This is a genomic window from Bacillus taeanensis, assembly GCF_003318295.1.
GTDB lineage: Bacteria > Bacillota > Bacilli > Bacillales > UBA6769 > Maribacillus > Maribacillus taeanensis.
Map to the genome: position 1 here is coordinate 1 of NZ_QOCW01000034.1, position 43,900 is coordinate 43,900.

39 protein-coding genes, 2 tRNA genes, 1 rRNA gene, 5 pseudogenes and 1 other annotated feature are annotated in these 43,900 nt (G+C 36.2%); of the genes and pseudogenes, 5 read left to right on the forward strand and 42 right to left on the reverse strand.

Annotation, left to right across the window (positions count from 1 at the left end):
* Positions 1–124 precede the first annotated feature (124 nt).
* Positions 125–547 (forward strand): site-specific integrase, encoded by a 423-nt coding sequence (locus DS031_RS21445; RefSeq protein ID WP_281269152.1) that lies wholly within the window; start codon positions 125–127, stop codon positions 545–547.
* A gap of 58 nt (positions 548–605) precedes the next feature.
* Here the strand turns inward: DS031_RS21445 and DS031_RS21450 are convergent, their stop codons facing one another.
* Entirely contained in the window at positions 606–1,220 is a 615-nt protein-coding gene (locus tag DS031_RS21450) for a hypothetical protein (protein ID WP_181833283.1), read from the reverse strand.
* A gap of 1,658 nt (positions 1,221–2,878) precedes the next feature.
* Here DS031_RS21450 and DS031_RS24750 point away from each other — a divergent pair.
* A pseudogene (locus DS031_RS24750) lies at positions 2,879–3,018 on the forward strand (transposase); the annotation flags it as partial.
* Positions 3,019–3,105: 87 nt separating this feature from the next.
* Here DS031_RS24750 and DS031_RS21460 read toward each other — a convergent pair.
* The 28 genes and pseudogenes from DS031_RS21460 to groES form a co-directional block, all read right to left on the reverse strand.
* On the reverse strand, positions 3,106–4,074 hold the full coding sequence (locus DS031_RS21460; RefSeq protein ID WP_113808223.1) for a sugar phosphate isomerase/epimerase family protein: 969 nt from the start codon (positions 4,072–4,074) through the stop codon (positions 3,106–3,108).
* Positions 4,075–4,241: 167 nt separating this feature from the next.
* A complete protein-coding gene (locus DS031_RS21465) occupies positions 4,242–5,285 on the reverse strand; it encodes a Gfo/Idh/MocA family protein (RefSeq protein ID WP_245947601.1) in 1,044 nt (347 codons plus the stop codon).
* A gap of 39 nt (positions 5,286–5,324) precedes the next feature.
* A pseudogene (gene sda / locus DS031_RS24755) lies at positions 5,325–5,441 on the reverse strand (sporulation histidine kinase inhibitor Sda); the annotation flags it as partial.
* 37 nt (positions 5,442–5,478) lie between these two features.
* On the reverse strand, positions 5,479–6,201 hold the full coding sequence (locus DS031_RS21470) for a ThuA domain-containing protein (protein ID WP_113808225.1): 723 nt from the start codon (positions 6,199–6,201) through the stop codon (positions 5,479–5,481).
* A gap of 61 nt (positions 6,202–6,262) precedes the next feature.
* The gene (locus DS031_RS21475) at positions 6,263–7,090 is read right to left on the reverse strand and encodes a carbohydrate ABC transporter permease (RefSeq protein ID WP_113808226.1); all 828 of its coding nucleotides are present in this window, start codon (positions 7,088–7,090) and stop codon (positions 6,263–6,265) included.
* Between the two features lie 17 nt (positions 7,091–7,107).
* Entirely contained in the window at positions 7,108–8,361 is a 1,254-nt protein-coding gene (locus DS031_RS21480; protein WP_245947605.1) for a carbohydrate ABC transporter permease, read from the reverse strand.
* A 227-nt stretch (positions 8,362–8,588) separates the two neighbouring features.
* The gene (locus tag DS031_RS21485) at positions 8,589–9,899 is read right to left on the reverse strand and encodes an ABC transporter substrate-binding protein (protein WP_113808228.1); all 1,311 of its coding nucleotides are present in this window, start codon (positions 9,897–9,899) and stop codon (positions 8,589–8,591) included.
* 308 nt (positions 9,900–10,207) lie between these two features.
* Positions 10,208–11,251: a LacI family DNA-binding transcriptional regulator gene (locus tag DS031_RS21490; RefSeq protein WP_113808229.1), complete on the reverse strand. Its 1,044-nt coding sequence runs from the start codon at positions 11,249–11,251 to the stop codon at positions 10,208–10,210.
* A 220-nt stretch (positions 11,252–11,471) separates the two neighbouring features.
* Positions 11,472–11,633: pseudogene (locus DS031_RS24600) on the reverse strand (helix-turn-helix domain-containing protein); the annotation flags it as partial.
* A 111-nt stretch (positions 11,634–11,744) separates the two neighbouring features.
* On the reverse strand, positions 11,745–12,338 hold the full coding sequence (locus DS031_RS21495) for a recombinase family protein (RefSeq protein WP_113808230.1): 594 nt from the start codon (positions 12,336–12,338) through the stop codon (positions 11,745–11,747).
* A 655-nt stretch (positions 12,339–12,993) separates the two neighbouring features.
* Entirely contained in the window at positions 12,994–13,356 is a 363-nt protein-coding gene (locus DS031_RS21500; RefSeq protein ID WP_113808231.1) for a Na-translocating system protein MpsC family protein, read from the reverse strand.
* Between the two features lie 162 nt (positions 13,357–13,518).
* Positions 13,519–14,047, reverse strand: a pseudogene (locus DS031_RS21505) (carbonic anhydrase); the annotation flags it as partial.
* A gap of 61 nt (positions 14,048–14,108) precedes the next feature.
* Positions 14,109–16,733, reverse strand: a complete 2,625-nt coding sequence (locus DS031_RS21510; RefSeq protein WP_113808233.1) for a DUF2309 domain-containing protein — start codon at positions 16,731–16,733, stop codon at positions 14,109–14,111.
* Positions 16,733–18,265: an NADH dehydrogenase subunit 5 gene (locus tag DS031_RS21515; RefSeq protein ID WP_113808234.1), complete on the reverse strand. Its 1,533-nt coding sequence runs from the start codon at positions 18,263–18,265 to the stop codon at positions 16,733–16,735. Before DS031_RS21515 ends, DS031_RS21510 begins: the two co-directional genes overlap by 1 nt.
* Positions 18,266–19,300: 1,035 nt before the next feature.
* A pseudogene (locus DS031_RS21520) lies at positions 19,301–20,731 on the reverse strand (IS4 family transposase).
* A gap of 216 nt (positions 20,732–20,947) precedes the next feature.
* Positions 20,948–21,631 carry an HAD family hydrolase gene (locus tag DS031_RS21525; RefSeq protein WP_113808257.1) on the reverse strand — a complete coding sequence of 228 codons (684 nt, stop codon included), beginning with the start codon at positions 21,629–21,631 and terminating at the stop codon, positions 20,948–20,950.
* A 171-nt stretch (positions 21,632–21,802) separates the two neighbouring features.
* Positions 21,803–22,249: an NUDIX hydrolase gene (locus DS031_RS21530; RefSeq protein WP_113808235.1), complete on the reverse strand. Its 447-nt coding sequence runs from the start codon at positions 22,247–22,249 to the stop codon at positions 21,803–21,805.
* 43 nt (positions 22,250–22,292) lie between these two features.
* A complete protein-coding gene (locus DS031_RS21535) occupies positions 22,293–22,724 on the reverse strand; it encodes a GNAT family N-acetyltransferase (RefSeq protein WP_245947602.1) in 432 nt (143 codons plus the stop codon).
* Positions 22,725–22,761: 37 nt separating this feature from the next.
* The gene (locus DS031_RS21540; RefSeq protein ID WP_113808236.1) at positions 22,762–23,481 is read right to left on the reverse strand and encodes a nucleotidyltransferase domain-containing protein; all 720 of its coding nucleotides are present in this window, start codon (positions 23,479–23,481) and stop codon (positions 22,762–22,764) included.
* Between the two features lie 175 nt (positions 23,482–23,656).
* Positions 23,657–25,345 carry an arginine--tRNA ligase gene (gene argS / locus DS031_RS21545; protein WP_113808237.1) on the reverse strand — a complete coding sequence of 563 codons (1,689 nt, stop codon included), beginning with the start codon at positions 25,343–25,345 and terminating at the stop codon, positions 23,657–23,659.
* A 46-nt stretch (positions 25,346–25,391) separates the two neighbouring features.
* Positions 25,392–25,611 (reverse strand) — a binding site (T-box leader).
* Between the two features lie 274 nt (positions 25,612–25,885).
* Positions 25,886–26,359, reverse strand: coding sequence for an NUDIX domain-containing protein (locus DS031_RS21550; protein ID WP_113808238.1), 474 nt, complete (start codon positions 26,357–26,359; stop codon positions 25,886–25,888).
* Between the two features lie 71 nt (positions 26,360–26,430).
* A complete protein-coding gene (locus tag DS031_RS21555) occupies positions 26,431–27,177 on the reverse strand; it encodes a class I SAM-dependent methyltransferase (RefSeq protein WP_113808259.1) in 747 nt (248 codons plus the stop codon).
* Positions 27,178–27,374: 197 nt separating this feature from the next.
* Entirely contained in the window at positions 27,375–27,842 is a 468-nt protein-coding gene (locus DS031_RS21560; RefSeq protein ID WP_113808239.1) for a GNAT family N-acetyltransferase, read from the reverse strand.
* Between the two features lie 28 nt (positions 27,843–27,870).
* Positions 27,871–28,800 (reverse strand): aminoglycoside phosphotransferase family protein, encoded by a 930-nt coding sequence (locus DS031_RS21565; protein ID WP_113808240.1) that lies wholly within the window; start codon positions 28,798–28,800, stop codon positions 27,871–27,873.
* Between the two features lie 120 nt (positions 28,801–28,920).
* Positions 28,921–29,955 (reverse strand): MFS transporter, encoded by a 1,035-nt coding sequence (locus DS031_RS21570; protein ID WP_342767271.1) that lies wholly within the window; start codon positions 29,953–29,955, stop codon positions 28,921–28,923.
* The gene (locus tag DS031_RS21575) at positions 29,952–30,365 is read right to left on the reverse strand and encodes a hypothetical protein (RefSeq protein WP_181833284.1); all 414 of its coding nucleotides are present in this window, start codon (positions 30,363–30,365) and stop codon (positions 29,952–29,954) included. The genes DS031_RS21570 and DS031_RS21575 overlap by 4 nt, the downstream gene beginning before the upstream one ends.
* A gap of 292 nt (positions 30,366–30,657) precedes the next feature.
* Positions 30,658–32,289, reverse strand: coding sequence for a chaperonin GroEL (groL, locus tag DS031_RS21580; RefSeq protein ID WP_113808243.1), 1,632 nt, complete (start codon positions 32,287–32,289; stop codon positions 30,658–30,660).
* 52 nt (positions 32,290–32,341) lie between these two features.
* A complete protein-coding gene (gene groES / locus DS031_RS21585) occupies positions 32,342–32,626 on the reverse strand; it encodes a co-chaperone GroES (RefSeq protein ID WP_113808244.1) in 285 nt (94 codons plus the stop codon).
* 321 nt (positions 32,627–32,947) lie between these two features.
* Here groES and DS031_RS21590 point away from each other — a divergent pair, with 321 nt between their 5' ends.
* Together DS031_RS21590 and DS031_RS21595 are read left to right on the forward strand one after the other, a co-directional pair.
* On the forward strand, positions 32,948–33,664 hold the full coding sequence (locus tag DS031_RS21590) for a CPBP family intramembrane glutamic endopeptidase (RefSeq protein ID WP_113808260.1): 717 nt from the start codon (positions 32,948–32,950) through the stop codon (positions 33,662–33,664).
* Between the two features lie 2 nt (positions 33,665–33,666).
* A complete protein-coding gene (locus tag DS031_RS21595) occupies positions 33,667–33,882 on the forward strand; it encodes a DUF4305 domain-containing protein (RefSeq protein WP_113808245.1) in 216 nt (71 codons plus the stop codon).
* Between the two features lie 93 nt (positions 33,883–33,975).
* Here the strand turns inward: DS031_RS21595 and tatC are convergent, their stop codons facing one another.
* The 4 genes from tatC to moaC form a co-directional block, all read right to left on the reverse strand.
* Positions 33,976–34,716, reverse strand: coding sequence for a twin-arginine translocase subunit TatC (tatC, locus tag DS031_RS21600; RefSeq protein WP_113808246.1), 741 nt, complete (start codon positions 34,714–34,716; stop codon positions 33,976–33,978).
* A 45-nt stretch (positions 34,717–34,761) separates the two neighbouring features.
* A complete protein-coding gene (locus tag DS031_RS21605) occupies positions 34,762–34,941 on the reverse strand; it encodes a twin-arginine translocase TatA/TatE family subunit (protein WP_113808247.1) in 180 nt (59 codons plus the stop codon).
* Between the two features lie 45 nt (positions 34,942–34,986).
* Positions 34,987–35,622: a redox-sensing transcriptional repressor Rex gene (locus DS031_RS21610; RefSeq protein WP_113808248.1), complete on the reverse strand. Its 636-nt coding sequence runs from the start codon at positions 35,620–35,622 to the stop codon at positions 34,987–34,989.
* 75 nt (positions 35,623–35,697) lie between these two features.
* Positions 35,698–36,192: a cyclic pyranopterin monophosphate synthase MoaC gene (gene moaC, locus DS031_RS21615; protein ID WP_113808249.1), complete on the reverse strand. Its 495-nt coding sequence runs from the start codon at positions 36,190–36,192 to the stop codon at positions 35,698–35,700.
* A 148-nt stretch (positions 36,193–36,340) separates the two neighbouring features.
* On the opposite strand from moaC, the gene DS031_RS21620 reads away from it, so the two are divergent.
* Entirely contained in the window at positions 36,341–38,263 is a 1,923-nt protein-coding gene (locus DS031_RS21620; RefSeq protein ID WP_113808250.1) for an ABC-F family ATP-binding cassette domain-containing protein, read from the forward strand.
* A gap of 32 nt (positions 38,264–38,295) precedes the next feature.
* Here the strand turns inward: DS031_RS21620 and tsaD are convergent, their stop codons facing one another.
* From tsaD to rrf, 9 genes are all read right to left on the reverse strand, one after another.
* Positions 38,296–39,321, reverse strand: coding sequence for a tRNA (adenosine(37)-N6)-threonylcarbamoyltransferase complex transferase subunit TsaD (gene tsaD, locus DS031_RS21625; protein ID WP_113808251.1), 1,026 nt, complete (start codon positions 39,319–39,321; stop codon positions 38,296–38,298).
* Positions 39,311–39,769, reverse strand: coding sequence for a ribosomal protein S18-alanine N-acetyltransferase (gene rimI / locus DS031_RS21630; RefSeq protein ID WP_113808252.1), 459 nt, complete (start codon positions 39,767–39,769; stop codon positions 39,311–39,313). Before rimI ends, tsaD begins: the two co-directional genes overlap by 11 nt.
* 9 nt (positions 39,770–39,778) lie before the next feature.
* Positions 39,779–40,474 (reverse strand): tRNA (adenosine(37)-N6)-threonylcarbamoyltransferase complex dimerization subunit type 1 TsaB, encoded by a 696-nt coding sequence (gene tsaB / locus DS031_RS21635; protein ID WP_113808253.1) that lies wholly within the window; start codon positions 40,472–40,474, stop codon positions 39,779–39,781.
* Positions 40,471–40,929 carry a tRNA (adenosine(37)-N6)-threonylcarbamoyltransferase complex ATPase subunit type 1 TsaE gene (gene tsaE, locus DS031_RS21640; protein WP_113808254.1) on the reverse strand — a complete coding sequence of 153 codons (459 nt, stop codon included), beginning with the start codon at positions 40,927–40,929 and terminating at the stop codon, positions 40,471–40,473. Before tsaE ends, tsaB begins: the two co-directional genes overlap by 4 nt.
* A gap of 8 nt (positions 40,930–40,937) precedes the next feature.
* A complete protein-coding gene (gene thiL / locus DS031_RS21645; protein ID WP_113808255.1) occupies positions 40,938–41,933 on the reverse strand; it encodes a thiamine-phosphate kinase in 996 nt (331 codons plus the stop codon).
* A gap of 194 nt (positions 41,934–42,127) precedes the next feature.
* Positions 42,128–42,203: transfer RNA gene (locus tag DS031_RS21650), tRNA-Asp, on the reverse strand.
* A 67-nt stretch (positions 42,204–42,270) separates the two neighbouring features.
* Positions 42,271–42,347: transfer RNA gene (locus DS031_RS21655), tRNA-Met, on the reverse strand.
* 97 nt (positions 42,348–42,444) lie between these two features.
* Positions 42,445–43,581 carry a trans-sulfuration enzyme family protein gene (locus tag DS031_RS21660; RefSeq protein WP_113808256.1) on the reverse strand — a complete coding sequence of 379 codons (1,137 nt, stop codon included), beginning with the start codon at positions 43,579–43,581 and terminating at the stop codon, positions 42,445–42,447.
* 188 nt (positions 43,582–43,769) lie between these two features.
* A 5S ribosomal RNA gene (rrf, locus tag DS031_RS21665) occupies positions 43,770–43,886 on the reverse strand.
* Between the last annotated feature and the right edge of the window lie 14 nt (positions 43,887–43,900).

Consider the following 43,900-nt stretch of genomic DNA (forward strand, 5'->3'; position numbering starts at 1 on the left):
TCCATGATCATTTGTAACTTGTAGTTGTTTCATTTGAACCGCTCCTTTGATTTTGTTTTCTTAGGAGCAGTATTGACGGTTTTGTATACAGTTTAAACGTGATGAAAAATCAAAGTGAACTTATATATTACCGCCTAAGACAAACAGTTCGAAACGGATAATACGAATTGATGACGGATTAATTTCTCTGCTTAAAAAACATAAAGCTGAACAAAACGAGCAATTTCTAAAAAATAAGGCCAACTACTACAACGAGCAATTTGTGTTTGCTCGTGAAGATGGTTATCCTACTTTGCGAAAGCTCGTTGACATCCGGTTAATTCGGTTATTAAATAAAGCCGGCATTGGTAAGAAGATCACACTTCATGGTTTCCGGCATACCCATACATCTTTATTAATTGAAGCTGGCGTGGGCGTAAAAGAAATCCAACTTCGTCTTGGCCACTCTGATTACAAAACGACCATGAACATTTATGCGCACATGACCAAAAACATGGAAGAAAATGCTGCGGAGAAATTTAGCCAATTGATGCGTGGATTGTTATAAAACCTTTTTAAATAAACGCTGTTCTCATAAACTTTATTGCTTGTGGAGAAAGAAGATCTTAATCAAAAATTCTAAGTTGTTTTGACAGTTCTTTTCCTTCCCCTTGGAGTCCAAGTTTTTTTTGTAATTGAATTGGGAGTATACAAGTTATATTTTTAATAACCTCTACAGTTATTTCTTCTTGATTTGTATAACCTGAAATTTCTTCTCCAATCATCGCAAAATCAAAGGGCGAGTTGCTGAATATGATTTCTGCCAACTGTGTATACATCTCGTCGACTTTATTTAACCAAGGGTTTAACTCTTTTGTAAGGGGATATTTATAAGGATATTTCTTTTCAAATGTTGCTTGGGGTATAGCAATATCTAACCAATCTGATTCACCACTCACTCTAACCACGCTAATAACACAAGGTAGTTCATTGTCTTCCGAAAGAAATAAGGTCCCATAAAATTGATTTACGCTCTCACCTTCAATATCTATTGGTAGAGAAATAGAATGTTTTTTATAATACTTTTTTTCTTCCCAAATCCCATTAAAAAAGCTACTCTTACACAGAGCATTTAGAGCTTCATTTAGCCTTTTCTCATCATCAAATGGACGATATTCAATAGAAAGCTCATAAAAACCACCAACCCAATTTTCAGGATTATTATAGTCACCATATTCCATTCCATTTCCACTCCACTTTAGAACTTTTATTTTCATTCTTACTATTTGTACTTATCCCCCTTTAATGCAGCAAGGAGGATAGTAGGACTTTGAATATTTGCAAACAAAATTTCGATACGACTTTTTTATATGTTATCAATCTTTCATGTCATTGTTCAAACTTTATTTTCAAGCTATTAGTAAAGATAAAAATTTCCATATGAGTTTTTTAATTAGAGAGAAAATAAAAAAAGCGTCAAACCCTGTTAGATCAGGGTTTGACGCTTTTCCGGGGGCTTGAAATTACATCATGCCGTCCATCAAGCCACCTATAAAATTGAAAGAAATGTATTGGAAAAATGGCTTTAAATCAACGTTTTTCGATTTTGTTTTAAAGGGAATTAAGCCGATATGAAAAATACTATGAGAAAAAGTATGAGTTTTTAAAATAAATAATTCTGTATGATGTCTCAGCCAGCTTTGAATTATCATAAAATATTAGAGTGGAATCATGTAATTATTTTTTAGAGTTAGTCTTAACTTACTACATTATAGTGAAGTGGAGATCCTAGTTTAGCGCGTCATCCATGTTATTTAAAAAGGGGGAATCGCAGAGAGATACTGCCTATGTCCACCTTTAGAATAGCAAAATGTATAAGACTTCATTTAGAATATGTGATCTTTTTGACATTATGTTATAAGTTTGAAATTTTCTCTTCTCCTTCATAAAGGCTTCCACTCAAATCGATCTCTATTAAACTCAACTGTAAAAAAGATGATAAAAAACGTGACAACATCAGCATTTATTGAATTAGGGCATGCTACAATCAAAATAATCCACGAAAAATTTTTCTTTAAGTATTAAATTTCTTCACCCTCCTTCTAGAGCCTACCACAAAAAGGTAGGCTTCTTTTTGGCAAAAAAATTGGATAAATATAGCTGTTCAAGCTAATTCGTTTTACCATTGTAAAGAAGGTTAAGGTTTTGTTTATTTTCGGTAGTAACCTATACAACCACTTTATTATGTTTTATGATTAAATGGTTATTAAATAGTCAAAGTGGTTGCTTATGATGCAAGTTTAGCCACACCAATAAGAGTATGCAAATAGGGGATCTTTGCGAGGGAGATTGCCTGTTTGTTTTGCACATAAAAAATAGGGATTTAGTTACACAAGAAATGGTAAAATGGCAGCGATTAATCTTTCCAGATCGTACCACATTTGAGTATTATGTCACACTCAGTTAATGAAGGATTTACCTCGAATACTATAGCGTAACTCTCTTCACTGAACCTAAAGACTAATCGGAGATCCATCAAACATCTTAACATTCTTCTTTTATGGGAACAAACAGCCTCCATTTAATGTAAAGTGGAGGCTGTTTGTTGTTCATTATTCAATATGTCAAATTTGATGAAACAATCACATTCAAAATGTTAAATTAAAAATGTTTTTTTGAATCCCCAAAAGCCAAACCTTTGATTTTATCAATGTTTTGGCTTCTTTTTCATGCTGCTAATGAGTTTAACAAAATAACCATTTTGTTAAACTCATCACATGCAATTTTCAATTTATATTTTCTAGATAATTTAATCGTAAATCAAACGAATTTTGTGTTTCTACGGCGTAAAAAGTATGTTTCTAAACACTTTTTACGAATGAAATTCCTTTAGACCATCTATGCTCGGCGTAAAGTTGAGATAGAAAGCGTGTTTGGTCACATCAAGGGCAATCGGTCGTTCCACAGATTTCCTTGCGGGGTCTTGACAAAGTATACTGCGAGTTTAGGATTGTGGCATTAGCCCACAACCTACTGAAAATATAAAAAACAGGAAACGAAAAACGGTAAGTTTTCGTTTCCTGTTTCCTTTTTTAGGGACTTATCAGACAGACCATTCTCTTTTTCCTATACCCACCACATTTGTGATGGTAATTCTTCAATTAATACAGAATGAAGATTTGTTACCGCACGTTTAAAACCTTCTTCAATCGATATGATTGGATCTTCATGCTCAATGCTTACAACATAATCATAACCGTATGTGCGAAGGGCGCTTATCATATCAGACCATTCTTTTAAACTATGACCGCAGCCTACTGAACGGAATGACCATGCACGTGTCTGCACGTCACCATATTGCTGCATATCAGTTAATCCATACATGTTCACATTTTCTTGATCAATATACGTATCTTTCGCATGGAAATGATGGATCGCATTTTCTTTTGCTAAAATTTTAATCGCCGCAACAGGATCAATGCCCTGCCACCATAAATGACTTGGATCTAAGTTTGCACCGATCGCCTCACATGTTTCTTCGCGAAGCTTTAACAGCGTATAAGGGGTATGCACTAAAAAACCACCATGAAGCTCTAAGCCAATTTTTACGTTATGTTCTTCTGCGTATTGGCCAACTTCTTTCCAATATGGAATAAGTTTTTCTTCCCACTGCCATTTTAGAACATCACCGTATTCATTCGGCCAAGGTGTGACCGGCCAGTTCGGAAATTTCGACCCTTCATGATCACCTGCTGTTCCTGAAAAACAGTTCACAACCGGGACATCAAGTAATGATGCAAGTTTAATTGTTTTTAAAAGCGTTTCATGTGACTCTTTCGCAAACGACTCTTCCGGTGAGATTGGATTGCCATGACAGCTGAATGCGCTGATCGTTAAATCACGATTCTGCACTTTTTGCAGATACTCTTTACGTTTTTCTTCACTTTCTAATAGTACATCTAAATTACAATGCGCATTTCCTGGATAGCATCCTGTTCCGATTTCAACAGCATGCAGTCCTGCTTCTTTTACCGTATCAAGCATTTGTTCAAATGATTGATCAGAAAACAAGACTGTAAAAACACCTAATTTCATCTCTGGACATCTCCTTTGCTAAAATTTTAGTAAGAATAAACACTTTTCCTTTTTTCACTTTTCTATAAATAGCTGCATCCGCTGCCGAACACTTAATGGTTTGAAAGCCGGAATCACTGATGTTAGGCAATTCTCTCCAACATAGATGATTCCAATTACTAATTTACTTATACAGACACCGCAGTTGAAACACGAGCAATTTTTTTCGTTTCATTTGATTCAAGTGCTGCTAAAATAACTTGTAACGATTTCATGCCTTCTTCACCGCTAACTGGTGGTTCTGTATCATGAAGTACGCAATTTACAAATTGTTCAACAATATGTGAATTGACTTGACCACCTGATTCATTTGATTGAATTTTTCCTAATTCATATTTTACGACTTCTCCATTTTGATACTGCACAACAAGTGAATGTGTTGGATCATCTTCTAAACGAAGAATCGCTTTTTCACCGTAAATAATGGTTGAGTTATCTTCTTTTCCAACATAAGACCAGCTTGCAGCTAGCGTACCGATAATACCGCTTTCCATTTTTAATACACACACCGCATTATCATCAACATCAGAAAAATCTTTAGCGCTTGTTTCAACAAATCCGGCAACCTCTGTCACCTCTTCACCAAGCAGATAACGAATCAAATCTGTTTTATGAACACCTAAGTCACCCATTGCACCAATGAACGCTTTTTCTTTTTGGAAGAACCAACCTTCTTTGCCCTCTACACTCCATCCTTCTGGACCGCCATGACCAAACGCCGTGCGAAAACTGTAAATTTTACCGATCTCACCATTCTCAATTAATTTTCTTGCTTTTTGATGCGACGAAACAAAACGCTGGTTATGAGCAATCATTAATTTTTTACCATTGCGTTTTGCCGCTTCAATCATTGCCTCTGCTTCTTGTTGTGATGTGGCCATTGGCTTTTCACAAAGAACATGCTTTCCAGCATTTAACGCCGCAATTGAAATCGGGGCATGTAAGTAGTTTGGTGTACATACACTTACTGCATCGATTTCCTTATTTGCAAGTAATTCTTCATAGCTTGTATACGCTTTTGCCCCATATTTTTCTGCGATTTCTTCTGCACGCTCCTGCACAATATCACAGACGGCAGCGATTTCTACTGCGTCATTTACCGCATACTCTAGTAAATGACGATGTTGTGCAATACTTCCACAACCAATAACTCCGATTTTTAATGTACTCATGTGTAAATTCCTCCCTATAATCTTTTTATCATTTAGTGTTAAATTTCTTTTATTGAGTTCTTCTGCCAACAACGCAATAAAATCATTGTCAAGATTTAATTCTAAAGCTTTAATAAAACTATGAATCAGAGTTTGGTTATTTAATATCTGGATCATTTGTTAATCTTTCTACTATTTTTTCAAAGTAATTGATTTACTTGACAGCAAGCAGTTCTAGCGGTTTTGCATTTCCGTAAACAGGTCTCTTGCGATCGACTGGTTTTGCCCAGTTCACAGCATTGATAATCACACGTTGAATGTCTTTGTTATAATATGTTGGATATGTTTCATGTCCTGGTCTAAAGTAAAAGACTTTTCCGTTTCCTCGTTGATACGTGCAGCCGCTTCGGAACACTTCTCCGCCTTCAAACCAGCTCATAAAAACAAGCTCATCTGGTGCCGGAATATCAAAATGCTCTCCATACATTTCTTCTTTTTCAAGTTCAATAGATTCACCAATTCCTTCTACAATGGGATGGCTTGGATCAACCACCCAAAGGCGTTCCTTCTCATCCGCTTCACGCCATTTTAAATCACAGCTTGTCCCCATTAATGTTTTAAAAATCTTCGAAAAGTGACCGGAATGAAGAACGATAAGTCCCATACCGTCTAATACACGCTGCTGCACTTTTGCAACGACTTCATCGCTGACTTCATCATGGGCAAGATGTCCCCACCAAAGTAAAACATCTGTTTCATTTAATACCTCATCTGTTAAACCGTGTTCCGGCTCATCTAACGTAGCCGTTCCTGCTTCAAACCCTGCTTCTGTTAAGAATGCCGCAATGGCACCATGAATACCTTCAGGATAAACCTCTCTCACAACTGGATTTTTTTGTTCATGTCGATTTTCATTCCATACGGTTACTTTTATCATGTAAAAACACTCCTTCTAATTTAGTAAGTTCAAATGCTAAAAGTTTAAACTCTGTTTTTTACTATCCCTTCACTGATCCTGACGTTAAACCAGAAACAATACGTCGTTGGAAAATAAGAACCATGATGACAAGTGGTACTGTTACAACTACCGTTGCAGCTGAAATCTCTCCCCAAGGAATTGTATATTGACCCTGGAACATCGCAATCCCAACCGGAACTGTTTTATAATTTTCTGCAGTGTTAATGGTTAATGCAAATAAGAACTCATTCCATGCGGCAATAAATACAAGAATAGCCGTTGTAAAGATCCCTGGTACAGCTAATGGTAAAATCACCCTCCAATATGTTTGTAATAAAGAAGCACCATCGATCTTAGCTGCCTCCTCTAAATCAAATGGAATTTGACGGAAGAATGTGACTAAAATCCAGATCGATAAAGGTAATGTAATGGTTGTATAGGGAATAATTAATCCCAAGTAGCTATTTGTTAAACCAACATTTTTCAAAAAGATATAAATAGGTGAAATCGTTGCAATTTGCGGGAACATTGAAACAGATAAAACAATTCCCAAAATGATTGGCTTCCCTCTAAAATTTAAACGGGCAATCGCATAGGCTGCAAACGATGCTACAAGAATGGTATAAATCGTTGTTACACCAGACACAACTAAGCTGTTCCACAAGTATCTTAAAAATGGATATTGTGTAAAGACAGATACGTAGTTTTGAAACGTTGGATCTGCTGTAAATGGTGTAAATGCTTGTTCTCCAAACAACTCAGATAAAGGTTTAATCGAACTAATTAACATCCATAAAAATGGGAACATCACGATAAAAACAAAGATGAATAAAAACACATAAAATAATGGACCTGCTTTCTTCTTCATGCTATATAGCCCCCTCCCTATTTTGCGGAACCATCTTGCGTAAGTTCTGCTCCTAAAAACTTAATATAGATTGTTGAAATCACCGCTACACATATAAATACAATCACTGAAAGTGCTGAACCCTCACCAAAGTTTGTTTGGGAGAACATCACTTTATAAGCTAAAATCGAGATCGTTTCTGTGGAGTTTGCAGGTCCTCCACCTGTTAGAACGAAAATCAAGTCAAAAACACGGAATGCATCAAGTGTACGGAATAATAAAGCAACAAGAATACTTGATTTTAATAATGGCAATGTAATGGTCATAAACTGTTTCCATTTCGTTGCTCCGTCAATTGAAGCCGCTTCATATAACGAACTTGGAATTGTTTGCAAACCTGCTAAAATGAGTAACGCCATGTATGGTGTTGTTTTCCATACGTCTGTAAAAATAACGGAGAACATGGCACCTGTATCGGTTGTTAAAAGATTTGCCATCTTATCAACAAGACCAATTTCTTCAAAAAACTTTGCAATGACACCATTTTGGCCATCATATAAGAATTTCCACATTAACGCCGATACCGCCGTCGGGATTGCCCAAGGTATTAAAATGCTTGCTCGAATAAGTCCACGACCGATAAATTCCTTATTAATGAGTAACGCAATTGCAAGGCCTAAAAGTAACTCTGCCCCAACAGATAAGATGGTAAATGTAAATGTATTCCACATCGCACTCCACATACGTTTATCTGTTAAGTTATCTTTATAATGTTTAAAGCCAATAAAGTTTGGTTTAATAATGGTGTCGTTTAATGCAGAAGATAGTCCAGTAATTTTATCTCCTACTTCAAGGTTTCCTTGATCTCGAAGTGAGACTAAATCCGCATTAATTGATTTAATCGTTTTCAAAAATTGTTCAGCTGTCTCTTTTTCAATCGTCACGACACTTAACTCTTTATTGATCTGTTCAAAATTAGCTAATTTCCCGTCAATCAATGCGTATTTTTCAGCCACATTTTTATCTTCTTTTAACTTTGCATCTAATGCTTGAAGTTGTTCTTTCGCTTCTTCGAGTTCCGCTGCTGCATTTCCATTTCTTATCTCGCTATCAATTCCTCCAATTAAGAAAGGATAGTTATTTAAATAACGTTCTAAGTCAATGTTATAATTTAAATGAATAGCAGATTTTGTCGGATCATTTAACTTATAGTCAAATAAGCTGTAGTAAAAGGACTGAAGAACTGGCCAGATCGCAATGACTGCAATTAAAAGTAAAGCCGGAGCAACCATTAAGTAACCTGCCGTTTTCTCAGAAACTCCTTTTTTTCGATTATGACCTTTAGGTGCTTTTTGTTTTTGAACATTCTTATTTTTTTCTTTTTTCACTTCAAAATGCTCCTTACTTTGTACTTCAGCACGTTTTTCTAATTCCGCACTCATTTTTACACCCCTTTTTATAAAATTGAATTAGCCTCCCTATTCAAAATGAAGGCTAATTCAATTGTCAACAAGTAAGATTATTTACCTAACTTCTCTTTCATTTGTGTTTCCATGTTTTTAACAGCTTCTTCAACTGTTTGTTGTCCAGCAATTGCCTTTGAAACTTGAATTTGAATAATCTCAGAGATTTCAGCGTAGTTTGGTACAACCGGACGAGAAACAGCTGCATTTAAACCGCTTACAAACCCTTCATTTGCGAAGAATGGATTTACATCTAACACTTCTTGATCTTCAAATAGCGCTGGAATTGTTGGTGCTAGTCCACCATGAATAGCAGAGATTTTTTGGCCTTCTTTTCCTGCTATAAACTTCACAAACTCCCATGCTTCTTTTGGATGTTCAGAATACTTACTAATCGCGGTCATCCAGCCACCAAGTGCCGCTGCTGAGCCTGCATCACCTTGTGGTAATGGTGCAACACCAATTTTGTCGACAATTTTAGATTCCTCAGGGTTATTTGCGACATTCCATTGATATGGCCAGTTGCGAATAAATGGTGACTGACCTTCAATAAATGCTGTATGTGATTCGATTTCTGTAAATGTTGTAATGTTTGCTGGAACATAGTCTGAATTTGCTACTTCTACTAATTTGTTTAATCCTTTAATTGCTTCAGGGCTATTAATAATGACGTTGCCGTTTTCATCAAGGAAGTTACCGCCATAAGCTGCAATGTATTCTAATGCGTTACAAACAAGGCCTTCATATTGCTTTGCTTGCATTAAGTACCCAAATTTTGTTCCGCCTTGACCGTTTAACTCCGCTGATTTTGCCGTTAAGTCATCCCATGTTTGCGGAACTTCATCTCCAGACACAAGATCAGTACGATAGAACAATAAACCTGTATCAATAAATCTAGGTAATGCCCATTGTTTACCATTAAATGAAGCGGCGCTTACTGCCCCTTGGTTATACTCCCCTAAATCAAGTCCATCCTGCTGGATAAAGCGATCAAGCGGCAGGACATAACCGGCTTGTGCAAATTCTGCAGGCCATACAACATCTAAAGCCATTACGTCAATTGAAGTATCACCCGCATTTAACGCTGTTACAAATGCATCATGTATCGCTCCTGAATCAGAAGGCATTTCACGAAATTCAACTTGAATATTTGGATGTGTTTTATTAAATTCTTCTATAATCATATCTGTTGCTTTTGTCGTATCTTTTCCACTTGCATAAACAAGTTTTACAACTTCTTCTTTTGCTTCATTTCCATTATCAGTGCCGGCCTCTTCCTCCTCAGATCCTCCAGAACTGCAGGCTGCAAGAACGAGCATGAGCGCCATAACAACCGCGAATAATTTACTAAACTTCCATTGTTTCATATAAACATCCTCCTTTAAATTTAACCGGTTAACCAACTAAAAATAAAACTTATAAAATAATTAATTTTTAAAGATTAAAAACTTGATTCTAGTTAACCGGTTAACAAAACAAAAAATTTTCAGTTAACCGGTTAACTAAGCAAAAATGTCTGTAGTTTGTAATTGATGTCACGATTTAACTGTATATATTAGCGCTTACAAAAATATATGTGAAAACATTTGAGCTTTGGCTATCTACGTTTTATTTATTCACCTCCTTTCATTACCCAAAGCTTCATGTTTTCTTCACAACTCGTTAAGAAATGCTCTTATAGCGGCTTTGTTGAGTCTCTAACAATTAACTTTACAGGAAGCTCAATACTTTTTGGCTTTGAAGATGGTATTTCAATGGCATCAATAAGCATCTTAGCTGCTTCTTCACCTTTATTAAAAATATCTTGTTTCACTGTTGTTAAACTCGGTAAGATATAATTACACATACTAATATCATCAAAGCCAACCACTGAATAGTCTTCCGGCACTCGTTTTCCATGCTTTTGAAGTGCATTTATAATCCCTATAGCATAAATATCTGATATTGTAACAATTGCTGTAATATTTTCTCGACTTTCTAAGATTTGTTCTCCTATTTTATAACCGCTTTCAAAAGTAATTGCACCTTCAAAATTAAGTAGAGTTTCAAAAAATAAATTATTATTAAATGGAATCTTTGCTTCATTCAAAGCTCTTTTATAACCTTGAAAACGTCTTTCATCAACTAGGCTAACTTTTATATTTGTAGCAACAAAGGCAATATTTCGATGTCCTAAATCCACTAAATGTTTTGTAGCTAAATAGCCACCTAGTTCATCATTAATATTCACATTTTTGTAAACATTTGTATACTCTTCATAAGTATCAATTAAGACAATCGGAATATCAATTTTTTTCATTTCATTATACAATTTTGGTGGAAATAGACCTAAAAAAAGAAGCCCATCTAAGTTTCTTTTTTTAACCCAACTTCTATATTCTTCTATATTTCCTATACCTGTAATTAAAATGTCAAAATTTTTTTTCCTAGCAACTATCTCAATTCCACTAATCATTTCATTATAGTAAGGGTTTTCCCTCATAACTTCTGCAAACGAATTATCGATTAATGAAAACACAATACCGATTAAATTAGATTTTCTTTTTGATAAACTAATTGCCGTAAAATCAGGATAATAATTTAATTCTCCAATGGCTTGAAGAACTCTTAGTTTTGTTTCTTCTGACACTTTTTTAACCCCGTTCAAAACATAGGAAACGGTTGCAGGAGAAACATCTGCATATTTAGCTACATCACGTATTGTCGTTTTTTTACTCATGGGGTCCTCCAGTTAACCGGTTAACTTTTTTTGATAAACTAATCATATAAAATAATCAGACAATTGTCAAATGTATTTTTGGGTTTTGGTGCAAGAAATCTATCAAACTTGCAAAACTGATAACATATTCCCCTTTTTTGAAAAAGCATCTTCCTCTTTTTGTGGAGGTAGATGCTTATTTTTTGACGTGTTTCTTCCTATTATATAGGTTTACTATCATCTATGATTCTTTCTTTAAAGCATCTAATGTTCTATATAAAGCTGATCGGGATACATTGGTGATCTCACATATTTATTTCACCGTCATGTTCCTCTCTTGACAAAGCTTGACTGTATGATTCATTCCAGCATGTTTGCCATGATACTTTCTTAATCGCCCTTTCGTATAGGTTTAATGACTTCATATTTTTTCATAGCCCGTTTTCGTGATTCTTCAGAGTAGAATATGATTTCATGATGATCGCTGCCCATTATATCTCTCCAAAGGATTGTTTTATTGTGTAGATCTATTCAGCTCGCTTTTCAGTTTCTGATACTCCCTCCATCGACGATAAAAGGTGGCTTCGCTTATATTCGTAATTTTACAGATCTCTTTTACAGGTTTATTGGTGGTTTCATGTAACTCCATCGCATGTTTGACCCCATCATGCTTTAAAGTAAATTTCTGTTTTTTTCCTTTGTATGTACCTTTTCTTTTCGCAATGGCAATTCCAGCTTGCTGCTTTTCTTTGATCATGGTTCGATCAAGCTCACTAAATGCAGACATGACGGTTAGAATAAATTTCCCTGAAGGAGTTCTGGTATCAATTCCTAGATTCAATATCACTAAATGAATACCACGTTCTTCTAATTCTTCAATGAACTCTAATAATTGTTTGGTGTTTCTTCCTAGACGATCCATTCTCGTCACGATGAGGGTGTCACCCTTCACTAATTGATGGAGTAGTTGATTTAATTCTTCTTTTTGGTTTTGTATTCCCGATACTTTTTCTTGAACAATGCGATCTACTTTTGCCTCTCTCAATTGTTCGATTTGAGAATCTAAATTTTGATCAAAAGCAGACACACGTGCATACCCAAAAATCATAAAATTCCCCCTAAAACAGATAATCAAAAGACAAGTGTATATGATAGCCAAATTATACAGTAAAATCAACACTCGGACAAACTATCAATAAGGTATACCCTATTGATAGTTTAGTAAACAACTATCGATCCATCTCTTTATGTTTATTTATAAGGTCGTGCAAATCATCGCGTCAAAAATACGCAAAATAAAATGTAAAATAACAAGAATGTAACTTTTGTATTTATTTTGCACTTTTCTTAATACTTATTTTGCGTGAATAAAAAATAAAAGGAGCATACATATTAGGCAGGATTATATGTATGCTCCTTTTTTCATCAAACGCAATTTATAGTTGAAGAAAGACGATAACCAATTAAGGTATCATCCTTTAGTACATTTTCTACTGAACAGTATTGTTGTACTGTGCAATAACTATAAAACAAAAGAAGCGAAAGTTGATAAACACTTCCGCTTAACGTTAATTATGCGTTGTTACAATAACCTTTATCCTGTCCAAGAAAGTCATTCATTTATTATTTATATTATAAACATTAGAAAAACCAATATGTTTCAGCCCTCAACTTGGCTCGAATGGTTATCGCAGACATTATGATATAGTAGTGTTTACTAAAATATATTAATTCTCAAGGTGACATTCCTTTATTTCTTTACATTAAAGATTTTTCTCAAGATCATTAAATAATTTAAATACCATCACTCGTTCACCTGTACGAGAGCTTATATCAGTATGGAAATTTTTAACTTTATCTCCAGTAATAGTTAGTATAATATTCTTAAGATCTTCTATACCTGATTCAACTAACTCTGAACGAATTTTCTTTACCGATAACATTCCCTCTTTTGTTTCACAAACCGTATATTCAGCTTGTGTTAGAACACCTTGTAAGTTCACAATTATCATATCCCGTAATATATCTGCCTTTACAGATACAGATCCACGCCCAAGATATTCCTTCTCCCATTGAGTAATTGACTTACTTATCTCTGATTCCAAAGAACCTTTCGATATTTTCATATATAATACATCTCCTATTTAATAAAAAAATTGGTCTAGTCCATATGTTTTTTAAGTCTCTAAGACGATTTTCATCCTTATAAAATAAAGTTGAGCGCCCGTCGTCAATCCTGAATTCGAAAAATTGCTAAGATGCATGCTATATTGACAAAGCTGATTATACAAGTGATGATCAGGTAAGATTTGACGCTGTTTTATTAGTAGGAACCTCAACAATTGAGGATTTTCCATCATTATTATTAACTATTAAACCTCGAACTTTAACATGTGACGGCACTAATGGATGATTACGAATGATATTAACATTCTTTTCGATATTATCACTAGCATTTTCTTTTCCATTTAGCCATTCATTGACCGTAACACTTGAAAATTCGGGCCTACTATTTTGAAAAAGATAATCCAATGTTTGTATTTTGTCTTTCATTGAATCAAGTTGAGTTAGTACATTAGCTGAGGCATTCCCCTTAACTTTTGTTCCTACAACAAAAATCTCCTCAACATTTTCCTGATAAATAGCAATGATAACAGACCTCATTATATCTCCATAAGGGTGTGAGATTACACTACCATAGCTTTGTATAGTCAGCATGTTTTCTGGATGAATATTAGTCACTTCTTGTAAAATAGTCTCCAACCCGTTTTCAATATCTGTTAAAAATAATGCTTTTTGAATTTTATCTAAATTCATTTAGTACACTCCTTCTTTATGTTTATAAATTGTTGATTAAGCAGCAAATAGTTGATAGCAGTTACCAATTTTCCCAGCGTCCTTCTGGATCAACACTAGCAAGTCGAACCCATCCATTTTGAACTTTTTCACGTAATGCAGAATCATTATTTAATAACCGTTCTACAAATTCGCTAGGTGCTTGAATGACAATCAGCAAACGAAGAGGAGAATGATAAGCCTCGTGATCTGATTGCATGACGGATTGCCAAGGTAGTCCGGCTAACAAGTCACTTGCATTCCCCTGCATAACACCAAGACCCGCAGTAACGGTTTGAGTTGCTTTATTTCCGCTACCATAATAATGAGGTGCTACCGTTGAAGCGTAATATTGTAGATTAATCCATTGGGTCACCGTTCCTGGTCCTGCAATAATATTAGCTAGGAGATTACCACTTTCATCCTGCTTCCAATCATAATTATGAAGGAAGGCTCTACCTTCCAAGTCACAATCCTGAGTTAGTTCGCGTTGACCGATAATAAAAGCGGCATTACGAGCTAATCCCCATTCCGGACGTACCTCACTCCAATCTTCCGCAAATCGCTGTGCCTCAGCATGCGGATTTTTAAGTTCCTTTTCGAAATTCGGTAATTGGGCAAGTCGTTCTGCATTTGCATGATGACTCACTTTCGGCATAACAGCTTCCATACGATCAAATGCTTCTTGTGCAGCTTCGGAAAGTTCCGGAACATACACCCACTGTAATTCATCTACTGTTGTTTTATGCTCAGCAGCTGCAAAAACAGTGTCCTCAGGGATTTCAATTCCTTCAGAAGAAAGCTTCTCTCTTACTTCTGGAAGGTTGCATAAAGCAGCTAAAACCCGAGCGTTGAATCCACCTGCCGCTCCACCGCACGCCCCACATTCAAGCGCTGCAGCATAAGGATTGTTGCTGCTTTGACTACCATGTCCGCATATGACGATTAATGGTGCGAAATTTTTTGTTAATCCCATCGTTTTCAAAGCTTGGCGGGCATAATTTACTTTTTCTTCGTCAGAAAAACCAACAGGGACCTCCGCTTCTGTATGAGAATCATGATGAAGCGAGAGCGTTGTATTCGGTTTGCGCAGCCAAGACTCACGAAGGTTACGAAGAAAACGCTCTGCACTTCTTGGCACAAAGCTGCGTGCTGCCATTTGGAGACTGAGCCAAGGTCCACTTACCTCAGGTAACAGTAAACTCGCAAGGACATTTTGTTTCATCTTTTTAAATGTATTGCTTACGGAATGAACTGTCTGCTTACGCTGCTGATATAAGTTAAGTTCATTTTCATCTGCGGACTCTTTTATTTTGTGCTGAGGTTTCAGTATAACCGGCAGCGAAGGATGACTGTGATTGCTGCCAAGTTCACTAGTCGCAATCGGTAATCCAAAGAAACCAGCAATGCCAATCGTTTCAAACGGACCTTCTTTTTCAAGCTGACGACGAAAAGGTTCTGATCGTACATCAATGCAAAATGCTAATTGAGCTAATGCAGTTTTTTCACCTTTAGTCTCACGTTGTTTAGAAGTAAGCTTCTCACTTAATTGATCTGCGTGTGTTTGTTCCCAAGCTTCTAACCAAAGCTTCCTAAAAAGCTTCTCATCAAAGCTGTGGGCAAATGATAAATATTCGTTTTGTTCAGAGGCTGACATCTGTGACCATTCCTCAATTGTCAGCTCTCCCCAATGAATCCAAGCTGCTAAAAGGGGCGGTATCGAAACGTTTTGCTCCGATCGTTGATTGGTCAAAGGTAAATAAGGCTTTACAAGCGCCCACTCCATGGAAATTCGAACTGCTAAATATTCTGTTAGAAGTGCATGTTCACGGCTCGATTGCTGGGAGCGCCAAAGCATCATTCCTGCCCATCCTGGTAAGGAAAGTAAATGACCTTCAAGATACGTCTGTATTTCTGATTGAGGAATTTTCAGTGCAGATAACGCTTCTTTTAACGCCGTATGTGCATCTTGCGGCCAATCTTTGAAACTTTGACGCTGTTTTTTACTAAGTGCTGGATCATATTGAATGAGACGCTGCCAGGCACGATAGAAACCTTTCTCACGATTTGGCATTGTCCAACCTGCCTGAGAGTCATCAAGATATAATTTACACCACTTAATAACATGATGATCGAGAATATTAACTAACCTTTCACCATCTTGATTTTCTATATACGAACTGATTGGCTGCATGAAAGAATTCTCGATATTCTCCGTATTCAGCCCACTAAATTCATCTACTAATTTCTCCAGCTGTTGTGATGATAAAAGATCAGATGGTAATGATTCTAATTTTAATGCAGCATGACAAAATCGCTCTGCCGCGTCACGTGGGATATTAAAAGAATGTGAAGCAAGCCAACGCTGCAGCCCCATTTTCAGAAAAGCTTCATCAATCTCACCTTTATTCTTCGCCGAAAGAATCATAGAAGCACTAGGATATATATCAACATCACGCGTATTTTTTAACCAATCTGCAGCTTCGTCAAAAGATTGCTTTTCAAGCCCCATCCACGGATTACGTGCTGCAAAAGCAGCAATCGGCCAAAGTGGTGCAATCACTCGACTCGCAGATTTAATTAAATCGGTCATATCACTTTTTGGAAGATTAATAGTTGTATCTTTCTTTTTTACATTTTCTTTCGTTAATACAGATGTTTCACTCATCACTGGTTACCTCCTTGAGTTAAAAATTGTTTAAGGTAGTTTGGATGACTTTCTACTGACTTTGGTTTTGCTTCACCTAATCGTACTAACCAAAGATAGAGTACTGCGAAGGAAACAGAAGAACGATTACGAGCAGCCCACGAACCTATCACACTACCAACTAGTAAGAGACATACGACAGTAATGACAACTGACATTGGCGGCTGCGCACTTTGAAAAACGCTTGTATGCAGCCACTTATAGAAAAGGTTATGAATTAGAAAATAAACGATGGCAGCTCCTCCTAAAAATGATAAGCCGGCAATTCGACCAATTCTTCCCTCTCCAAAAGCGACGAGCTGTGTCCAAGAAACGGACAATGACCATCCTAAGATTAGCGCACTAATTAAGTGATACCCCTCTCCAGGAGCATTGAACCAAAAAGCAACCCCTACAGCTACACTTAAAATCCGACCAGCGATAATCCATAAAGAGGATGATTTTTCATTCACGGAAGTTGGTGCTTCGAAACGACGTACTGCTGAACCAGCCTGTAAAAACAGCGCCGCTTTGAACAAACCATGTAAGATAAGATGAATAATGGCTGCTGTATAGGCACCTAATGCACACTGAACGAGCATAAATCCCATTTGTCCGATCGTCGAGCCTACTAACTGACGTTTATAGTCAACCTGCACTAAACTAATTCCTGATCCAATTAATACAGAAATACTTGCAAAAATAAGTAAAACAATCGAAGCAATATCACCATTAAAAAGAGGTGAAAATCGTGTTAGCATAATCCCGCCTGCATTTACTAAACCTGCGTGCATAACCGCAGAAACAGGAGTCGGCGCAACTACAGACTCAATTAACCATCTTTGGAACGGCCATTGGGCTGCAGGAATGATTACCGCTAACACAATCAATAAATTAATTCCAGTTCGCTCCCATGCCTCAAGCTGCGCTAAACTTTCATTCGTTAGAGCTAATGATAACTGCCATTGACCTGTAACTTGAAAAAGCCAAATGACGGTGAATACTAATGAAAACCAACTTAACGTAAATAAGCGGCCAGAAACCTTGGCTGCTTCACTAGCTACTTTCCATCCACTATTTAACCTTATAAGTAAGGTTAAACCGACGAGAGTTGCTCCCCAAGATATAACCATCAAGCGGAGATCACCACTTAACCATGCAATTGAAGCAGCACCTGTAGTGAAAGTAAAAAGCGTAAAATATTTTCGATAAAAACGATCTCCCATTAAGTAACGTACAGAAAAACGCTGAATGATTAAACCAACTGCAAGAACAAAGAAAACCATTAACCAAGCTAAGGAATCCAAGTACCAATGACCAACATTTTCATTCACACTAGTATTAGCAAGAGCCAATAAGGAAATCAAAGGCGGTAAAGCAGCAATACCAATATGAATGCGAACAAAACTCAAAGGTACTCGTGGATGCAAAAACATTAGACCACTAAGTCCAGAAATAACAAGCATAATAAAAAATAATGATAACAATGATGATGAACTCAAAGAACCTAACATAAAACATTCTCCCTTCTAAACAGCGCTAACACATAAAAAATTATTTTTAGAAAAGGTCATCTATCTTTCTAAAAGTCATACATTTTATTTGCTGCATTACGATTTTTTAAATAAATTTGTATTTACTCAATAAAAAAAACCGACAACTTCAAAATTCAATGATGATTTAAAATCATTGAATCTTGAAAATTGTCGGTTTTACTTCAACTAACTTCAACGAAGTTTTTTGAAGAACTCCCTTTTTTAATATCAAAATAAATTATGTTTATAATTCTCCTTCTAACAAAATCGATATATCTCTAATCTAGCACTCTAGATTATGAAATATACCGATTCACGCTACCTTTTCATTCTTATATTTTTAGAAGCTTTTTCATCCAATCAATATGAAAATATTAAAAGAATGCTAAAGCTCAAATTATTTAAGAAGTTAAAAATAAACATCTACCGATTATTAAGCTAAGTATAAGATACACCAAATTTAAAAAAGTGTCAACAAGAAAGTCCCAAGTCCCCTTATTTCAAAGGAATTCAACTTGGATGTTGGAATACAGAGAATGAAGTATCAATTCCCTCTTTTATAAACAACATATTTTTTATACTATCACTTTAGCTTAATACAAACTTATCAAAAAAGGTTGTTTGTTGCGGAGTATCAGTCTACTACGTAATATAAGAGTTACCCCATAACCTGGCCCCGATTGTGGAAGATCAACAGTATAGAACACTTGATAAATGATTTCGTAACGGATCTCTTCTAATTGTACAATTTGCCTTTTGGGGTTTTGATCAGACGAACTGACTCGGCAATACTCTATTTCTCTCATTTTTTTACCTCTATTTTGGGATAAGTCTTATGGGACATGATCATTATAGAATTCTCGTGAAAATACGAAAGTCCCAACAGAGTTTACCCCATGCCCATCAAGCTAACATAGACAAGTGAAGGATTAGACATTATTTCTACAAAGTAAATGTCTATGTTTTTAAAAGAAGGCATGCCAAATAAGCCTAGTATAGGTCATTTTTTTAACACTATGCTAATTTCTGACGACACATGGTATACTGATAGACAACACCCAATATATCAAAGACGGTTTGTTTCTCATATCGGTGGGATTTTCGCCCGTTTCGCTGTAGGAGGTTGAACAGGCGGAGCAGCATCTTTGATAGTTCTTGGGTGCTTTTTTGTATGTTTTGAAAGAGAAGTGGAAAATAATCTTTAATCATGTAAATGGCTTTACACTCGCTAAGCTCTTGCTTTTTCTTTTTGAGAAGTAGTTGTCGCATTTGAAACATGGTAGAAGAACATAATAAAATTCCGATGAGCTGTCCATATAAATGACACTCTAGCCGTTCCAGTTTCATGGATTTACAGCGATGAATACCAAAAAAAGACTTCCAGGTTTTAAAGAGAAGCTCGATTTGCCATCGTAGCGAATAAAGAGAATAAACATGTTCCGTTGGGACTTTCTCCAAAGGCATATTCGTTATATAGACGTTGATAGCACTTAGCTTTTTACTTCGTTCCCTATAGACAAAACCTTGCTTCTTCTCTTTCTCTGTTTGGAGTGTTCCTCTCTGTTGAGCCTGTTTTTCTGTCAATCGATGAATGATGACGCGTGTAGGGAGTGTTTGTTTCTTTCCAATATAAGCTTCAGAGATTTCTACTGTTTGACCAGGCTGTAATCGATTCATCATCTCTTCCATATCTAGCTGAACGTATTCAGTATTTTTCTTTATCCTTCCATCCTTGAAGTAGGAGGGATCAGGGTTTCTTTGATAAATACGTGCATTTACCTTTAAGCGTGAGATATAATAAGCTCCTTTTGTATGGATGTTATACAAGTCGTTCAGTTTAAAATAGCCAAGATCTCGTATACATAAATCTCTTTTTTGTACAGTTTGTAAGCAAATGGAACCATAGGGTTTATCATTCTGTTTGCCGGGTCCCGGCTGAACGTGAAGAAATTGACCACTTAGAAGATCATACTCTAATTGAATTTTAATCCCGGCCTTACCACCACTTCCTCCAGTTCCTTGATAGGTAGAAATAAATCCATCGGGAAGTTGAAAGGATGTTGAGTCTAGGATACGAATACGTTGAAAGTGAGAAGCGTAACGATGAGAAAGATTCTGAGAGGTATAAAGCTTATGAGTAAGTAAAGAAGTGAACAACTGTCGAAGGAAACGAACAGCTGCCTGATTAAATCGTTGATTAAGTCCTTCAGGACTTATTAATACATCTGTAGATGTCTCTAACTGGCTGCATAACTGGGTAAGCGATGTACTCCCTACTCATTGGCTGCACCATACACATAAGGCGACTAACTCTTGAGCTTGAAATTTACTTGAACGCTGAACAAATCCAACCTTTTTCGCTAGTTGTTGAAGAGCTTCGGGAGACAAATACCGTTGGAGCTCTTGAGAAAAAAGCTTTAGTTCATCTGAAATCGACAGATTCATAGAAAAAACGCCATCCTTTCTGAGTGATATACAAAAAGAATAGCGTTTTTTTCATTTTCAAGGTATTAATTTGCCTTAGCTTGATGGGCATGGAGTTTACCCTATTGGGACACATACTTATTGAGTTAACTAAGATTTTTAGTTTAGTAGTTATTGACTTAAAATAAAGTTTGATCATTTTCTATCTGTATTATTTAACAAACGCATCCGTTCAGCTTAATAAGACTTGATATTTCGGTTGCTTAATTTACTTATAATTAAAGGTATTTCCTCCAAATCATCCACTATGAAATCTGCTTTAACGTCATCCCATTGATAGTCTTTTTTCCAAACACCTTTCATCCCAATACTTTGAGCAGCTTTCACATCTTTTTCTGGATGATCGCCAACAAATATACTTTCAGTAGGTAAAACGTTGAGTTTTTCTAAGGCTTTTTTGAATATTTGAGGTTCAGGCTTTTTCATCCCTTCCCATTCAGATATGAGAATTGTTTCAAAATATTTTTCAATACCTAAAGCCTTAATATTATCCATTTGAAACTGCCCTTTTCCATTTGTGATCATTCCAAGAACAAGGTTATTATTCCTCAATTCTTCTAACATGCTAATAAGATTAGGAAAAGGAACACAGCTATCTCTAAATTGACTGATATAATCTTGAAGTAATTCTTCCCAAGTAAAACCTGTAATATCAAATTCATCAACTAACTGTTGATACACTTTATCCTTCCAAACGTAACCTCTATTATCAAGCTCTATAAACCTTGTTATGTATTTATCTTTTGGGACATGACTTATCCATTTATTTAATCGCTCGTATTGCTTTTCAATAAACATCTTTACTGATTTATCTCGATTTAACAAAGTTCCATCTAAATCAAATACGACAGCTTTTATAATTTTTATCCACTCCCCAAAAATCATTATTATAGTTTTCTTTATAATTAAGACAAATACCTTCTTCAAGGATTTTTCCTGTTATTTTAATAGAAAAAAGCGATACCCCTTGTTTAAGTATCGCACCTGTTCGTAAAAGTACACTTTTCGAACGGTTCTTTATAAAGTCTATGTTCATATAAAGTGCTTATCTATAATGATTTTGGCTCTTCCCTCTAATTGAGAAGGTAAATCTTCTAAAGAAAAGTATTTTAAATCTAAACTCTCTCCATCATTCATTACTAATTTACCTGAGACTTCATTCGCTATGTATAAAGCAATAACATTATATACCTCATCACCATGAGGATATTTAAAATATAATTCCTCACCTGACAAAACATCAATCAATTCAATACTTGTTGCTGTTAGACCAGTTTCTTCAAACAATTCTCGTTTCGCCGTTTCCTCTAATGATTCACCTAATTCCATTGCACCGCCAGGTAATCCCCAATCTCTAGTATCAGAACGATATTGTAACAATATTTCTTTATGATCATTAAAAACAGCAATTGTTGAGCCCACTAATATAATAGGTCTGCTTCCTACAAAACTCCTTAATTCCTTGACGTAATTAGCCATTTCAAATTCCCCTTTTTAAATCCATTCAATGTCCAGTTAAATTTTAGTTTAATGCTTTATAGAATCCTGTTGCTTTCCCTTCAAATCCTCTACGAGTATAAAACTGGTGAGCGTCTTTCCTTTCGCTGCGATTTCCGCTATTTAAGCTTATCAAGGTAGCCTCTTGCTCTTTTGCCCATTTTTCTGCTGCTAAAAGTAGGGTTTTTCCAATCCCTTGATTTCGATATTTTGGTGCAACAACAAAGGCAACTATTCTTACATAATTATCATTGTTCTCAAAACGATAACCTAAAAACAAACCAATCATTCCAACAACTTTACCATCTAATTCAGAAATGAAAGTGTTATAAATCGGATTTGAATTAATTTTAACGAAACGCTGCTCCATCTCTTCTGTTGTTGTTGGATAACCTAATGTTCCCATCAATGTTGCTAAACTTTCAATATCTTTTTCAGAAGCTTTTCTGATAATCACAGCATACACCTCTAATAAATTTTTGTAAGTTCAAAATTTATTTTTTTCCTAATGAAAAACCGTCGAATAATCGACCACCATAGGGATCCAGGACTTTATCAACTAGTTGTACGACTTTATTTTTCTTACCCGTTTTATAAAAGAAGTCAAATGCTTCTACAAATTCTTCAGTAAATTCCTTATCAAAATCTTTTAATGATCGTACAATCCATTTAGAAGTACCAATCCAATAGCCATTTGTTCTTAAGACAAATTCGTGAATAAGTTCAGCTAATGTGTTAGCAATAAATATTTCTTCAGCTCTATTCGTACAACCAATAAAATCATCGAGTGCATCTGTTATAAAATATCGTTTTGTTTTAATCGTTTCTTCCGACCATTCTTCAGGTCCCTTTTCCAATATTTCTTTAGCTTCTTTCTTTATAAGTCCGATAACCCCTTTATCTTTCAAAACAATCCCTTCTGAAATCATCCTTGGCATAGAAGGTGTTGCTCTTTCACAGTCACTTTCAAAAAATTGCTTATAAGAGGTTAAATTATGTACAAAAATTTCTATTGCCCATCCAAAATCAGTTAAGGACTCCCTAAAAGATTCATGAAGATTATCATCAAAAATGACAATATCAAGGTCAGAAGTTTCTGTTGCTTCCCCCCTTACTACACTTCCAGCTAATACTGCACCGTGACAACGAGGAAAATGTTTATCAACAAATTGTTGCGCTGCTTCAAAAGGATGCAGCCTTTTGAACTCTCCCACTAACACCACCCCTTTGGGAATTTATGTATAAAAGGTTATTTCTCGTTTATTATCAAAAATACCTTTAAAATTAGCTCCTTTTATCCATCAAAACAGCCTTTCATTAAAAAAAGCGATACTTACTGAAGTATCGCGGACTATTAATCCAAGGATATATATTTGTTCTACTTTTCTATTACATTTCTTCTGGTGCACTTATTCCTAGTAAACGAAGTCCTTCTTTCAAAACCACCATAACAGTGTAAACAACCGCAAGTCTTGCTTCTTTTTGACCATCTTCTTCTAAAATTCTTACGTTACCGTAATACTTATTAAATGCTTGCGATAAATCAACGACATACTTTGCTATCTGTGATGGATCATATTTTTCAACGGCTCTTTCAATGACATCAGGAAATTCTCTTAACATCGTGACTACCGGCCAGGATTGATCATCATCAATAACAAAATCATGGTTGGATAGCTTAAATTCACCTTTTCTTAATAATGAGCAGGCACGAGCATGAGTGTACTGAACATAAGGGCCGGTTTCACCATCGAACTTCAGCATGTCTTCTAATGAAAATTCAATGTCATTCATACGGTAGTTTTTTAAATCATGGAACATAACGGCTCCAACACCAACTTGGGCTGCAACTTCATTTTTGTTTTGAAGTGAAGGGTTTTTTTCTTCAATCGTTTGACAAGCAAGCGAAATGGCTTCTTCCAATACTTCTTCAAGAAGCACAACCTTCCCTTTTCTTGTCGACATTTTCTTACCTTCTTTTAACATCATTCCAAACGCAATATGCGTCATCCCACTTGCCCACTTATAACCCATTTTTTCTAAAACAGTAAATACCTGCTTAAAGTGAAGACTTTGTTCATTTCCTACGACATATAAGGATTTTGTGAAATGATATGTTTCTTGGCGATACAATGCAGCTGCAAGATCACGCGTTGCATAAAGTGTAGCTCCATCTGATTTTTTTATTAAACAAGGTGGTAAATCTTCGTTTTCTAATGGGACAACTTGAGCTGAATCAGATTCAACTAATAAATTTTTTCCTTCTAGAATCTGAACAATGCGATCCATTTTATCATTATAAAAAGCTTCACCGTGATAAGAATCAAATGAAATGTTAAGAAGAGTATATATACGCGAAAATTCTTTCAGTGATTCATCACGAAACCATTTCCAAAGTTTAACTGCTTCTTGATCGCCATCTTCTAACTTTTTGAACCAATAACGTCCTTCGTTTTCGAGTTCCGAGTCCTTTTCGGCTTCATCATGGAATTTCACATAGTATGCTAGCAGGGTTTTAATAGGGTTTTGCTTCACCTCTTCTTCATTACCCCATTTCTTATAAGCCGTAATAAGCTTACCAAACTGTGTTCCCCAATCACCCAAATGGTTAATACGAACAACTCTATAGCCACACTTCTCCGTAATATGTGCTAATGCATTTCCAATCACAGTTGAACGTAGGTGTCCCATCGAAAATGGCTTTGCAATGTTTGGTGATGAAAAATCGATTGTAACAACTCCATTATTACCTAAATTCAAATCTCCGTAATGATGCTGTTTCTTAATAATTTCTTTTATGATTTCAGAACTTACTTTTTGCTTATTTAAAAAAACATTTACATAGCCGCCAACTGCTTCTATTTTTTCAAACAGGCTGCTTTCAATATCACATGCAATATCAGAGGCGATTAATTGTGGGGATTTACGCAGCAGTTTGGCAAGTTCAAAACAAGGAAATGCCATATCACCCATTTGTGCATGCTTTGGCTTTTCAATAAGGTTTATAATCTCTTTTTTATCAAGTTTCCCCTCGAGTTCCTTATAAAGATGGTTTGCAAAATCATGTTTATATTTCATGAAAATTTCCTCCTTTACATATAAAAAACTCCCGCCTCTTTCTAAAGAAAGAGACGAGAGTACATAGTTATCCCGCGTTGCCACTCTAATTGTTCCATAAGAACCAACTCAATTATTGTTAACGAGGTTTTCCCCGTTCTGCCCTACTTTATATTCAGGCAGACATCTCAAAAGTCCGGTTCATTACCTGCTTCGTATTAGGCTCACACCCTCCCTAACTCGCTTCAACGCTGCAAAGTAACTACTCTCTTTATCATTGATATTTGTTGTTTTATTAGTTATTGATTATTCATTATACCTAATTTAAATAGTATTTCAATATTTCTCAATATTTTCCTTCTTAAATGTTTGTTTTCCACTCATCTAAAAAAAAAAAAAAACAATTCCAGTATAGAACTTTTCTATTAAGTTGTCATTTACCAGCGTGATCTAACATCGAAAAACTTTAAATATAGCTACAATAATACCCATTTTGTTAAATCAGAAGCCAGTTTTCCATGTTACTTTTATTAAACTAACATCTCCGTGGTGAAGAACATATTAAAGGTATTCTTCTAGTGTATGTTCCTCGATCAAATCCAAGTTTCTTTTGTTTTTTGCATATTCAACTATATGTTTTCGGATATTAGGATACAGAACAATGTCATTTAATTCGGATAGTGGTATCCATTTTACACCGGTTTGATTAGGATCTGGATGACTAGGAAGCTGCGGTGTAAGACCATCTTTTATACTACAATCAAACATTAAACCTAAAGAATGGATGGCTCCATATTTATTCTGGGTAAGGTGAGGAGAATATTCATAAATAAACGCTAATGGACCCACTTCAACATCAACGGATGCTTCTTCTTTCACTTCTCTTTTAACAGCATCAATAATGGATTCATTAGGTTCAGCCCCTCCAGCTGGTAAATTATAATGTAATCCTTTTTCATCTTTAAATTCAATTAAAAGTATCGATTCATTTTCTATGATAACAGCCCCAGCTCTTACCCTAATATGATAAGACATTCTATTTCCTCCCTATTTGTATAAAATAATTTAATTTCATTCTTTTCTATCATTAAAATTCCTTCTCTTGTTCAATTAATCATTCCATTGACTGAATATTTTGCTGTAGTGTTAGATTTTTTAGCTTTAATGATTAAGAAATTAGGATTTTTCATCAATTTCTCATAAGACTCAGGTTTCTTCCCTTTAAACGCTTCTGTTGGCAATGGTTCAATCAGACGGCTTATAACAAAGTAATGAGAAGTAACATTAATGATTTCGTGAAGGGGACGCCGATAAAACCAAACATCTACCCGTTCATCGCCACGTTTCCATTTATCTTTTATTATCTCCCTAGAGAAATAATTTTTTGAAGGTGACATACTTACATCCATAAAAGGGTGATGAATAGAAAATAGAAATATTCCATTAGGCTTCAATATCCTAGAGAATTCCTTAAACACCTTTGTCCAATCTTCAATATAATGAAGAACTAATGAACTAACGACTATATCATATACTTGATCCTGAAAGGGCAAATCATTTGATAAATCTAAACACATCACTTTTGCTTTATTGCCTACTCTTCTTTTAGTAGCTGCCACCATTTCAGGACTTATATCAATAGAGGTTACATTTGCTCCCTGTAAAAGGAATGTCTCTGTGTACCATCCTGCAGCACAACCGGCATCTAAAATATTTAAATCTTCTACAGACTTGGGTAAGGAACACATCATGGCAGGACGCTCATAATCTGTGTTATAAGGACTATAATGATCAACGTTATGTTCATAGTCATGAGCTAGCTTATTATAAGCTTTAATCACTTGATTTTTTATCATTACTACTTACCCCCTTTATTGGATTTATAGATATTGTGACATCATAGCAAAAATAAAAATAGACTTATATTTTCATTTTTGCTATGATGTTGAATAAGGAATGCCTAAAAAATAAAGGGTCTGTGCCATAAGTCAGAGTAACTGACTTATGGCACAGACCCTTTTAAATAATTATTAATTTATAAGTTCATTAGTTAAAGTTTCTTCTTCATAAATACAGTTTTTACGGTATCTCCATTAGGTTTTGTAACAACTTCTTCTCCACAAATCTCGTATCCCACAGATTCATATAACTTTATGTTCTTTGGGACAGACATACGAGTTCGACAACACACTTCTTTTTTTCCATATTCTTGGGCATATGCCTCAAGCCATGAAAGCATAGATTTAGCTATTCCTTTTCCTCTTTCCTCTGGACAAACTGAAAGGCGAGAAAAGTAAATAGAGTGTTTATTCAATTTAAATCTCGCTGAACCTATTGGAACGTCGTTATTCATATACAATAAGGCCTTCTCATGATTATTGGTTAATAATTCCTGTACAAAACTTGCCGTCTCACTTAATGCGCTGGATGGAATATCTATATGCCGATACTCTTCAAACGCAGACATCATAACTGCATGAACCAAATGTTCATCTTCTATCCCTGCTAAACGAATCATACTATCTCCCCATTAATCAACTTTCTTTTCATTCTTCCGTCAATATAGAACCGTAATATACGCTATATAAATGCTTGAAAGCGTTTATTGTATTGAAAAAAGTCTCGTTATAACTACCATCTTCCTGAATAGTCCAACATGTTGCTAGAACAGCATGTGAAAAACCCCATAATAGAATTCTTTTTTTGTCTAAGTTCAATTCTTCTACAAATATGTCAATACGCTTCTCAATCACTGTTGTTAAATTTTCGTTTGGCAATTTATTTAGTAAAAATTGAATGACATCGTATTCTCTGTCTCCAATTAACCCTTTAGGATCAATCGCTAACCAAGATTCCCTACCAGCCATTAAAATATTGTAATGATGTAAATCACCATGTAGTAAAAATGGTTTGTTTAGCATACTATTCATTGATTTAAAGGTCCCTACTGCTTCTTGAAGTATTTCTTTTGTAATTGGACCGATACCTTCAGTATATCTCCTATAAATATTTATTAGTTGCTTTTCCCTTTGTACAGTAGTTGGAACTCTAGCAGCATTTGGTGAAGGAATCCACAATTTTTTCATTACTTGTGAAGCAATATGTGTTGCTTCCTCATCATTTTCTAATGAGGCTAGTGTCTTTCCGGGAATTAATCGTTCAAGAAGAAGAACCCCTTTTTCTATATCAACATCAATTATTTTAACAATTCCATTACCATCAAAAAGTTTAAGAGCTTCTACTTCAGCAAGAAACTCTTCACCTGGCACGACAAGCTTTATTACTATTTCAGTCCCATCTTTTAGCATTGCAGGGGCAACAAAATTATAAGATAAAGCAAACGGAGACATAATTTCCATTTGCCAACGCTTCTCACAATCGTAAATAAGTCTATCAAAATCTTTTAACCATTTTTCGGCCTTTTCCTTATGCACATCTTTAATGGTTTTAACGAATTGTTTTGGTAAACGAATCATTGTATGTTCCCCTTGTTTAAAAGTTTCTTTATAAAAATTCTTCATGTTATCAAAATCCTGTAATCATGCTCTAATTCAAATTTTCTGACTCACTTGTTTAATAAGACTGCACAAAAACCTTTAATCCAATGCCTTCGCACCTAGAACTGTCCGTTGTAAAAATTTCTCTTTTGCCATACGGTGATTGATAAAAAATAAAACACAAGAAACGATACTTAGAATCGAAGGGATAAGGAAAAGTAAAGGTAATCCCATCAGATGTACACCATAACTACCAATAAAACTTCCGGCAATAAATGAAAAAGATTGAGCACTAAAAAAGATAGAGCTGGCTAAGCCAATATTATGAGGGCTTAACTGTTGAGCATAGGTAACGCCCAATCCAAAAATAATGGCTATAAAGCAAGCATTCATCATTTGACCTAAAAACAGCAGCCATGGATGATCACTGGTTGAAAACAAAAGAAACCCTAATCCTCCAATTAAAAAGCCGCCTAACAAAATTTTATGAATACCGAATCGGTCAGCGAACGCTCCTACTGCAGGCATGACAAAAATCTCTGTAAGAGGAGCCGCAGACATCATGAGACTGAACGTCATCATATTTATTTTTAGTTCATCCACAACATAGATCGGCAAATAAGCTAGCCGCACAGCTTCTCCACTTAACACAAGGGCACAAATCAAACCAAAAAACAGTAAACTCACATTGGCCGTTCCCCATGATTTCAACGATTTTGTTTTTTCACGTTCATTTGCTGTAGCTTGTTTAGTCTGTACTTGCAATTTTCTTAATGGAAATAAAATCGCCAAAAATAAAATGACCGGAGCTAAAAATGCAATACGATAGCCTGCTAAGCCAGCAATTACACTTCCCATCACTGGTCCTAATGCCCAACCAAATGAATAGGTAGAACGTATAGTACTTGTTATCGTTGCCTCACGTGACTCTTGTTCTCGATTAATAACATCTCGTACAACTCCAAAGGTTTGAGCATTTAGCGTTCCCATCATACTAAAAAAGACAACACCTATGATAAATACTGTAACTGAATGGGTTGAAAGACTTATTAAACCCCAACCAATTGCCAGCCAGATAGCACTTCCTTTTATTAGTGAAATCCTCGATAACATACGATCAGAGATCCGTCCTATGTATACATCTCGTCGACTTTATTTAACCAAGGGTTTAAATCTTTTGTAAGGGGATATTTATAAGGATATTTCTTTTCAAATGTTGCTTGGGGTATAGCAATATCTAACCAATCTGATTCACCACTCACTCTAACCACGCTAATAACACAAGGTAGTTCATTGTCTTCCGAAAGAAATAAGGTCCCATAAAATTGATTTACGCTCTCATCTTCAATATCTATTGGTAGAGAAATAGAATGTTTTTTATAATACTTTTTTTCTTCCCAAATCCCATTAAAAAAGCTACTCTTACACAGAGCATTTAGAGCTTCATTTAGCCTTTTCTCATCATCAAATGGACGATATTCAATAGAAAGCTCATAAAAACCACCAATCCAATTTTCAGGATTATTATAGTCACCATATTCCATTCCATTTCCACTCCACTTTAGAACTTTTATTTTCATTCTTACTATTTGTACTTATCCCCCTTTAATGCAGCAAGAAGGATAGTAGGACTTTGAATATTTGCAAAGAAAATTTCGATACGACTTTTTTATATGTTATCAACCTTTAGTGTCATTGTTCAAACTTTATTTTCAAGTTATTAGTAAAGGTGAAATTTTCTATATGAGTTTTTTATGAGTTTTTTAATTAGAGAGAAAATAAAAAAAGCGTCAAACCCTGTTATATCAGGGTTTGACGCTTTTCCGGGGACTTGAATTACATCATGCCGCCCATACCGCCCATGCCGCCCATGTCAGGCATTGCAGGACCGCCGCCTTCTTCTGGCTTATCTGCGATAACAGCTTCAGTTGTAAGAAGCATTGCAGATACAGAAGCAGCGTTTTGAAGTGCTGAACGCGTTACTTTAGTCGGGTCCACGATACCAGCTTCGATCATGTTTACCCACTCACCAGTTGCAGCATTGAAACCAACGCCTACACCTTCGCCTTTTAAGCGCTCAACAATAACAGATCCTTCAAGACCCGCGTTGTGTGCGATTTGACGAACTGGCTCTTCTAACGCGCGAAGAACGATATTTACACCCGTTGCTTCGTCGCCGTCTGCTTGAACAGCTTTAACAGCTTGAATAACGTTAACTAGTGCTGTACCACCACCAGATACGATACCTTCTTCTACTGCTGCACGAGTAGAGTTAAGGGCATCTTCAATGCGAAGTTTGCGCTCTTTTAATTCAGTTTCAGTTGCAGCACCAACTTTAATTACGGCTACACCACCTGCAAGTTTCGCAAGACGCTCTTGTAATTTTTCGCGGTCAAATTCAGAAGTTGTTTCTTCGATTTGCGCTTTAATTTGGTTTACACGAGCAGAAATTTGCGCAGTATCGCCAGCGCCTTCTACGATTGTTGTGTTTTCTTTTGTTACAACAACTTTAGAAGCACGGCCTAATTGTGTAATATCCGCAGATTTAAGATCTAATCCTAAATCTTCCGTGATTACTTCACCGCCAGTTAAGATGGAGATGTCTTCAAGCATTGCTTTACGACGATCGCCAAATCCAGGCGCTTTTACCGCAACAGCATTAAATGTACCGCGAAGTTTGTTTACTACTAATGTAGCAAGAGCTTCACCTTCAACGTCTTCAGCGATAATAAGAATTGGACGACCTTGCTGAACAACCTGCTCTAATACTGGAAGTACTTCTTGGATACTTGCAATCTTTTTATCTGTAATTAAGATATAAGGATTTTCAAGCACTGCTTCCATTTTATCAGAATCAGTAACCATGTATGGAGAAGCGTAACCGCGGTCAAACTGCATACCTTCTACCACTTCTAGTTCAGTTGCGAAACCTTTTGATTCTTCAATTGTAATAACACCATCGTTACCGACGCGCTCCATTGCTTCAGCGATCAGCTGACCAACTTCGTTATCTGCAGCAGAAATCGCCGCAACTTGTGCGATTGATTCTTTGTTTTCAATTGGTTTAGAAATGTTTTTAAGCTCTTCTACTGCAGCTTTTGTTGCTTTTTCGATCCCTTTACGAACAACCATTGGGTTCGCACCAGATGTAACGTTCTTTAATCCTTCACGAATCATTGCTTGTGCAAGAACTGTCGCAGTTGTTGTACCGTCTCCTGCCACATCATTTGTTTTGCTTGCTACTTCAGAAACAAGCTTTGCACCCATGTTTTCAAATGCATCTTCAAGCTCGATTTCCTTTGCAATTGTTACACCATCGTTTGTGATTAGAGGAGAACCGAATTTCTTCTCAAGAACAACGTTACGTCCTTTTGGTCCTAATGTTACTTTTACTGCATCTGCAAGTGCGTCAACACCACGAAGCATTGAACGGCGTGCTTCTTCACTAAATTTAATATCTTTAGCCATTGCGTAACCCTCCTTAGAAATTTATGTAGTTTATTTTATCGATTGTTTGCAATTACTTAATAATTGCAAGTACGTCGCTTTCACGTAAAATTAAATATTCTTTCCCGTCATACTTTACTTCAGTACCAGCATATTTAGAATAAATTACGCTGTCACCTTCAGCAACTTCAAGGGCGATACGTTCGCCATTATCAGCAACGCGTCCAGCACCAACTGCTACAACACGACCTTCTTGAGGTTTTTCTTTTGCAGTATCTGGAAGAACAATACCGCTTGCTGTTTTTTCTTCTTGTTCAACAGTCTCAATTACAATGCGATCACCTAAAGGCTTTAACAAGTGAAACACCCTCCTCGAATGGAATGATTTTCATTTTTATTAGCACTCACCAACACCGAGTGCTAACAACACTTATAATATTAAAAGATCTTTTTCTATTTTGCAAGTAGTTCAAATAATTTTTTTTGCACCTTTTTTTTGTTCCCCTATCCCTCTTAAACTATACATTAAAATTATTGGCAATAATATTGAAAGCCCTTTCTATAAAAAGAGAAAAAGAGATTCTTTTCTTACGTGACGCTAAACGTCAAAAACAGACATGTTCCGCTCACTTATGTTAAAATAAAACAATGTTAATTTTGCTTAAAGGAGAACAGGATGTTGCAAAAAAAATATTGGTGGATTTTAACCACATATATCCTTATGCAGTTATCAAGCTTAGTCGGGATGCCGGTATTAATTAACTTAGAAGTTACAAATAGTATAGAGGAGACCATTGCTGTTTGGAGCATGATAAGCTTTACAACCGGTTTAATTATTATTTTGGCACTCCTAAAAAACACAGGAGATTATCCATTTAAACGTTCTGAAAAAGCATCCCCTGCTCAAGCTGCAGGGTGGGCGATTTTCGGTATTTTCCTTGCTTATATGGCCCAAGCACTAGCTGTAACCATTGAAATGAACGTATTTGGGATTGAACCTGGTTCAGAAAACACCCAGGAATTAATGACTATCGCAAAAGCTTTCCCGCTTTTCATTATTTTAACGTCCATTATTGGACCTATTTTAGAAGAAATTGTGTTTCGAAAAGTGATATTTGGCTCGCTTTACGCTAGGTTTAACTTTTGGATTTCAGCATTGATCAGTTCAATTATTTTTGGACTTGTGCACATGGAACTTTCCCATTTGTTAATTTATTCCGCAATGGGCTTTACATTTGCTTTTTTATATGTCAAAACAAAACGAATCCTTGTACCAATGATTGCACACGTATCAATGAATACACTTGTAGCAATTGTTCAAATTTTATTAGGAGATCGACTAATTGAAATCCAAAAACAGATGGAGCAAATGCAAAATTTTATCGGGGGATTTTAGTTATGAAATTATCACCACTAGTATTAGGATTTCTATTTATGGGGCTTGGCATTTTCTTTACATCACTTGCTGTAAGGAATGCAGATGAGACGATTTGGAATACGACAAGCATGATTTTTATGCTGCTCGCAACAATGGAATTTGTTTACGCGATTCGCTTTTTCATCTTCCGCTTTAAAGTAAAACAATTAAAAAAGAAACAAAATAAAAAGACCTAATAATTATGTTTCGCTAACTATTTAAAAAAACCTTCCAAATTTGGAAGGTTTTTTTAAACTATTTTGTCCAACTTCAGGCGCCTTACGCTTTTCTTAATCATTTTCCACTTTCATCTGCGCCCGCAGTACTTTTTTATATGAAAAGCGTGAAATAACAATACTAATTTCATATAGAAGCAGCATCGGCACGGTTACCATCATATGTGATAACAATTCAGGTGGTGTGATAAAACCCGCAATTACTAATAAGACAAAATACGCGTATTTTCGCACACTTGCTAAAAACATTGGGGTAAGAATCCCTAAACGTGTTAAAAACATGACGACAACCGGAAGCTGAAATAAAATCCCAAACGGAATCGTTAATTGAAATAAAAAAGAAAAATATTCATTAATACCGTATTGTTCTGTAATATTTAATTTCTCTGCTAGTCCGCTGATAAAGCGAATAATGAATGGAAACAGAACAAAATATGCAAATAATAAACCGCTAATAAAAAGAATCACGCTTAAAGGAATATAACCTAATGTTACTTTCCGCTCATTTTCATATAGACCGGGACTAATAAATGCCCACAATTGATAAAGCGCAACTGGTGACGTGACAATCACAGCCATTAAAAACGCAAACTGCATATAAACCTTAATGGGATCTGTTAATTTAAAAGCATTCATTGGAATACTTTGTGCTTCAGGAGCACCTTGTAAAAAAACAATAATCGGCTGTGCAATAAATAATCCGGCAACCATCGCAATAAGAAAGAAAGCGACAACAATAATAATTCGCTTTCTTAATTCATCAATATGTTCATAGATGGTCATTTTTTCTGTCATAAAACCCATCCTAACATTAACTGTTCAATCTTCATTGATTTCTTATTATTTATCCTGCTTTTTATTCGGCGTCTCATCATCGTCATCTGCAAGCCCTTTTGTTGCATTTTTAAATTCTCTTAACGTGTTTCCAGCGGCACGACCTAATTCAGGGAGTTTCTTTGGTCCAAAAATAATTAACGCCACAATCGCGATAATTGCAATACTAGCTGGTCCTAAGCCCACACTTGCCACCTCCTTTTATTTATTTTAAATGTTTTTGAAATTCACTTACAATGGATAATGTTTCAAGAAGTAAACTAACGCTTGAAGTTCAACTGCTAAATCAATATGGTGAACACGGATATGTTCAGGTACTGTTAAACGCGCTGGCGTAAAATTCAAAATCCCTTTAATACCAGAATGGACAAGCTGATCGGCAATTCCTTGTGCAGCTGGGAGCGGCACTGTCAAAATAGCGACCGTTACCCCAGAAGCAGCTGCCTCTTCAAAACTTTCAATATGATAAACAGGGACACCGCCAATTTTTGTACCAACTTTTTTAGGATCTGTATCAAATGCCATCACAATTTTTGTATTATTATTTTTCGTAAAATTATAATGTAAAAAAGCGGTTCCTAAATTCCCAACACCAATGAGAGCTACTTTTGTAACCTCATCTTGATCTAATGTTTTACGAAAAAAAGTTAACAGATAATCAACATTATACCCATAACCTTTCTTCCCAAGTGCACCAAAATATGAAAAATCTCGACGAATTGTCGCAGAATCTACTTTTACCGCTTCACTTAACTCCGCAGAGGAAACACGATGTTTTCCTGAGGCAGATAAGTTTTGCAAAAAGCGATAATAAAGCGGTAAACGTTTTGCAGTTGCTCGTGGTATTTTTGTTTGATCACTATTCATACAAACCCTCCACACTCATTGACAATGGGGCCTCACCTCTTCTAATTAAAACTAGCAGATACAGCAGCCTTTCTTCTATTCGGAGCTGCTGTTTGTACGCACATAGTCCCCCGTTTTCCCACCGGTCTTCTCAACTAAATAGGTTGGTCCAATGACCATCCCTTTATCAACTGCTTTGCACATATCATAAACAGTTAGCGCTGCTGCAGAAGCAGCAGTTAAGGCTTCCATTTCAACACCCGTACTGCCCTTTGTTTTTACACGTACTTCAATAAGTAAATGATAGCCTTTTTCTGTCTCCCAATCAAATGTAATATCAACCCCTGTTAAAGAAAGAGGATGACACATCGGAATCCAGTCAGATGTTTTTTTAGCTGCCATAATGCCGGCAACTTGGGCTACTGCTAATACGTCGCCTTTTTTCATTGTGCCTTCTTTTACTTTTTCATAGATGTCACGATTTACTTCCACACTTGTTTTTGCCACAGCCGTTCTTGCTGTTGTTTCTTTATCCGAAATATCGACCATTTTTGCGCGGCCTTGCTCATTAAAATGTGTAAAAGAGGTCAAGAGTTATCCACATCCTTCTACAGTTGAATATACACTATTTTAAATCGATCTGTCTTTATTTTTCGGTGACAAACTTCACAAAATTATGAACGTTGCCCTTACTTCCTATGATGCGCTAAACTAAAGAAGGAGATGAGGTGAATCAATTATGATCGTATTACAAGTCAATGGTTTATCTAAATCATTTGGTGCTGATCTTATTTTATCGAATATTAAATTAGAAGTACAATCTAAAGATCGAATTGCGATCGTCGGTAGAAATGGTGCCGGCAAATCAACATTATTAAAAACCATATCAGGACAACTCTCCTATGATGAAGGAGAAATTATGATTCCTAATGATACAGAAATCGGATATCTTGCCCAACATACAGGGCTTGAATCAGAGCGTTCAATTTGGGATGAGATGATGACTGTCTTTGAATCATTAAAGAAAATGGAAGTAAAGCTAAGAAAATTAGAAGAAAAAATGGGCGATCCAGACCTTTTAGCAAATCCGCATGAATATGAAAAGCTGCTAAAAGAATATGACGGCCTTCAAATTACTTTTAAAGATCAAGGCGGCTATCAATATGAAGCAGATATTCGTTCTGTGTTACATGGATTGCAATTTCAAAACTTTGATTATAGTACGCCGATTGCATCCTTGAGCGGCGGTCAAAAAACAAGGCTTGCCCTAGGTAAACTGCTTCTCACAAAGCCCGACTTACTAATTTTGGATGAGCCGACAAACCATCTAGATATCGCAACATTATCATGGCTTGAAAACTACTTACAAAGCTATCCAGGTGCTATTTTAATTGTTTCTCATGACCGCTATTTTCTTGATAAAGTTGTAAATATTGTTTATGAAATTTCACGAACAAAATCAACAAAATTTCATGGCAATTACAGCAGTTATCTTGATGAAAAAGCAAAGCGGTTTGAAATTGAATTGAAAGAATATGAAAAACAGCAGTCTGAAGTCGCAAAAATGAAAGACTTTATCCAAAAAAATATTGCCCGTGCCTCAACAACAAAGCGTGCGCAAAGTAAACGAAAACAGCTTGAAAAAATGACACTCGTTGATAAACCCCAGGGCGATGAGAAATCAGCCGTTGTTTCATTTGATATTGAACGGCAAAGCGGAAATGATGTGCTGCGTGTACGTGACTTAACCGTTTCTTATAACAGCGAAAAACCGATTTTCTCTAACCTGCAATTTGAGTTAACACGCGGTGAAAGTGTCGCCATCGTTGGGCCAAACGGCGCCGGAAAGTCTACATTCTTAAAAGCAATTATGAAACAGCTTACGCCTAAAAATGGCACCATTAACTATGGGACAAACGTAAAAATTGGATTTTATGATCAGGAGCAGGCAAACCTTTCCTCAAATAAAACGGTTATTAATGAGCTTTGGGATGAGTACCCGCTTATGAAAGAAAAAGATATTCGCTCCATTCTTGGAAGCTTCCTATTTAGCGGTGATGATGTATTTAAACCGGTTTCCGGCTTAAGCGGCGGCGAAAAAGCGCGCCTTGCTCTTGCAAAGCTTATGCTGCAAAAAGCAAATGTCCTTATTTTGGATGAACCGACAAACCACTTAGACCTTGATAGTAAAGAAATTTTAGAAGGCGCATTAATTGACTATCCAGGTACGATTTTGTTTGTTTCTCATGACCGTTATTTTATTAACCGAATTGCTACTCGTGTTGTAGAACTAGTAAATAATGAGTTTACAAACTATCTGGGAGATTATGATTACTTCCTTGAGAAAAAAGCTGAAATGGATGCTGTTGAGGCGTTAGAACAAGCAAAGCAGCAAGCAGCTGAAGATAGCGGTTCTGATAAAAAACGCTACGAACAAGATAAAGAAGCAAAACGCTTAGAAAGACAGCGAAATCGAAGAATCGAAGAAATTGAAAAGAAAGTAGAAGATCTTGAAGAAACAGTGTCAAAAAAAGAAATATTACTTGCTGAGCCTGAAGTATATGAAAATTATGAAAAAGTACAGGAACTTAATGAAAGCATTAAAATAGCGCAGCAGGAAATTGAAGCATTAATGGAAGAGTGGGAAGAACTGCAAACCTAAAAAAGAAATGGGAAATCCCATTTCTTTTTTTATTAACTAAAACTTTCAAGGTCTAAGCCGGGATTTCCATTTAACTTCATATCGGCACGACGACCTTTTTCATATTCAATACTTCCTGCCGCCGCAATCATTGCTGCGTTATCTGTACAAAGTGATAATGGCGGAATAATGAGTTCAATCCCACTCTCATTAAACGCTTCATTAAGACGTTTACGAAGACCTTTATTTGCCGCTACTCCACCTGCGAGAAGAACTTGTTTTACATTATAAGCTTGTGCCGCCTTTAATGTTTTCGTAATAAGCACTTCAATAACACTTTCTTGAAAGCTTGCCGCTAAATCTTCGCTTTTAATTTCTTCATCACGCTGTTTAGCGTTATGCAGGGTATTAATGACCGCTGATTTTAGTCCGCTGAAACTAAAATCATAAGAATCAGCTTCAAGCCATGCCCGCGGTAAATCAAGTGAAGGCTCGCCTTCATGTGCAAGTCGATCAATGTGCGGCCCGCCTGGATAAGGCAGATTTAATGTTCGTGCTACTTTATCGTAAGCCTCTCCGGCAGCATCATCTCTCGTTTCACCAATCACCTCATAGGAGCCATGTTCTTTCATATAAACTAGTTCTGTATGACCACCTGACACCACAAGGGCAATCAGTGGAAAATGAAGTTCTGCGACAAGACGGTTGGCATAAATATGACCCGCAATATGATGAACACTTACAATCGGGATATTATGAGCAAACGCTAATGCTTTAGCCGCATTTACGCCAATTAATAATGCCCCCACAAGACCTGGTCCTTCTGTCACTGCAATCGCATCAATTTCTTCCCACGTAACTTTTGCCTCTTTTAATGCTTCTTCAAATACAATTGTAATTTGCTCAACATGATGACGTGAGGCAATTTCAGGGACCACTCCGCCAAAACGTTTATGACTTTCAATTTGCGAAGAAACAATATTCGCCAATATTTCTGTTCCATTTTTTATGACAGAGACCGCTGTTTCATCACAACTTGTCTCAATACCTAAAATAATTTGTTCTTGTTTAGTTATCATTTAAATTCACCCACATTACATATGCATCTTCTAGATTATCGGTATAATAATTTTTCCGAATACCGCCTTCCTGAAATCCAAGCTTACGATATAACCGTTGTGCTGTTGTATTAGACACCCTTACCTCTAATGTCATATGCTCTGCTCCGAGACCTTTTGCTACTTCCATCGCCTTGTCCATTAGTTTTTCCCCTAATTTCTTTCCACGATAACTAGGCATAAGAGCAATGTTAGTAATGTGGGCTTCATCAATAATCACCCACATTCCGCAATATCCAATAACCTGTTCATTGCTTTCAATAACGATGTATGTTGCAAAATGATTGTTTGTAAGCTCATTATAAAAGGCGGTACGACTCCAAGGCTTCGGAAATGACGCATATTCAATTTCAAGGATTTGATCAATATCGTGCAGCTCCATCAAACGAAACGAGTAGTTCTCTTCCATTCAAATCTCCTATTTCTTTTGTGAAGCAAGCCAGTTTGCTTCTGCTTCAGCTAGTCGAATATAATTTGGTATAAAAGTATGTACGTCATCAGCTGGCTTTCTTTCGATTCCTAAGGCAGCTAACTCACTCGGGCGCGGATTATGCTCACTGACTTTTCCAAAAACAGCTTTCTCCCCTAATAACCCTTTGAAATGTTCCTGATGCAGCGGTAAATCATTTCCTAAAAATAATACAGGCTGATCAAGGTTTTGAAGCTGTTTTGCCCAATCTGAAGAAAGTAAAATTTTATCTTCCTCAATGTTTTGAAACTTACCATTTTTCATGCCGTATAATCCAGTATAAATTTGTCCTCGTCTTGCATCAAACAGCGGTACGACATATCCTTGAAAATAACGCCCATTTTGCGCAAGCACTTCTAAACTTGACACCCCGACAATCGGAATATTTAATGACCAGGCAAGCGTCTTTGCGACTGTTACACCAATTCTTACCCCTGTATAGGAGCCTGGACCGTTCGCTACAATGATTCGCTCTAGTTCATTAGGTTTTACCTCTACTTCTTCTAATAACTGCTGTACTGCAGGCATCAGCCTTACAGAATGATTTTTCTTTAAATTTGTGATTAGCTCGCCAATAATTTGATTTCCATCGATAACGGCTGTGCCCATTACTAAATTTGTTGTATCAATTGCCAATGCCTTCATTCTTCTGCTAACTCCTTACATAACGAGACATATCTTTCACCTTTTGGGGTAAAGATGATTCTTCGCTTTGATTCACTTTCATGATAAATTTCAATCATCATGTACTCCTCAGGAAGCATGTCCTGAATAAATTTCGCCCATTCGACAACCGTTACTCCATTTCCAAGAAAATACTCATCAAAGCCAAGGTCTTCATCACTATCTTCTAACCGATAAACATCCATATGATATAAAGGCAATGTACCTTGATATTCTTTAATAATTGTAAATGTAGGACTGCTTACTACACGCTTTATTCCAAGTCCTACTGCTAAGCCTTTTGTAAAGGTTGTCTTTCCTGCACCTAAATCCCCTTCAAGTGTTAACACATCGCCAGCTTTTAAAAGACGTCCTAAACGCTGTGCTAACTCCTTTGTTTCTTCATAGGAATTTGTTATGAACGAAAATCGCTTCATTTTATCACCTATTCTTCCGTTCTGAAATGATTAAATCCTTTTTTAGCCAACACCTTTTCCTCGTTTTCCTTTTTAAGAATGACTTGGGGCTCTCCCTTTTTAATATACCCAACTGTTTGTATTGTTTGACCCGCTTTTTTACATGCTTCACAAATCTCAGACCATGCTGTTTTAGGAACAGTCCCAATCAACTGAAAATCTTCTCCACCAAACAATACCCAATTTTCCCGTTTTTCATTTGGATAAGTTAATAATGCTTCACTCATTAACAGCTTCTCATATTCTAATACAACTTTAACATTGCTTGCTTCAGCAATTTCATTTGCTTCACTTGCAATGCCATCACTAATATCATTTAAAGAAACTCTAAGTCCGCTTGCTGCAAGGATACGCCCCATTTTTACTTGCGGACTTGGAAGTTGATGAGCTTGTATCAATGTTTTTTCTATTTCATTATAAGAATAGTCTAGTCCTTTTTCTAATAAAAGCTCAAGCCCCCCAGCAGAATCACCTAAACAGCCTGTTATAAACACAATATCACCGTCACTCGCATTACTGCGTAAAAGATGACGGTTTTTCTCTACTCTTCCCATAACTGTTATACTGATCACAAGCTCAGAAGAAGTAGACACTGTATCTCCGCCAATTAAATCCATTTTATATTGTTCAGCTAATGCATTCATCCCTTGATAAATTTCATCAAGCTCAGCATCATTCCAGCCTTTTTTTGGAACAGCTATTGACACGAGATAATAGGTCGGGATAGCCCCCATTGCCGCAAGGTCACTTATATTTGCTGCAAGTGCCTTATATCCAATATGAAAAGGCCGCATCGTATTTTTTTTAAAATGAATGCCTTCCACCATTGTATCAAGACAAATCACTTCTTCATATTTACTATTTCCTTGAAAGAGTGCGGCATCATCACCAATTCCAGTAATAAGAGAAGACTGATATGTTTTTTTGGGTATAATAGATTGTATAAATCCAAATTCATCACGCATTACGTTTTCACCCAATCATGTTAGTTTTCCTTATATTCTTACCCAATCCATCATTAATTTTAATCGTGTAAAAAAACCTTAGGATAAAAAACCCTAAGGAATGATCTGTTCTTACTATATAGTGTAGCTTATTTTATATAAAAATCCTATTTTAAACACAAAAAAAACGAAACAATTATTGCTTCGAATGAAAATGGCGGTCCCGACCGGGATCGAACCGGCGATCTCCTGCGTGACAGGCAGGCATGTTAACCGCTACACCACGGGACCAATATATAATAGACAAAATTTTGCTAGCTAGTGTAAATAATTTCGACGCAGTTAGTGTGAACAATTTTGGTTGCGGGGGCAGGATTTGAACCTACGACCTTCGGGTTATGAGCCCGACGAGCTACCAGACTGCTCCACCCCGCGATAATATAAATGTTTCAATCGGACAATTAATAATATAACACTTTAAAATAATAAATGCAAGTACTTTTATAAAAAATTATTAAAAAAGCATCCTCTTCTATCGAAGGGATGCTTTAACAGCTTGCTTTAATGCTGAAATAATATCTCCTGAGTCTTCAATTCCTACTGAAATCCGCACTAATCCAGGTGTTATTGCAAGCTTTTGACGTGTTTCTTCAGGCACTTGGCGATGAGAAGTTGCAATTGGATAGGAAACAGATGTGTCAACACCAGCTAATGTAGCAACCATTTTCACCCATCCAAGTGATTTAAAAAATTCATTTACATCACATGTTTCATCAAGTTCCATTGATACAATAGCGCCGTTGCCTTTTTCAGAAACAGTGGATGGGTAATAAACTTTCTTTACTCCTACTTCACCTTGCAGAACTTCTGCCAAACGCTGGGCATTTTTAGCATGACGCTCCATACGAATGCTTAATGTGCGCAAACCGCGGCAAGCAAGCCACGCTTCAAAGGGACTTAAATTCGCTCCTAAATTAACAACTTTATTTTTCGCCTGTTCCATATACTCTTCTCTTCCAACCACAACACCAGCCGTGACATCACTATGTCCGCCGATATATTTAGTCGCGCTGTGTAATACAATATCAACGCCCAGCTCATACGGTCTAATGAAATAGGGAGTTGCAAAGGTATTATCAATTACAGAAATAAGTTCATGCTTTTTCGCTAAAGAAACAATTCCTTCTATATTTTCAACGCGAAGAAGAGGGTTTGTAACAGATTCAGAATAAAGAGCTTTCGTATTTGATTGAATTGCTTTTTCTACCTCATTTAAATCGGTAAAATCAACAAAGCTTACTTCAATTCCAAATGATGCTAATTCGTGAGCCATTAACTGATATGTACCACCATATAAATCTTCACAAGCAACAATATGATCTCCGTGCTTCGCAAAAGATAAAACAGCTGCAAGAACCGCTGAAAGGCCGGAGGAAGTAGCGACCCCTTTTGGTGCTCCTTCCAATTGAGCAACACCAGCTGCCAAGTCATCCGTATTTGGGTTTCCAACTCTTGTATATAAAAAATCCTTTTTCCCTCTAAAAAAATCTTCTAAGTCATCTAAGTCTTTAAAAGCAAAGGCAGTTGTTTGATAAATTGGCTGACCTTTACTTACATTTGCCGCATCCATTTTTTGTTGAAACTGTACAGTCTTTGTATCAAATTTCACTTTCGAATCCCTCCACCGCTTACTCAATGTTGATTGAAAATTTTGTCGTTTAAAGTTATTTTATTATTGTACCACTAATTAAGAAAAAATTGTGAATGAAAAGGAAAATTACAATTATTACTTGATTAGACTATTTGTTAAACCTAATAAAAAAACCCCCGAAGAAAATTCTTCGAAGGTTTTTGAGGGCCTAGCAGCGTCCTACTCTCACAGGGGGAGAGCCCCCAACTACCATCGGCGCTGAAGAGCTTAACTTCCGTGTTCGGCATGGGAACGGGTGTGACCTCTTCGCTATCGCCACTAGACATGTGATTTTTAT

Coding starts and splice junctions, on each gene's coding strand:
- DS031_RS21450 (WP_181833283.1), bottom strand. CDS start 1,220: ATGGAATATGGTGACTATAATAATCCTGAAAATTGGGTTGGTGGTTTT.
- DS031_RS21460 (WP_113808223.1), bottom strand. CDS start 4,074: ATGAAATTAGGTGTTTTTACAGTCTTGTTTTCTGATCAATCATTTGAA.
- DS031_RS21465 (WP_245947601.1), bottom strand. CDS start 5,285: ATGAGTACATTAAAAATCGGAGTTATTGGTTGTGGAAGTATTGCACAA.
- DS031_RS21470 (WP_113808225.1), bottom strand. CDS start 6,201: ATGATAAAAGTAACCGTATGGAATGAAAATCGACATGAACAAAAAAAT.
- DS031_RS21475 (WP_113808226.1), bottom strand. CDS start 7,090: ATGAAGAAGAAAGCAGGTCCATTATTTTATGTGTTTTTATTCATCTTT.
- DS031_RS21480 (WP_245947605.1), bottom strand. CDS start 8,361: ATGGTTGCTCCGGCTTTACTTTTAATTGCAGTCATTGCGATCTGGCCA.
- DS031_RS21485 (WP_113808228.1), bottom strand. CDS start 9,899: ATGAAACAATGGAAGTTTAGTAAATTATTCGCGGTTGTTATGGCGCTC.
- DS031_RS21490 (WP_113808229.1), bottom strand. CDS start 11,251: ATGAGTAAAAAAACGACAATACGTGATGTAGCTAAATATGCAGATGTT.
- DS031_RS21495 (WP_113808230.1), bottom strand. CDS start 12,338: ATGATTTTTGGGTATGCACGTGTGTCTGCTTTTGATCAAAATTTAGAT.
- DS031_RS21500 (WP_113808231.1), bottom strand. CDS start 13,356: ATGAAAATATCGAAAGGTTCTTTGGAATCAGAGATAAGTAAGTCAATT.
- DS031_RS21510 (WP_113808233.1), bottom strand. CDS start 16,733: ATGAGTGAAACATCTGTATTAACGAAAGAAAATGTAAAAAAGAAAGAT.
- DS031_RS21515 (WP_113808234.1), bottom strand. CDS start 18,265: ATGTTAGGTTCTTTGAGTTCATCATCATTGTTATCATTATTTTTTATT.
- DS031_RS21530 (WP_113808235.1), bottom strand. CDS start 22,249: ATGGCTAATTACGTCAAGGAATTAAGGAGTTTTGTAGGAAGCAGACCT.
- argS (WP_113808237.1), bottom strand. CDS start 25,345: ATGAAATATAAACATGATTTTGCAAACCATCTTTATAAGGAACTCGAG.
- DS031_RS21550 (WP_113808238.1), bottom strand. CDS start 26,359: ATGTCTTATCATATTAGGGTAAGAGCTGGGGCTGTTATCATAGAAAAT.
- DS031_RS21560 (WP_113808239.1), bottom strand. CDS start 27,842: ATGATTCGTTTAGCAGGGATAGAAGATGAACATTTGGTTCATGCAGTT.
- DS031_RS21565 (WP_113808240.1), bottom strand. CDS start 28,800: ATGATTCGTTTACCAAAACAATTCGTTAAAACCATTAAAGATGTGCAT.
- DS031_RS21575 (WP_181833284.1), bottom strand. CDS start 30,365: ATGGAATATGGTGACTATAATAATCCTGAAAATTGGATTGGTGGTTTT.
- groL (WP_113808243.1), bottom strand. CDS start 32,289: ATGGCTAAAGATATTAAATTTAGTGAAGAAGCACGCCGTTCAATGCTT.
- DS031_RS21595 (WP_113808245.1), top strand. CDS start 33,667: ATGAAATTATCACCACTAGTATTAGGATTTCTATTTATGGGGCTTGGC.
- tatC (WP_113808246.1), bottom strand. CDS start 34,716: ATGACAGAAAAAATGACCATCTATGAACATATTGATGAATTAAGAAAG.
- DS031_RS21610 (WP_113808248.1), bottom strand. CDS start 35,622: ATGAATAGTGATCAAACAAAAATACCACGAGCAACTGCAAAACGTTTA.
- DS031_RS21620 (WP_113808250.1), top strand. CDS start 36,341: ATGATCGTATTACAAGTCAATGGTTTATCTAAATCATTTGGTGCTGAT.
- tsaD (WP_113808251.1), bottom strand. CDS start 39,321: ATGATAACTAAACAAGAACAAATTATTTTAGGTATTGAGACAAGTTGT.
- rimI (WP_113808252.1), bottom strand. CDS start 39,769: ATGGAAGAGAACTACTCGTTTCGTTTGATGGAGCTGCACGATATTGAT.
- tsaB (WP_113808253.1), bottom strand. CDS start 40,474: ATGAAGGCATTGGCAATTGATACAACAAATTTAGTAATGGGCACAGCC.
- tsaE (WP_113808254.1), bottom strand. CDS start 40,929: ATGAAGCGATTTTCGTTCATAACAAATTCCTATGAAGAAACAAAGGAG.
- thiL (WP_113808255.1), bottom strand. CDS start 41,933: ATGCGTGATGAATTTGGATTTATACAATCTATTATACCCAAAAAAACA.